The organism is Mesorhizobium sp. WSM4815 (assembly GCF_055811575.1).
Genome location: NZ_JBVVQS010000090.1, coordinates 1 through 56,603, shown reverse-complemented (window position 1 = coordinate 56,603; position 56,603 = coordinate 1). Strand labels below are relative to the sequence as shown.

Below are 56,603 nucleotides of genomic sequence, written 5' to 3'. Positions count from 1 at the left end.
GCGCAAGATCGTCGACTGGCGCCAGCTGACCAAATTGAAATCGACCTATACCGACGCGCTGCCCGGTTTCGTCCATCCCGATACGAAGCGCGTCCACACCTCATACGCGCTTGCCGCAACGACGACAGGCCGGCTGTCGTCCTCCGATCCCAATTTGCAGAACATTCCGGTACGCACCGTCGAGGGGCGAAAGATCCGGACGGCGTTCATCGCCGACAAGGGCAACAAGCTGGTTTCCGCCGACTACAGCCAGATCGAGCTGCGCGTGCTCGCCCATGTCGCCGAGATCCCGCAGCTCAAGCAGGCGTTTGCCGACGGCGCCGACATCCACGCCATCACCGCCTCGGAGATGTTCAACGTCCCGGTCGAGGGCATGCCCTCGGAGGTACGCCGCCGCGCCAAGGCGATCAATTTTGGCATCATCTACGGCATTTCCGCCTTTGGCCTGGCCAACCAGCTGTCGATCCCGCGCGAAGAGGCCGGCGCCTACATCAAGAAATACTTCGAACGCTTCCCCGGCATCCGCGATTATATCGACGCGACCAAGGCCTATGCCCGCGAATACGGCTATGTCGAAACGATCTTCGGCCGCCGCATACACTACCCGGAGATACGGTCGTCAAACCCGTCGGTCCGTGCCTTCAACGAGCGCGCCTCGATCAACGCCCGGCTGCAGGGCACCGCGGCCGACATCATCCGCCGCGCCATGATCCGCATGGACGAAGCGCTGGAAAAGGCGAAGCTGTCCGCCCGCATGCTGCTGCAAGTGCATGACGAACTGGTCTTCGAGACGGCCGAAGCGGAGGTCGAGGCGACGATCCCCGTCGTGCGCCATGTTATGGAGAACGCCGCGATGCCGGCGGTGTCGATGTCAGTGCCGCTACACGTCGACGCCCGCGCCGCCGACAATTGGGAAGAGGCGCACTAAGATTGGACATCTATCTCACCTATCGCGGCCAGATCCCTTCAAAGGCAAGCAGCCTTGATGCGATTTGGAATATGCGAAGGAGTTTCCACCGCCAGTTAGAAGGCCTATGGGGCAAAGAACCGTTTGCGGTACTCAAAAAATGGGAAGATTCAAATTTCGTAGCAAACGCACCAAATTTTTTGCAGAAGGTCGGTGACCAGCTATTTGTCCCATTTTACGGGGACGCTGTCGGCGTCGGCGTAAAGTTGGAAATTAAACTACTGACGGGGATGCCCAAGCAACAGCCGGTCATAAGCAGCGGTGATTTAGACAATCGAGTAAAGCGAATAATCGATGCCATGCGTGCACCCACGCAAAAAGGCGAACTTGCCGCGAACCTTGAACCAAACTCGCGATGGTACTGCGTTATGGATGATGACAGCTCTGTAAAGAGATAACTGCCTCACTAGCACCGTTCTTGGACTCGAATGACCCGAGCGAATCTTTTGTGTTCGTGAGAGTCAAAACATCTCCCACCGCAGTCACACTTTCAAACTTAGCTATGCTGTTCTAACGGAGTTGCGTGGCGCTCAGGCTGCCTCGGCCAGGCATTTGGCACAGGTCCCGCGAAATTCGATCACCGCCTTCTTGGCGGCAAAACCGGTCGAGCGCACCCATTCGTCGAGCCGGTGTCCGACATCATGGTTGGAAAATTCGGTCACCTGCCCGCATGTGTCGCAGATGGCAAAGGCGGTCATCGAATGGCTGTGGTCGTGCGGCTCGGCGCAGGCGACAAAGGAATTTAGGCTTTCGAGCCGATGCACGAAGCCGGATTTCACCAGCGTGTCGAGCGCGCGATAGACCTGCAGCGGTGCACGAAAACCCCGATCGCGCAGCTGGTCGAGCAACGTATAGGCGCTGAGCGGCCCGCTGGCGGCCTCGAGTTTCTCGAGCACGCACAACTGGTTTTTCGTCAGCACATCCCTTGCCGCCATGATCCTGTTTCCAACCCGTTTTGCGCCGGTTGCTCGTCATTTTCCGCATGCAAGCGGCTTCAATTCTCTCCAGATAGCGACGAACCGGCCTTTTTGCTACTGTCTCTGTGTCGGCATGGCCCAGAAGCCGGCCAACTCCGAGGCATTGTTTGGCTATGCCAATCGATGCAAACCTGAAGTGATTGTCACTTGCGTGGCGGACCCTTGCGCTCGGCGGAGGCGGCCCACAGATTGATGTCGGCCTCGCGCGCGTAGGTGTCGATTTCGGCGAGTTCGGCATCGCTGAAATCGAGCGCCTTCAGCGCGCCGACGCAATCCTCGACCTGTTCCGGCCGGCTGGCGCCGATCAGCGCCGAGGTCACCCGGCCCTTGCGCAGCACCCAGGCCAGCGCCATCTGCGCCAGCGTCTGGTCGCGTCGGCCGGCGATGGCGTTCAGCGCCTTGATGTTGACGATGGTCTTGTCGTTGATGAAGGCTGGCCGCAGCGACTTGCCCTGGCTGGCGCGGCTGCCCTCAGGGATGCCGCCGAGATATTTGTCGGTCAGCATGCCTTGCGCCAGCGGTGTGAACACGATTGAGCCGACGCCGAGCCCCTCCAGCGTGTCGAGCAGACCATCGTCCTCGACCCAGCGGTTGAGCATCGAATAGCTCGGCTGATGGATGATGCAAGGCGTGCCGAGCTGCTTCAATATGTCGGCGGCCTCGCGTGTGCGCTGCGAATTGTAGGAGGAGATGCCGGCATAAAGCGCCTTGCCCGAGCGCACCGCGTGATCGAGCGCGCCCATCGTTTCTTCCAGCGGAGTATCAGGGTCGAAGCGGTGCGAATAAAAGATGTCGACATAGTCGAGCCCCATACGCTTCAGGCTCTGATCGAGGCTGGCCAGCACATATTTGCGCCCGCCCCACTCGCCATAGGGTCCGGCCCACATCTCATACCCGGCCTTGGTCGAGATGATCAGCTCGTCACGAAAAGAGGAGAAATCCGTCCGCAGGATTTCGCCGAAAGCCGTCTCCGCCGAACCGGGCGGCGGGCCGTAATTGTTGGCTAGGTCGAAATGCGTGATGCCGAGATCGAAGGCCTTGCGCGCGATCGCCTGCTTGGTCCGGTGCGGCGTGTCGTCACCGAAATTGTGCCAGAGCCCGAGCGAGATCGCCGGCAATTTCAGGCCGGATCGCCCGCAGCGATTGTAGACCATGTTCTCGTAGCGGTTTTCAGCGGGCACATAGGGCATGGGAGATCCTCAAATCGAAAGCGAGCGCGGCAGCTGCCAACGCAAAAAAGGGTGAGTCGACTCTGCCTCTCACCCTTAGCCTCTGCCGGTTTCTATGGGGAGAGGGTTCGTCGGTAAACAGAAACGTGTCGCATTCGCTGAAGCGCATACGCTACTTCTTCTTCGCCGAGGGTTTCTTCTTCGCCAACAGCCCTTCCGCATCTTTTACGCCCAGTGCCGCAGGCCGTTCGCATGTGGTCTGCATGGCAACGAACTTTCCGCTCGCGCCCGACCGCAACATGCCGGTCATCACATCGACGGCATGCAGCGCCAGTTCCATCGAACAGCGATGCGGCCGGCCCTCCGCGATAGCCAGGGCCATATCGGCGAGACCGGCGGTGCGGTAATTGGCCATCATGCCGTGCGAATGCATCTGGTTGGCCACGCCGAACGGATGCTGCCACTTTGGCAGCTTCTTGACCAGCTTGGCGCCATTGGTGAAGCGAACGTCGCCGCCGAAGAAATTCGGATCCGGCAAAGACACCGTGCCCAATTCGCCGTAGAGTTCCATCGGCGCATGGCCATGGCTCCACACGTCCCAGCTGGTATTGAGCGTCACCACGGCGCCATTTTCGAACTCCATCACCCCGTGGATCGTCGTCGGCGTGGCGACCAGGATTTTTTCACCCGCGCGCGGCTTGGACGAGATCGTCCGTTCCGTCGACGGAATCGTCGCCAAGGCCGCCACCTGCTTCACCGGCCCGATCAGCTGGATCAGGTTGGTGATGTAATAGGGTCCGATATCGAGCACCGGACCAGCGCCAGGCTGGAAGAAAAAATCCGGATTGGGGTGCCAGTGCTCCATCCCATGGCTCATCACGTGGCATGTGCCGCTGGTGATCTTGCCGAGCTTGCCACTGTCGATCAGGTTGCGGACAAGCTGGTGCGCGCCACCGAGGAAAGTGTCGGGCGCCGAGCCGATGCGCAGTCCGTCTCTCTCCGCCAGTTTCTTCAGGTCGAGCCCTTCCTTGACCGACAGCACGAACGGCTTTTCCGAATAGACGTGCTTGCCGGCATCGAGGATCTGTTTCGAAACCTCATAGTGCACCGCCGGAATGGTGAGGTTGACGATGATGTCGATGTCGCCGGCCTTGAGCAGCCCTTCGACTGTCTCGGCGCGCAGCTTGAACTCCTTCGCCCGAGTCTTGGCCGCATCCATGTCGATATCCGCGCAGGCGCGCATCTCGATGCCGCGAAACAGCGGCGCCAGTGAAAAATACGCCTTCGAGATGTTGCCGCAGCCGATGACGCCGACCCCAAGTTTTCTTGCCATGCTGGTTTGCTCCTAAAAGGTCTTGGCGGCTGCGATCGAGCGGCGGGCGAAGCGATCGATATCGTTGGGGTTGTCGTGTTCCATGACGTAGTATTTGGCGGCGCTGTTGGCGCGCAGCGCCTGGATCAGAGCGGCCCAGTCGATCGTGCCGTTGCCGACGTCCGACCAGCCGTCCTCGTCGAGGCCCTCGCCGGGCTTGGCGATGTCCTTGACATGGACGGAGGCGATGCGTTTGCCATGCTTCTCGATCCAGGGCAGCGGATCTTCGCCGCCGCGCACCACCCAGGCGACGTCCATCTCCCAGCCGATGTCGGGCGCTACCGCCAGGATATGGTCCTGCGGCACCGAACCGTCGGCAAGCTTCTTGAACTCGAAATCATGGTTGTGCCAGGCAAAGCCGTAGCCGGCCTTTTCAGCCGTCTCGCCGACCTTGGCCAGGCGCGCGCCGAAGCTGCGCCAGCCGGCGGCATCGGTTGGCCTGCTCTCGGCGACCAGATAGGGGCAGATGAGCAGCGTGATGCCGAGCGCGTCGGCGATCTTGCGCACGCCGTCGAAATCGTTCTCGAGCGCATCGATCGAGAAATGGCCGGTCGGCATGGCGAGCCCGTTCTTGTCGAGTTCGGCGCGAAACGCCTTGGGGTCGTCATAGACGCCGCCGAACCCTTCGACTTGCGCGTAGCCGAGCTCGCCCAGCATCTTGAGCACCCCTGCCCAAGGTTGGAAATTGCGCGCGCTGTAAAGTTGGAATGACCAATTCATCGTCTCTGTCCGTTCTCTGGGGATGGATGTGCTTGGAGGGTGAATTCTCGGGGTGTTACAGGCGAGTGCCGGTGGCAGCGTCGAACAGCGAAGCGCGCATCGGGTCAAAACCGATGCTCACGGTGTCGGCGTTGTTTGGCGTGCGCTCAGATGTCACCCGCACGGTGAAATTCTGATTTGCGAGCTTTAGCCAGACCAGCGTGTCGGACCCCATGGGTTCGACGACCACGACGTTTGCCGTGGCTGTGAACGGCCATCCAGTGCCGCTGTTGAACGCGACATGCTCGGGCCGGATGCCGAACACCGCCGCTCCCGGCACCGGCTCCTTTTCGAAAGCGTAGGTGGCAAGCGGGATCCGCACTTCCTCGGCGACGAAGTGCCAGTTGCCATCGTCCTTCTCCAGCCGGCCGTCGAGGAAATTCATTGCCGGAGAGCCGAGGAATCCGGCGACGAAACGGTTGACCGGGCGATTGTAGATGGTCTGCGGTGCGTCGAGCTGCTGGATGACGCCGCCCTTCATCACCGCGATGCGGTCGGCCAGAGTCATCGCCTCGATCTGGTCGTGGGTGACATAGATCATGGTGTTCTGCAGCTTGCTGTGCAGCAGTTTGATTTCGACACGCAGTTCGGCGCGCAGCTTGGCATCGAGATTGGAGAGCGGCTCATCGAACAGGAAGACGTCGACGTCGCGCACCAGCGCCCGCCCGATCGCCACACGCTGGCGCTGGCCGCCCGAAAGCGCCGACGGCTTGCGCTGCAGCAGCGGCTCGATCTGCAGGATTTCGGCGGCCCGTGCAATGCGCTTGGCGATCTCGTCCCTGGGAATGCCGGCGACGCGCAGCCCGAACGACAGGTTCTTCTCCACCGTCATCTGCGGGTAGAGCGCATAGGACTGGAACACCATGCCGATGCCACGGTCCTTGGGCTCCTCCCACGTGACGTTCTTGCCCTTGATGAAGATGCGGCCGTCCGAAACGTCGAGCAGGCCGGCGATGCAGTTGAGCAAGGTCGACTTGCCGCAGCCGGACGGCCCAAGCAGCACGATGAACTCGCCCTCGGCGACATCGATGTTGAGGGTTTCCAGCACCGAGATTGCGCCGAAATTCAGCGACAGGTCCTGGATTGAGACGCTGGGATTTTCGAGTCTTGTCATCATCATCCTTTCACCGCGCCGGCGGCGATGCCACGCACGAAAAGCTTGCCGGAAACGAAGTAGACGACGAGCGGTACCAGGCCGGTCAGGATGGTGGCGGCCATGTTGACGTTGTATTCCTTCACGCCCTGCACCGAGTTGACGATGTTGTTGAGCTGCACCGTCATCGGATAGGTGTCGGGGCGGGTGTAGACGACGCCAAACAGGAAGTCGTTCCAGATGCCGGTCACCTGCAGGATGATGGCGACGACGAAGATCGGCAGAGACATCGGCAGCATGATGCGAAAATAGATGCCCCAGAAGCCGGCGCCGTCGACGCGCGCCGCCCGGAACAGTTCCTCCGGCATGGAAGTGAAATAGTTGCGGAACAACAGCGTCAGGATCGGCATGCCGAAAATGGAATGGACGATCACCAGGCCGCTTAGGCTGCCGTAGAGGCCGATCTCGCGCAGGATGATGACGATCGGATAGATCATCACCTGATAGGGGATGAAGGCGCCGACGATCAGGATGACGAAGAAAGTATCGGCTCCCTTGAAGCGCCAGTTGGCAAGCGCGTAGCCGTTCACCGAAGCGATGGCGATCGACAGGATGACCGACGGAACGGTGATGCGCACCGAATTCCAGAAGCCGCGCGAGAGCCCGTCGCAGTTGAGGCCGGTGCAGGCGCTGGACCAGGCCTTCACCCAAGGCTCGAAGGTGATCTCGAGCGGCGGCGAGAAGATGTTGCCGAGGCGTATCTCCGGCATGCCCTTGAGCGATGTCACCACCATCACGTAGAGCGGCAGCAGATAATACAGCGCCACCACGATCAGCGTGCCGTAGAGGAAGATGTTGCGGCGCGAGAACACATGCCGCGGCTTCGGCCCTCGCGGCCCGGATGCCCCAAGCCCGATAGAGCCCGTACCGGCAGGCAGGGGAACGGCAAGATCAGCCACGCTTCTTGCCTCCGAATTCGAGATAGGCCCAGGGAACGATGACGACCACCACCGACAGCAGCATCATGGTCGAGGCAGCAAAACCCTGGCCGAGGTTCTGGGCGAAGAACATGTAGTCATAGACATATTTGGCCGGCACTTCGGAGGCGATGCCGGGACCGCCGCTGGTCTGGGCGACGACCAGGTCATAGACCTTGACGATGCCGGCAGCGATGATGACCAGCGCGGTGATGAAGACGGGTCGCATCATCGGGATGATGATGAACAGATAGGTTTTTAGGGTGGGTATCCCATCCACCCGCGCGGCCTTCCAGATATCCTCGTCGATGCCGCGCAGGCCCGCCAGCATCAGGCACATGATCAGCCCGGTGCCTTGCCAGAGCGCGGCGATCAGGATGCCGTAGATGACGATGTCGGAATTGTAGAGCGGATCGAAGCTGAAGCTTTCCCAGCCGAGGCCGCGCACCACCCCCTGGATTCCGAACTCCGGGTTGAGCAGCCACTGCCAGACCAGGCCGGTGACGATGAAGGAGAGCGCGAACGGGTAGAGGAAGATGGTGCGGAACGTGTCCTCGAAGCGGATCTTCTGGTCGAGCAGCGCCGCCAGTATGAAGCCGATGACCAGAGAGAACACCAGCGACAGCACGCCGTAGACCAGCAGGTTTTCGATCGAGACCAGCCAGCGCGGCGTCGACCACAGCCGATAATACTGGTCGAGCCCGACGAACTTCAGCCGCGGCAGCAGTTTTGAATTGGTGAAGGAATAGAGCACCGTCCACGCGCTGCCGCCAACGAAGATCACCAGTGCAGTGAGGACCATCGGAATAGAGGCGACCTTGGCATTAAGGTTGCGGAAGAGTTGGTTGGGGCGTTCGCTCTTGCTCATCTGCACAGCCGGGCTGGATCGGGTAGGGGCGGGAGGGTCAGGGCCGAAGAGTCTCTTGACCCGGAGCTCCCGGCCCCGCGGCGGGCCGGGAGCGAGCGGTTCGTCGATCGTCAGTCCGCTGAGGCGACGATGTCGGCGAAGCGCTTTTGCGCCTCTTCCACGGTCATGTCCGGCTTGGCGAAGAACTCGGAGAAAAGGTCCTCCTTCTGCTTTTGGGTGTCTTGCGACAGCAGCTGGTCCGTCCAGGGCATGACGCTGCCCTTGGCAAGGATGTCGAGCCCTTTCTTCATGCAGTCGTTCGCCGCCTTGAGGTCGATATCGCCGCGCACCGGCAGCGAGCCCTTCTTGAGGTTGAAGGCGACCTGCGTCTTGGGATCGAGCAGCGTTTCGGCCAGCGCTTCCTGCGCCTTGGACTTTTCCGCGTCCTGCAGCAGCGGGAAGTAGAAGGCGTCGCCGCCGGTGGCGATGACCTCGTTCAGGCCAAGGCCGGGAAGACACGTATAGTCCTTGCCGGCGGTCTGCCCGGCAACCTGGAACTCGCCCTGCGCCCAATCGCCCATGATCTGGCCGCCGGCCTTGCCGGAGATGACGAGATTGGTGGCCTGGTTCCAGTCCTGCACATTGGTGTTCTTCGCCATCTTGCGGGCATCGTCCGCGGCCTTGAATACCTTCGCGACTTCGGGCCCGGCGGCGAATTCGGCATCCTTGTCGCGATAGACCTTCAAGAAAGCGTCCGTGCCGCCGACCGCCGTAAGCAGCACGTCGAAGGCGCCCGAGGATTGCCAGGGCTGCCCGCCGACCGCCAGCGGTATGATGCCTGCCTTCTCCAGCGCGGGGGCGGCCGCGACATATTCATTCCAATTCTTCGGCACCGGCACACCGGCCTTTTCGAAGGCCGCGTTCGACAGCCACAGCCACTGCCAGGAGTGAATGTTGACCGGCACGCAATAGATCTTGCCGTCGAGGGTGCAGCCGTCGAGCAGGCTCTTCGGCTGGACGATTTCCGCCCACTTGTCCCTGGTGGCGAGCTCGGTCAAATCGCGCATCAGACCGGCCTGCACCAATTCTTCCGCTTGCCTTCCGTGGTTGAACTGGGTGGCGCCCATAGGGTCGCCGCCAGTGATGCGGCTGATCATGATCGGCCGCGCCGTGCCGCCGGAGCCGGCGATGGCGCCGTCGACCCAATGATTGCCTGTCGTGTCGAACGCCTTGGCGAATTCGGCGACCGCCGCCGCCTCGCCGCCTGAAGTCCACCAATGGGTGACTTCCAGATCCGTCGCTGCCGCCGGGGCGGCGAGCGCGGTTGTCACTGCCAACGCAGCGGTCATGATTTGGTATCGCATTTCGGCTCCTCCCAGAATCTGAAACGTTACAGATTTTCGATACGGCAATTGTTAGAGGCGCGCAACCCCCGAACAGGAGCAACTCGGCATTTTTTCGAGCCGCGAACAAACCCGCCGCGCAATGTCCGCCTACTGCACCGCAGCAAGCCAGGCTGCAATCCGAAAATGATGCTGCAATGCGTAAAATTCGGCAAAACCTTGCTCAGCGGGCAAGCCTTGCCGACGCACACCGACTTTGCGTCCAACGAAGCGCCGCTCATCCAGGCTAGCTTTTACTGGCCGCTGCGCGATGGCAAGTGACAATCTGTAACGTTTCAGTATATAGGGTGTTCATCGCCGATTGCCGACCTGCACGGCAACTGCTATGCGCCTGACGGGCGGGATGAATGGACAGAGATCAGACGGAAAAGGACGACGAGGGCTCGGGCAGGCCGACATTGAAGACGCTTGCCTTCATGACCGGGCTGGGCGTCACCACCGTGTCGCGGGCGTTGAAGGACGCGCCCGAGATCGGCGCCGAGACCAGGCGACGCGTCCAGCTCGTCGCCAAGCAGATCGGCTACCGGCCGAACCGCGCCGGTGTGCGCCTGCGGACCGGCAAGACCAACGTCATCAGCCTCGTGCTCAACACCGAGCGCGAGATCATGAGCTTTGTCTCGGACATCATCTACGGCGTCTCGGAAGTCATCGCCGACACACCCTATCACCTGATCGTCACGCCCTATTCACGCTCTCAGGATCCCCTGGACCCGATACGTTATCTCGTGGAGACCGGTTCCGCCGACGGCGTCATCATTTCGCGCACCCAGCCGAATGACCCCAGGGCCCGTTACATGCTCGAGCGTGGCATTCCCTTTGCCACGCATGGCCGCACCGATATGGGGCTGATCCACCCCTATCATGATTTCGACAATTACGCGTTCGCGACCGAGGCTGTGCGCCACCTGGCCGGCATCGGCCGCCGCAGGCTGGCTCTGCTGGCGCCTCCAGTCGAGCTGACCTACCACAGTCATACGCTGAACGGCTTCACCGATGCGCTGAGCGAGGTCGGCGCCAGCGAGATCCCGTTCAACACCGTTTCGGTCGACCATTCGATCGAGCAGATCAGGATGAGGACCGCGCAGCTGATGCGCCGCGACGTCAGGCCGGACGGTTTCGTCAGCAGCGCCGCTGCCGCGACGCTCGCCATCGTCGCCGGCATCGAGGACGTCGGCCTCAAGCTCGGCCGGGACGTCGACGTGGTGTCCAAGCAGTCGTCCGACCTGCTGCACCTGTTCCGCAGGGAATTGCTAGTGGTCAACGAGAACTTCCGGCTGGCCGGCGCCGAGCTCGCCCGCTCGGTCCTGGGCTGGATCGGCGGCGCAACACCTGGCTCCTTGCAGAGCCTGAGCAAGCCGACCGAGGTTCTGGCCTATCGCCGTCCCGACTAGAGCGGATACGTTCAAATTGAACTGGCATCCCGCTCCATCTATTTGTCTTAGCCGCATTTCTGCGGCGCCAAGTGTTTCCACTTGGCTGCAAAATGCGCGCTGCTGACTGGCAGGTTTGGGGCAGAAAACGGACCGGCAGCTGCGGAACCTGGACCTTCAGAATCGGACAGGGGTGACGGCGACGGCCGTAAAAGGGGCATCGAAGACAGGTGGATGCACGGAGATGATGGCGCCACTCCAATCAGCTTTCCAATGCGAGCCTTACGGCTGAAATCTGAAGCGGTTCATCTCTGCCTCCAATCACATGAAATCCGAGGTTCTCCGCGACGACATGCGGAGGTAGAACACGGATACCGGCGAGAAGATCTGCGGAGACCAGAATAGGATGACCGAGAGCCTTGGATAGTGACTCCAGACGTCCAGTGGTGTTCACGACATCGCCGAAATACGCGATCTTGTGTCGCTCAAGGCCAATCTCAGCGGTAACGACCGACCCGCAATGCAGCACGGCGCGAAACTCCGGCACCTGCCCGAAACGCGCTTGCCACGCCGCCGCCTGATCCCTTATGGCCGCCGCGAAGTCGAAGACGCAACGAAGACACGCGGCGTCCCGCATGCCGCGATCCATGGGCCAGGTGACCAGCGCCATATCCCCGATGTAGTCGTCAATAGAGCCCTGGGAGCGACGAACCGGCGACGCAAGTGCGTTGAATATCTGTCCGAGGTAGGCCTGGGTCTCCAGATCGCCGTACCGATCCGCGAATTGCGTGGAGCCACTGACATCGAGGAACAGAAAGATCCGCTCCTCCTCAATGGGACGGTGATAACGACCGAGAAGCAGGCTGGTGAACAGGCTTGGCCCGATAAGGTCACGCAGTCGGAACACGAATGCGACGAGGGTGGAGACGCCGAGTGAATACAAAAGACCGGACTCCGACATCACCATGGCTTCGCGAGCGGTGCTCATATAGCCGAGGAGATGGTGAAGCGCTGTGCCGGCGGCGGCGTTGCCGATCAAGATCATCAACACGTAGGTTGCGATCGTAGCCACGACGAAGACAGGCGTTGCCGCTTGCCGGATCACATTGCGCCATCGGCGCAAGATAACGCCGCGCTCATACAACAGAATAGGAGTTCCGATGAACACGCCCCTGACTGCGGAGTGCAGGGCCTCGACGTCGAACATCACCGCGTAGGCCAAGCCCGCTACTGCCCCCACAATGGGTGCGAGGAGCCACTGCAAAGGGCGACGAAAGCGGTCCTGGCCACGCCCAGCGTTCATTTCGTATCCTGCTCGATGAGATCGGGACTGCCCCGGCCTGTTGCTCGGCGCGGTTGTGATTTCATCAGTTTCGCCCTGGGCCCCTCGATCATGTATCGCGGTACAGCGATTTGCTCAAGCTAGGCTCGCCACCTCCAGTATGGCGTCTGCAAATGCCCGCGGGGCTTCCTGCGGAAGGTTGTGCCCGATGCCGCCGGTAATGAGGCGGTGCTCGTACTTGCCCGAAAACTTCTTGGCATAGGCACTGGGGTCGGGATGCGGAGCGCCGTTGGCGTCACCCTCAAGGGTGATCGTCGGCACGCTGATCACCGGCGCCTTTGCAAGCCGCTGCTCCAGAACGTTATATTGCGGTTCGCCTTCTGCGAGGCTGAGCCGCCAGCGGTAATTGTGGATGACGACCGCCACATGATCCGGATTGTCGAAGGCCCTGGCGCTGCGCTCGAACGTGGCATCGTCGAAATTCCACTGCGGCGAGGCAATCTGCCAGATCAGCTTGGCAAAATCCCACCGGTACTTTTCGTAGCCGGCCTGGCCGCGTTCGGTGGCGAAGTAATACTGGTACCACCATAGCAGCTCCGCCTTCGGCGGCAGAGGCATCTTGTTGGCCTCCTGGCTGCCGATTAGGTAGCCGCTGACCGAAACAAGGGCCTTGCAGCGTTCCGGCCACAGCGCCGCGACGATGTTGGCCGTGCGTGCGCCCCAGTCGCAACCGCCGACAATCGCCTTATCGATCTGCAGTGCATCCATCAGCGCGATGACGTCAACGGCGACCACAGCCTGCTGGCCATTGCGTGGCGTTTTGTCGGAGAGGAACCGCGTGGTGCCATAGCCGCGCAGATATGGAACGACGACCCGAAAGCCTTTCGACGCCAAGATCGCCGCAACGTCGACATAGGTGTGGATGTCGTACGGCCATCCATGCAGGAGGATGACGACCGACCCTTTGCCAGGACCGACCTCGGCATATCCAATGTCGAGGTCGCCAGCTTGAACCTGCTTCAACGGACCGAACGACGTGTTTGCTGGTGGTTCGATTGTGCTGGCGTCCGGTTTCGTAATGCTGGACTGCGCATTTGCCGAGCCCGTCATGGCAAACTGAGCGGCCGCGACGGTGGTGACGGCCACGCCCAACAAGTGGCGTCGATGGAGGTCGATCTGTTCGGTCATAGCGGTTTGTATCCGTTGATAAGGCATGGTGCCTGGTGGAAGATTATCTTCGGTCGACTGTCACATCGGACACGTCGACCGTGATAGGTGCGAATGCTTGGTTTGCGACCCCCTCGGCGTCATGCAGGAGCACACGCCGCCGTGTCGGGAATACGAACCCGTCTTTACTCAGGCTGACTCATTGAGTTTGGTTACGCAGCCACGGCGATGCCGTACCGCGCCGGCGAGGCGTTGAGCGAAAGGTTCGGGATGAGTTTCTGCCGCGCCGCTTCATAGGCGTGCCAGTCGGCGACGTCGGGAAGCGAGGGAATAGTCACCAACTCGCCCTGGTCGAGGCCGGCAAGGGCCGCGTCGACGAGGTCATCGGACTGCATGATCGCCTTGCTCGGCAGATCGTCGAGTGAACCTCCTGACACGTCCCAGAAATTGGTGGCGATGGCGCCGGGCAGAACCGCCTGGATGCGCAGCCTCTTGTCCGCAAGCTCCTTGTGGAGCGACAGGCTGAAAGCGAGCACAAAGGCTTTCGTCGCGCCATAGACACCGTTGAGGATTTCCGGCGCGATGGCGACCGCTGACGAGATGTTGATGATTGTGCCGCCGCCGCGCGCCACAAAGCCGGGAGCCGCGGCATAAGTCAGGCGGGTCAGCGCCGTGATGTTGAGCCCGATCATCGCTTGCATCTTGTCGATGTCGGATTCCAGGAGCGGCGCGACGGCGCCGATGCCAGCGTTATTGACCAACATCGTGATGGCGGGATCGGCGCCGAGCAAGGTCTCGATCCGGCCCAGATCCGCCTTGTCGTTGAGGTCAGCGGCAACGGCGCTGACGTTGCAATTCGTTGAGCCGGCGATGCGCTTGGCCACTTCGTCCAGCCTCTCCTGGCTGCGCGCCACGAGAATGAGGCCATAGCCGCGGCGCGCCAGCCGGTCGGCGTAGATCGCTCCGATCCCGGCCGAGGCGCCGGTCACCATCGCGATGCCCATTTTGGAGTGCGTCATGATCGTTCTCCCATTCGATTGCGCCGGCAACAGCGCGTGAAACATCAGCGGCAAACCAGGCTTGGATCGCCGGTTGAGCTGGGCGGCGGGACGGCGACCCGTCCCGCTCACCCGATTTGGGTTGCTGCCTAGAGCGGCAGCGGCTTGCCCGCCTGCTCCGCCACCATGTACTTGGCGTACCAATCCGGCCAATTCTCATCGCGTTGGCCGCCATTGCGCTTCTCGTGCTCGCCATGAGCCTCAGATGCCCGCCGCATCGCAGAGGCCAGATCGGCCTCAGAAGCGTAACTCGTCATGTTGGTGTCGATCCGGCCGGGAAACCGGGTGGTGACTTCCTGCAGCAGCCATTCATTGCCGTCGGGATCGCTGAATGTCGCGTATGTGAAATAGCTGCGGCGCTCCGGATCCGGACCGCTGATCACAGGCTTTCCAGGCCCGGCGCGGTGGAAGATCTCGCCCACCTCGACACCGTGAGCGATGAGCTCGGCACGCGCTGCGACGATGTCCGAGACGACCAGATACAGTCCTCGAGCCGATCCCGGGGTGGCCGACGTGATCCCCTTTCCGAAGTGAATCGAGCTCGGCGAACCTGGGGGCGTGAACTGAACGGCGTGAAAGTCGTCCCCGACGGCAAAGTCGGCGTCAAGCCGCCAGCCCAGCTCGCCGTAGAAGCGCTTGGAACGCTCGACATCCGAGATTGGGATAACGACGACCTCGAGCTTCATGTCTGTCGCCTGCGTGGAGGACGCGACATCTCTTGCAATAACAGCCTGGTTCATGATGGTCTCCTATTTTCCCGTTGGTTGTGTTGACGTGCGCATGCTTCGCTGGGCGTCACTTGCTAGGCGCTATTCATCCAGCGCGACGAGCGGCTTTCCTTTTTCGACGATGTAGGTAGCGAGCTCGAGCGCCTTGCCGCTGCCCACGTTCTTGGCCGTGTGGCTTGTTCCCTGGGGGATAAAGAGCGTATCGCCGGCGTTGAGTGTCAGCGGCGGCTTACCCTGGAGCGTGTACTCCAGCTGGCCCTCGACGACATAGGCGATCTCTTCGCCAGGATGCGCGTGCCAAGGCGCCGTCACGCCCGGTGCGAATTCGACAAGCACCTGAATGACTTCACGTCCGGGGGTGCCGAGGTCCACCCGCAGCAAGTCGGTGCGCCCAACACCGGGCAATTGTGCCTCTTCGGTTTGCGCTAGCAACGGCGTGAGAACAGCACCGGCGAAAAGCGTCGCCGCCGCGATCATTCGAAACGTTTTCATGGCTATTTTCCTTTGGCGTTCGCGGTTTGAGTATTAGTGTGCCGGCCGCAGAGACCTGAACGCGGCGCGCAGTTCGGCCGAGAAGAGTTCCGGCTCCTCCCAGGCGGCGAAGTGTCCGCCCTTGTTCACTTCTTTGAAGTAGATCAGGTTGGGATAGGCGCGGCGGGCCCAGGTCTCGGGCGCTCGATAGACCTCTTCGGGGAACACCGAGATGGCGACCGGGAGCCCGATATCGGAGGTTTTCTGCGCCGCTGCGAGAAGGACACTCTGGCCCATCGTCTCCCAGTAGAGCCGGGCCGCCGAAGTCGCGCTGTTCGTCAGCCAGTACAGCGTGACGTCGTCCAGCATCTCGTCCTTGCTGAGCAGGCGCTCGGGTTCGCCGTTGTTGTAATCGTACATCCAGCCGGCGAGCCCGGCCGGCGAATCCGTCAATGCGTAGCCGATCGCCTGAGGCCGCGTGCCCATCATTGCCGCGTAGGCCCGATATTTCTTGTAAAAGGTTTCGAGCGAACCAAACGCGACACCTTCCTTCTCGGTGAGGCTGGCTGGCGCCGGCCCGCCTGCGGCAAGGACTGCGGCCACGTCCGCCGGTATCGTTGCCGGCAAATTGATGTGGATGCCAAGCAATCCCTTTGGCGCCTGGCGTGCCATCGCGCTGGAAACGGGCGCGCCCCAGTCGCCGCCCTGGGCAACAAAGTGGTCGTAGCCCAGGCGCTGCATCAGTTCGGTCCAGGCACTTGCGATGCGGTCTGGATTCCAGCCCACGCCGCGCGGCTTGCCGGAGAATCCGTAGCCGGGCATCGAGGGCAGCACCAGGTCGAAGGCATCCTCAGGCTTGCCGCCATGCTGCGCGGGGTCCGTGAGCGGGCCGACCGTCTGGAGCAGTTCGAAGACGGAGCCGGGCCAACCATGCGTCATGATCAGCGGCAGGGCGTTGGGTTGCTTCGACCGAATGTGCAGGAAGTGGATATCGAGCCCGTCGATCTCGGTCATGAACTGCGGCAGGGCATTCAGCTTTGCCTCAGCCTTGCGCCAGTCGTACTCGGTTCCCCAGTAGCGGACGATCTCCTGCAATCGTGCGAGCTGAATGCCCTGCGACCGATCGGCGACTGTCTCCTGGTCAGGCCACCGTGTCGCCATGATGCGCCGGCGAAGCTCGTCAATCTCTTCCTGCGGGATGTTGACCGTGAACGGGCGGATCGAACTGCTGGTGGCTGCAGCGTTAAGCGTTCCCGGAAGCAGGCCCACGGCCCCGGCGGCGGCGGTCGCAACAAGAATTTCGCGCCGAGTAAGTGACCGTGCCGACATGACACGCTCCCTGTTTGCTGATGCTTTTGGACGGCACACAGATCGACTGTCAGGCGAGGCAAATCTATTGCACGATGGTATCGGCGATACCTTTGTATTGGCCCGGCGATGCCTCATCGTCCCGTCGGACCGACACCAAGGCACAATGGACGCCGCTATCACGCCGGCGCATTGTCACGGCACGCGATAATCGCGAAAGGACCGCAATGGAGATCGAACAGAGCCGCGTTTTGGATGCACTTCCGGCTATGGTGTGGACCGCGAAACCGGACGGGCATGCCGACTTCGTCAATCGACGCTGGTCAGACTATACGGGGCTCGATCTTGATCAGGTCCGCTTCTCCGGGTGGCAGGCTGCGATCGACCCGCAAGACTTGCCGAACCTGACGGAGAGTTGGCGATCGATACTGGCTTCCGGGGAACCCGGCGAAATGGAAGCGCGCATGCGGCGCGCCGACGGACAATACCGATGGTTCGTGATCCATTGCAGTCCGCTGCGTGACGATGTTGGTCGTATCGTCGAGTGGTATGCGATCAACACCGACATCGATCAAAGGAAACGCGCCGAAGAAACGCTTCGGCAGGACGAGGCGAGGCTGACCGCCGCAGAGCGAGATATTCGGCAGACGATCGATACGATCCCCGTATTCGTTGCAACATACAGTCCGGACGGAACGCGCACTTTCGTGAACCGGACGTGGCAAGACTACATGGGCCTCACACTCGAGGACGCGACAGGTCCATCCGGGAAGACATTTCCGCATTTCTATCCGGATGATGTAGAGCGGAACGATGCGGCGTGGAGAGTTGCACTGGAAAGCGGCGAGCCGCTTACCATTGACGTGCGGGTTAGACGCGCCGATGGACAATATCGCTGGCACACATCTCGCCGCGTGCCCCATCGCGACGAAAACGGACGCGTCATCCGTTGGTATTCGGTCGGCATAGACATTGACGACCAGAGGCGCGCCGAAGAGGCGCTGCTTGCGAGCAGGCACGATCTTGGCCTCATCATCAACACCATACCTGTGATGGCATGGTCGGCTCGTCCTGACGGGTCACCTGAATTCTTCAACCAGCATTATCTCCACTACGTGGGCCTCTCCATTGGCCAGTCAAAGGATTGGGAGCCGGCCGGTCCATTGTCCGAGTATTGGGACTTGACTGCGGCCGTCCATCCCGACGACGTAGACCGACTTGCCGCCACATGGGAGGCCATATTGGCGTCAGGGAAGTCGGGGGAAGCCGAAGCACGCCTCCGCCGCTTCGACGGCAAGTATCGGTGGTTCCTGTTTCGGGCCAATCCCCTGCGCGACGAAGCCGGAAACATCGTCAAATGGTACGGCACGCATACCGACATCCACGGGCGAAAGCGTGCCGAAGACGCGCTCAAGCGCAGCGAAGCATTCCTGTCGGAGGGTCAGTACCTTGCCCGCATGGGGAATTTGTCCTGGCAAGTCGCAACGGGCAAGATCACCTGGTCCGAGCCACTTTACCGCATCTTCGAGTTCGAGCCGGGTACGCTCGTAACGCTCGAACGAATAGCCAGCCGAGTTCATCCCGAAGACCTGCCTCTGTTGGGGGACATGGTTGAACGGGCGCAGCGCGGTGATAGCGACTTTGAGTACCAGCACCGGATTCTCTTGCCCGACCTGTCGGTCAAGCACCTGCACTTGATCGCCCACCGCGCACGCAACGATTCCGGCCACATCGAGTATGTCGGCGCGGTTCTTGACATCACACAACGGCGGCGCTCCGAAGAGGCGCTGGAGAAGGTCCGATCCGAACTTGCACAAGCTACGCGGACTATGAGCTTGGGCGTGTTGACCGCGTCGATTGCACACGAAGTGAACCAACCGCTCTCGGGCATTGTCACCAACGCCGGCACCTGCCTTCGCATGCTGGCGGCCGACCCGCCTAATGTTGACGGCGCGCGGGAAACTGCGCGGCGTACAATCAGGGATGGCAACCGCGCGGCTGATGTGATCGCCCGGCTTCGCGCTCTGTTCGCCAAAAGGGCCACGATAGTTGAACCGGTCGATCTCAATAACGCTGCGGCAGATGTGGTCGCATTGTTTTCCGGAGACCTTCAGCGAAACAAGGTGCTCCTTCAGACCCAGCTTGCAGACGGACTGCCGCTCGTCGGCGGCGATCGGGTCCAACTGCAACAGGTCATCATGAACCTGTTGCGCAACGCATCCGACGCGATGGTCGCCGTCGACGATCGACCAAGACTTGTCGTGCTTGGCACTCGGCTCGGGGAGGACGGAAAGGTGCACCTTTTCGTGCGGGATAGCGGAATCGGGTTCGATGCTCAGGGTGCTGAGCGGCTTTTCGAAGCCTTCTACACGACCAAAGCCGAGGGCATGGGAATAGGCCTGTCCGTCAGTCGTTCCATCGTCGAAAGCCATGGCGGGCGGCTTTGGGCGGAGGCGAATGTCGGTCCTGGATCGACCTTCTCGTTTTCAATCCACGAATATCTCCGCGCAGAATCTCCACCTGCCCATCCGTCTGGCGCCATATCGGCACCGACCAGCAGCAGCGCCTCAATCCAACGAGGTTTTTCATGAACGTTCGCCGCCCACTCGTGTCGATCGTCGATGACGATGAGTCCGTGCGCGAGTCTCTGCCCGACCTGTTGAGGGAGTTCGGCTTCCGTGCCGAAGCGTTCTCTTCGGCGGAGCAGTTTCTGGGGTCAGGCATCATCAACGAGACCGAGTGCCTGGTGCTTGACATTAGCATGCCCGGCATGACGGGGCCTGATCTCGAACGAGAGTTGGCGCGCCGGGGCCAGCCTATCCCAATCATCTACATTACGGCGCAGAGATATGAGACCGCGCGGCCGGACCTTCTAAAAAAGGGTGCGGTAGAATGCCTGTTCAAGCCGTTTAGCGACACAGCCCTGCAGAAAGCGCTCGACCTGGCCTTCGCTAATGATTGAACGCGACTTGCTATGCCGATCCGCAAGCGATACTTCCCGCACACACGGATTTGGCAACTGCACCGAGCAAGGGCAAAGGCCGGCATCATGTCACACGAAACGCCTGTCGTATTCGTCGTTGACGACGACATTTCTGTGCGTGAATCGCTCGAATTGCTCATCCGTTCAGCGGGCTTCCATCCGGAGCCCTGCTCATCGGCGCAGGAATTTCTCTCTCGGCCCCGAGCCCTGGTTCCGAATTGTCTGATTCTTGACGTCAACCTTCCCGATCTCAGCGGGCTCGACTTGCAACAACTCGTCTCCGTCGAGCGAACCGACATGCCGATTATCTTCGTCACTGGCTACGGCGACGTGCCGATGACAGTCAAAGCGATGAAGGCCGGAGCCGTAGAATTCCTCACCAAGCCGTTTGGGGACGACGTGCTCATGACAGCCGTCGAGTACGCACTTGAACGCAGCCGGACTGCACGTGCGAACGAGTTGGACAAGCAAGTGCTCCGTGAGCGCTATTCATCACTCAGTCCACGCGAAGCGGAGGTGATGGCGCTGGTCGTGACGGGACTGTTGAACAAGCAGGTTGGCTTCAAGCTCGGCATCAGCGAGATCACAGTAAAAGCCCATCGCGGCCAGGTGATGCGAAAGATGAAGGCCGGTTCCCTTCCCGAACTGGTCACCATGGCTGCAAGGCTGAATCTCGGGCAGTCACCGCATCCCAGTTCGTTGCAAAGCCGAGGTGTCACGTCCTGGCGCGACGGCTAAATAGCCAAATCAAAAATTCGGTGCACACTGTTGGCAATCACGCGCGGCCGCTCTGCCCCGGGTTCTCTGGAAACCGACCCGAATGCATCGTCCCGTCAATATATGTTGACATGAGACGATTTCGTCAACTAATGTTGACGCATGATCGATGTCCACCAACTGCCCACACCTGACGAGCCGGAGCAAGCATTGGCTGCGGTCGTAGCGCTTCGGCGAGCGGCTGACCTGTTGGAGCGTAGAGCGGTCAAGGCGGCCCTGAAGCAAGGTTGGTCCTGGGCGAAGATTGCCCAGGCACTCGGCATCTCCAAACAGGCAGCCCATAAGCGGCTGTCCGACATCAACGCCCAGGACAATCCGCCCTAGGAGACGATCATGCTCAGCGGCATCAAAACCCGTCTATCGAACGTCCGCACCATCAAGACACTGTGCGAAAGTGCCGAAAACTACGCTTTAAAGGACCAGCAGCGACAGGCCGGCGCCGAACATTTCCTGCTGGCGGCCATCGATCTTCCCGACAATACCGCCCGTCTCGCATTCCGCGAAATTGGGGCGGATGCCGCTGGCTTCCGCGGCGCGGTCGGCGCTCAATATTGGGAAGCCCTGCGCTCCGTTGGGGTGAACGCCGGCGAACACAAATCCGGGGGTTTAACCCCGGAACCGCTTCAGGGAGCGGCAGGCCTCTATGACGCAGCCCCGTCGGGAGCTGAGGTGATGAAGGAATTGGCGGCCAACCGAAACGATCACCGTCCACTGCTGGGTGCGCATGTCGTAGCTATAGTCGCAGCGATGGAGCAGGGAGTGGCGGCACGTGCGTTGCGCTGCATGGGAGTCGATCCCGCTGCGCTGAAGGCGGCGGCGAACAAGTTCTCGCGCGCCAGCTATCGGCACACAGGACTGACCGGCGCCTGACGTCCAGATCCAGGACTGTTCAGCATCAATGCATGAAATACGATCGAGCCACAGCTTGGGAGGCTCCTTCGACTAGCCGCCCGCTCCTCTCCCCAACGGCCATGGAACGCGCCGGCCCGTCGATGCGCTCCAAGCTGTGCGCGCCGAAGAAATCGCGTTGCGCCTGGATCAGGTTCGAGGTGCCGCGGCCCTGGCGATAACTGAACCCGCCGCCAGCCGTCCAGATCCACCGCGCTACGAAATCAGCATCGATCAGTGCGACGTTGAACGCTGATATCGGGCGTTCGGTTGAGCTCATCACCGTGAATCATGGCTTCGTTCTCCGATGTCACAGTGATCGGGCCCTGGCACTCCGAGTGGGCGAGGACCGATCTTCCGGTTGCGCGGGCAGCGCCTATCGGCCGCGCTCGGCGCGCCACGTTTTGAACCTTTCGGCGTGTTCGTCTCGTGTGCAGGGATAGAGCCCGATTATCGGAACGCCCCCCTTAACCTGTTCAACCACGAAATCCTCGTAGATCGTCATCTCAGCCGCCTCATCGGCCACCTCGCGGGCGATTTCCCGCGGAATGACGATGACGCTGTCATCGTCTCCAACCATGATATCTCCGGGGAACACGGCCACGTCGCCGCAACCAATCGGTACGTTCAGGTCCAAGGCCTCGTGCAGGGTGAGATTGGTCGGGCTGGACGGCCGCGTATGGTAGGCCGGGATATCGAGCGCGCCGATCACCGCAGCGTCGCGGAACCCACCGTCGGTGACCACGCCCGCGACGCCGCGCACCATCAGGCGCGTCACCAAAATGTCGCCCGCGGATGCCGCGCGAGGATTCTTGCGGCTATCCATGACGAGAACATGGCCCGCCGGGCAGGTTTCGACGGCGACACGCTGCGGATGATCCGGCTTGCGGAATTCAGTGAGCTGGTTACGGTCCTCGCGCGCGGGGATGTAGCGCAGCGTAAAGGCCGGCCCGACCATATTGCGGCCTTTTCGCTGCAGCGGACCCACGCCCTGGATTACCTGGTTGCGCAGGCCGCGCTTGAACAGCGCTGTGGCCAGGGTGGCGACGGACACGCCTAGAAGTTTTTCGCGCAAATTCTCGTCCATGTTCGCTTCCTCATTTCAGGTGCTGTCACTGCAAGCTCTTCGGTGGCTCTCCCGTCGTCGGCGCGGCAGGCAATTCGCAACTCATTCGCGATTTCCCGCCGCAAGGCGGTTCGAGACTAAAAAGGCGTCGAGCCTCGCCTGCTGCGCCGGGGTGAGCGGCCAGGCCGAGGGCGGGCGCGTTGGCCCGCAGTCGATGCCCTGCGCGATCAGCGCCGCTTTCACGCCGGTCACGTTGGCCCCGCCCATCTCCTCCGCGCGGATATCCTCGAAGACTCGCATTCCATCGATGAGCGCGTTCGCCTTCTCGAATTCGCCGGCCTTGAGTGCGGCATGGATCGCGACCGATCGTTCGGGCCATACGTTTATCAGCCCGGACGTGAACCCTCGCGCGCCAACGGCATAGAAGACCGGCGCCCAGACCTCGGCAAGCCCTCCGACCCATACGATCGACGGGTCGCAAGCGATCCGCGCCTCTGCCAGGCGAAGCGGATTGGGCGTCGCCCATTTCACGCCCTTGACCCCTGGGAGGCCGCAAAGCTCGGCGATGGCGCGCGTGCCGATCGTGTCGTTGCGCAGATAGAGCATCATGGGCAAGCCGCCCGATGCATCGGCCACCGCGTTCAGGTAGTCGACCAGTCCTCGCGGCGCGACGAATGCGTCTGGCGGCTGGTGCACCATCAGCGCAGCGGCTCCGGCTTCGGCGGATACTTTCGCCAGCTTCTGCGCGTCGCGGATGCTCCTGCCGACGCCCGCGAGCACCGGCGCGCGGCCGGCTACCATCGAGACGACTTCGCGCGCCATCGTCACCGCCTCGTCGGTGGTCAGCGCATAGAACTCGCCGGTGTTGCCGTTGACCACCGGCATGTGCACGCCGGCGGCCAGTGCCCTGTCGAGGATCGAGGAAAGCCGTTCGGGCGCGATCTCGCCATGTTCGTCGTAAGGCGTAACCAGAATGCCCGATATGCCGGTCAGCGCCTGGTCGAGGGAAAGTGTCATGACTGGCCTTTCAGAAAATGTCCGGTTCGCCGGCTGAAGCGCCGAAATCGCGTTCGAGGAAATCGAAGTCACAGCCCTTGTCGGCCTGTGTCACATGGCGCGAGAACATCCAGCCCCAGCCCCGTTCGAAATGCGGCGCCGGAGGACACCGTTCGGCCCGGCGTCGCGCCAGTTCGTCGTCCGCCACCAGCATGTCCAGGCGCCGGTTCGGCAAATCCAGCCGCACGATGTCGCCTGTCCGCAGCAGCGCAAGCGGCCCGCCGATGTAGGCCTCCGGCGCGACGTGAAGCACGCACGCTCCGTAAGAGGTTCCCGACATCCGCGCATCGGAGATGCGCAGCATGTCGCGGTGACCCTTTCTGATCAGCGCCCTGGGGATCGGAAGCATGCCCCATTCGGGAAAACCCGGTCCGCCGAGCGGGCCGGCGTTCCTCAGCACCAGCACGTGGTCCGGCGTGACGTCGAGATTTTCGTCGTCGATCGCCGCCTTCATCGCCGGATAGCTGTCGAAGACAAGAGCCGGGCCTTCGTGAATATGGAATCGAGGGTCGCAGGCGGCCGGCTTGATGACGGCGCCATCTGGGCAGAGGTTGCCGCGCAGCACGGCGAGCGACCCTTCTGAATAGACCGGGTTGGACAGCGGGCGGATCACGTCGTCGTTCCACACCTGCGCGCCCTCGAGCGTTTCGCCGAGCGATTTGCCGGTGACCGTCAGCGTGGAAAGGTCGAGCCGCTCGCTTAATTGCGCCATCAGCGCACGGAGGCCGCCGGCGTAGTGAAAATCCTCCATCAGGTAGTCCTTGCCGGCGGGGCGGACGTTGGCGATGAGCGGGGTGGCACGGCCGAGCGCGTCAAGATCGTCGAGAGTCAGCGGCACGCCGGCGCGGCGCGCCATCGCGATGAGGTGAACCACGGCGTTCGTCGAACAGCCGGTGGCCATCGCGACGATAGCCGCGTTCCTGACGGCTGCCGCGGTGACGATCTTATCGGGGGTGAGGTCGTCCCAAACCATGTCGACGATGCGCCGTCCGCATGCTGCCGACATGCGCTGGTGGTCCGAATCGACGGCGGGTATCGAGGAAGCGCCCGGCAGCGACAGCCCCAGCGCTTCCGTGATCGCGGTCATCGTCGAGGCCGTGCCCATCGTCATGCAAACGCCGGCCGACCGCGCGATGCCGCCCTGGATACCCGTCCACTCGTCATCCGAAATCTTGCCCGCACGCCTCTCGTCCCAGAATTTCCAGGCATCCGAACCGGAGCCCAGCGCCTTGCCGGCGTAGTTGCCGCGCAGCATCGGGCCGGCGGGAAGGAAGATCATCGGCACACCGGCGCTGAGCGCGCCCATCACCAGCCCCGGCGTGGTCTTGTCGCACCCGCCCATCAGCACCACGCCGTCGAGCGGATGCGAGCGGATCATCTCCTCCGTCTCCATCGCCAGCATGTTGCGATAGAGCATCGAGGTCGGCTTGGTGAAGCTCTCGTCGACCGACAGTGCAGGCAATTCGACGGCGAACCCGCCCGCCTGAGCGACGCCGCGCTTCACGTCCTGCGCCCGCTCGCGAAAATGCGCGTGGCAGGAGTTGAGCTCCGACCAGGTGTTGAGAACCCCGATCACCGGCCTGTCGCGAAAATCCTCCTCGGAATAACCGAGCTGCATCAGCCGCGACCGGTGGCCGAAGCTGCGCAGATCGTCCGGCGCAAACCAGCGCGCCGACCGCAGCGACGCCGGTGTTCTGCGGTTGTCGTCGGGCATGACATCCTCCACGCGTATCGCTCGATGTATGCGGTAACATTCATGTTTGTCAATTTGATGCGTCCGCGTAGGACAGAATTTCTACCCGCCAATGTCGGTACGGTTGACAGAAACGCTCGTTTTCGTGCATGAGGATGTATGCGCTAACATAGATGCGCATGGGAGCGGGTTGTGCGGCAGTGGGAGATTGCCGCGCGACCCTGAGATCGCGCCGCGGGTTCCGCGGCCCAGGGAGGACATCATGAAACTGACCCGCAGATCCCTTCTCGCAACAGGAGCCGGGGCCGCCGTCGCGCTGGCGAGCCCGTTCGTCGCGCGTGCGCAGAGCCTGCCGCGCAACATCCGAATGGTCATCGGTTCGACTTCGACGGGCGGCGACACCTACCAAAACTCGTCGATCGCCGCCGAAGCGCTGGCGCAGAAGCTGGGCGTGAACATTCGCGTCGACCCGGTGGGCACCAGTGAGGCGCTGAACGCCACCGGCCGCGATTCCCGCGGCACGACGATCATGCTGCACCACGACCAGATTTACCTCTCCTATCTCTACGGAGTGCCGGGCGTCCCCGATGCCTTCGCCGATTTCGCGATCGGACCGACTGTGGCGATCAACCCCGGCGACTGCTTCCTCGTTCCCAAGAAGTCCCCGTATCAGTCGATGGAGGACGTTTTCGCGGCAGCCGCAAAAGGCGAGAAGGTTCGCGTCGCCATCCAGCCGGGCGGCGTCTCGGAGATCGGTTTCACCGGCATGCGCAATGCTGCCCGCGTGCGCAATCCGGGATCGGAAGCCAACATCGTGGCGGTCAACACCGGCTCGCAGGCCGACAAGAACCAGGCGATGTGGGACGACCTGGCCGACGTGATCAACGGTTCGATCCAGGCCAACGAGCAGTTCACGCAACTGCCGGAAGACGACCGCACCGCGATGCGCTTCGTCTGGATCACCGCGCGTCCCGAGACATTGGCGCAGGCCCCCGAGGCGGGGATGGGTGGCACGAGCCGGGAAGAAATGCTCAAATTCACCAGCCCCCAGACCAGCGTCACGCTCGACGGCAGCAAGGATTTCACGTTCGACAAGGAGTTTTTCCTGCTGTTCAACAAGGAGATGGACGCCGCCATGGCGTCCGAGATCGACGCCGCGCTGAAGGAAATCTACGCCGCCGGCGAGATCCAGAAGCGGCAGACCAAGGCCTTTTTCCTCCCCAACTACCTGCCTCAGGCCGAGGCGAAGGCGCATCTGACGTCCAAGCGGGATACAGTGGCCTCGATCATCGAGAAGCTGAAGGGCTAGAGCATCGTGCCGAAAAGTGGATGCCGGTTTTCAGCAAAACCGATGCGAAAACAAAAAGCTGGAGCGAGCCGCCAATTGGGCGGCTTGCTCTAGGGGTATAGTCTTTCGTCCGGCCTGCACGCAGGCCGGACGCTGCTCGCGCATGGAGGAGCACACGGCAGATGGGCGATTTTACGCGCGTCACGATCGATTTCCAGACCTCGCACCTGGTGTTTCCGACACTGATCGGCGGCATTCTGCTTGCGCTGGGGATGGCCATTCTCATCACGCGCCGGCAGGCGATCGCCGGCGCCGGCCGGTACTGGTCGCAGACCTTGGCGGCGATGGACAAGCCGCGCTTCTTCGGGACGATCGCTTTGACGCTGGTTTATTTCCTGCTGATGGTCCCTGTCGGTGACATCTGGCCCAACACGGGCATGGGCTTCCTAATCTGCTCCATCCCGTTCGTGGCGCTCAGCGGGCTGCTCTACCTGCAGGAGCGTACAAGGTCCGCCGTCATCGTGCTTGGCGTGGTGGCGCTCGCCGCACCCGTGCTGGTGTGGTGGGTGTTCGCGCACGTCTTCTTCCTGACGCTGCCCTGACAGGGAGAACCCAATGGAAATGTTCGGTTTCGTCACGCCTCTGTTTGTGCTGCTGATCGCCGGCGGAACGGCTATCGGTATCGTCTTCGGCGTCATTCCCGGCCTGACGGCGACGATGGCGGTGGCCGTCTGCCTGCCGATGACCTACTCGCTTGGGCTCGAGAACGGCCTCGCCCTGCTAATCGGTCTCTATGTCGGCGGCATCTCAGGCGGGGTGGTGCCGGCGATCCTCATCGGCATACCCGGCACGCCGTCGTCGGTCGCGACCACGTTCGACGGCTTCCAGATGGCCCGTCAGGGCAAAGGCGAGCAGGCGATGCGCATCGCCATCATCGGTTCACTGATCGGCGGCCTGATCTCGCTGGCGGCGCTCTATCTGTTCACGCCGTGGCTGGCCGATTTCGCGATCCGCTTCTCCTACGTCGAAAAGTTCCTGATCATCCTGTTCGCGCTGACGGTGATGGGCGCGCTGTCGAGCGACATGCTGCTGGGCATCTTCTCGGGCTTCCTGGGCATCTTTGTCAGCCTCGTCGGGGTCTATGACGTGACCGATGGCGGCAACGGCCATTTCCGGTTGATCCCGCCCGGCATGGAGGACACCCTCTACGGCGGCTTCGCGCTGCTGCCGGTGCTGATCGCGCTGTTCGGGCTGACGACGGTGCTGGAGGAGGCCGAGATCGGCATGCCGAAGGGGCCTTCGGTCAAGGAACTGGAGTCGGGCGGCAGGTCGAAGTTCTCGTGGTCGATATTTCGGGGCCAGACGATCAATCTCATCCGCTCGTCGGGCATCGGCACCTTTGTCGGCATCCTGCCGGGGATCGGCGGGTCGGCGGCGTCGATCCTCGCCTATACGGCGGCGAAGACGAGTTCGTCGCATCCCGAGACGTTCGGCAAGGGCGAACCGGCGGGCGTCATCGCTTCGGAGACGAGCAACAACGCGTTGACCGGCGGAGCGCTGGTGCCGCTGCTGTCGCTCGGGATACCGGGAGATTCGACCACTGCCCTTCTGATCGGCGCCTTCGCGCTTCAGGGCATCCAGGTCGGGCCCCTGTTCATAGGCCAGCATCCGGAAACGTGGAACTCGATGATCATCGCGATGCTGCTCGCCAACCTGGTCACGTTCGCGATGATGTACTACGCGATCCGCTGGTTCTCGCTGGCGGTGGCGATTCCGAAGGCGATCCTCTATCCGGTGATCCTGATGATGTGCGTCATCGGCGCCTATACAATCAACTACGGCATCATGTTCGACGTCTGGACGCTGCTCTTCTTCGGCGTCGCGGGCTGGATCGGCGTCAAGCTGGGGCTCGAAACCGCTCCGTTCATCATCGGTTTCATCCTCGGGCCTTCGGCCGAAATCTACTTCGTCAAGAGCCTGGAGTCGTTTGGCGACCTGACGATCTTCTTCACCAAGAGCTGGATCGCAGCCTTCCTGTGGGTCCTGATCGTGGCGTCGATTGCGGTTTCGGTCGTCATCGGCCGCCGCCAGCGCGCGGAGAAGCTCGCCGCCGGTTGAAACTTGCCTTTCGGGCCGGCCGAAGAAATAAGTCGTACATGGTTGTGGAGGAGACTTCGACTCGCGCCAGGCGCAGACGCTCGTCAGGGGCGGTGACCATGCAGACGGTCGGCCGTATGGCCGGCGTCTCGCAGGTCACGGTCTCGCGCGCGCTTTCCGAACCCTCAAAGGTCTCTGCTGAGACGCTTCGGCGCATCCACGAGGCGATCCGCGTCACCGGCTTCGTTCCGAATGCGCTCGCCGGCGCGCTCGCCTCCCAGAGGAGCATGCTGGTTTCGGCGCTGGTTCCGTCGATCTCGAACATCGTCTACGCCTCGATGATCACCTCGTTCAACGAACGCATGCGCGCGCGCGGCTACCAGATTCTGCTGTCGGAGACGGGTTTCGACCCCGGCGACGAGGAGGCGTTCATCGCCACCCACCTTTCGCGCCGGCCCGACGCGATGCTGCTCACGGGCATTCACCACTCCGCGCAGGCGCGGCGCATGCTGCTGGCGGCGGGCATTCCGGTCGTCGAGGTCTGGGACATCAGCACCACGCCGATCGACATCTGCGTCGGCTTCTCGCATGTCGAGGCGGGCCGCGCGGCGGCCGACTTCGCGATCGACGCAGGCTACCCGCGCGCGGCCTGCGTGTCGGCCGGCGACGAGCGGGCGCGCCGGCGCCAGCAGGCGTTCTCGGACCGCTTCGAGCGGAGTAGCGGCCATGCCGTCCTGAAAGCGGCTTTCGACGCGCCGGCGACTCTGGCCAACGGCCGGGCCGGGCTTTCGCGCCTGCTGCGGGAAGGCTTTTCGGACGGCGTCGTGTTCTGCAGTTCCGATCTGCTCGCGCACGGCGTCCTAATCGAGGCGCTTGCGCGAGGACTTTCCGTACCGGGCGACGTGGCGGTGATCGGGTTCGGAGACCAGGACTATGCCGCCGCGGTGGAACCTGCGCTGACCACCGTACGCGTCGACCGCGAAGCGCTCGGCGCTGCCGCCGCCGAGGCCATCCTGTCGCGCTTCCGCGGCGAGGAGCAGGCGGAGAACGTCATCGACATCGGGTTCAGGATCATTCGGCGAGCATCAGCCTGAGCACGTTTCGACGGCAACCCCGTGGACCCTGTGAAGCGATGTCAGGTTTCACAAACCAGTTGTAACGACGACTTCTCGCGCGACCACGACCTCTAGCTGGTCACGCACAATATCTGCTTCCCGGGCCGGCAAGGTGATTCTTACGACCGACATTAGGCGCTAACCTGCCGCTCCGCTCCCCCAAGGGCCATGGAACGCGCCCGGCCCGTCGATGCGCTCGCAGCCGTGCGCGCCGAAGAAATCTCGTTGCGCCTGGATCAGGTTCGAGGTGCCGCGGCCCTGGCGATAGCTGTCGAAATAGGCAAGCGCCGACGACAGCGCCGGCACCGGCGAGCCGGCTTCCGACGCCCTTGCCACGATGCGCCGCAGCGATGGATGCGCCTCCTGCATCATCGCGATGAAGGCCGGTGCCATCAAAAGATTGGTGGCCGCCCCGCCGCTGCCGAAGGCTTCCGCCATGGTGTCCAGCAATTGCGAGCGGATGATGCAGCCTGCCCGCCAGATCTTGGCGATGGTCGGCATCGGCAGGTTCCAGTTGAATTCCTTCGATGCGCCGCTCATCACCGCAAAGCCTTGCGCATAGGCAGATATCTTGCCGGCGAACAGCGCCAGTTCGAGATCGCCAAGAAGCGCGTCCCTGTCTCCGGAAATGCTGGTCGCGCCGCCATTGCCATAGGCGTTTTCGGCGGCCAGGCGCTCGTCCTTGATCGACGACAGCACGCGCGCCGCCACCGCGGCCTCGATCGCGGTGGCCGGAATGCCGAGCTGCTGCGCCTCGATGACCGACCATTTGCCGGTGCCCTTCTGGCCGGCGCGGTCGAGGATGATATCGACCACCGGCTTGCCTGTCTTCGGATCGTCGGCGTCCAGCACCTTGGCGGTGATCTCGATCAGGTAGGAGTTGAGCCGGCCCTTGTTCCAGCCGGCAAACACCTGTGCGATCTCCTTCGGCCCCATGCTTAAGCCGTCGCGCAAGATGCCGTAGATCTCGGCGATCATCTGCATGTCGGCATATTCGATGCCGTTATGGATGGTCTTGACGAAATGCCCGGCGCCATCGGTGCCAAGCCATGCGGCACAGGGCTCATCCCTGAACTTGGCCGAAATGGCGGTCAGCACCTTTTCGACGCGTTTCCAGGACTGTTCCGTGCCGCCGACCATGATCGACGGTCCATGGCGCGCGCCCTCCTCGCCGCCGGACACGCCCATGCCGATGAAGGTGAGACCCGAATCGGAAAGCTCGGAGAAGCGCCGCATCGTGTCACGGAAATTGGCGTTGCCGGCATCGATGACGATGTCGTTCGCCGACAGCACGCCGCGCAGTGCCGCGATCTGCTCGTCGACCGGCTTGCCGGCCAGCACCATGATGATGATCGGCCGCGGCGGCCGAATGGCGGCGGCGCAACACCTGGCTCCTTGCAGAGCCTGAGCGTGCCTGGCGAGGTTGTGGCCTATCGCGGCTCCGGTTAGCCGCATTTCTGCGACGCCAAGTGATTCCACCGGTGCAAAATGCGCGTTGCTGACTGACAGCCTTGGGGCCGTTTGCCGTCCGACAGCTTACGGGCAGGTAGATCAGCAAAGCTGCCCTTCGCTCCGGAAAGCGGAGAAGGACGTCTGGGCGTCGCAACGCCCTGGTTTCCGTTGTTCCCCTCTAGTCCAATTCGAAAATATCGCTACGAAGTAGGCATCGTGGCGATAGAAGCAGCCGATTTCGTTGACGTGACACTGCCGCTGGGCCAACGTCCTGCGCTCCATTGCGACACCGATCAGGCGGTCGCGTGAGGGTATGAATGGAGAGTATCAGGTGAAAGACCAGCGAGCCGTCCATGCTGTCACTTTTTCCAGATATCGGGCGTTTGAGCACAAACAGCAGCTTGAGTTAAAGCCGCTCACTCTCCTGTTCGGACTGAATAGTGTGGGCAAGAGCGCAGCGCTACGACTGTTGCCGATCCTAGCCGCCTCGGCACTGCACAAGCAGCGCAAAGCGGCAGTACTCGACTATGCGTCACCGGCGCTGAGGGAAGCCGTCTTTCAGGATCTTATCCATAACGGTCAGGTCGCGGCGGGACTGCAGTTCGGATTCGACTGGGGTGACGTTCAATACGATGTGACGCTGCGCGATCTGGGCGCAGACGGCGAGGTAATCGGCGAATTCGAAGCTAAGGTCGATGGCCAAGCATTTTCCGGTGGCTTGGCCGATGAAGGCCGTGGAGCATTCGAGGTCATCAGCAACGGGCAAGCTTCGCAATGGAAGCTGGCAGGATTGCGTCCGGTCGAAGCGGACACCGAAGAAGGTAAGCGCGTGGCTGGAATCCTGTGCGAAAGCCTCGCGGCTTTTGCCTCCTCGGTTCACTGGTTGGGAGCCGTGCGCGCTGCGGTCCCGCGCATGTTCGAGCTGCGGACAAGTGCCGATGGTAGAATCAATCCCGACGGTTCAGGTGTCGCCGAGGCGATACGGATCAGTGCCTCTGCCGGAGACGGTGCCGCGGACGCGGACGCGGTGTCGAAGTGGCTAGAAAAAGCCTGTCAATCAACGTTGAGCTTCGCTCAGAGCGATGAGGCTATCGCGTTCAACCGGCGCTTCTTTCCATTCAATGTGATCACTGCCGCAGGTCGTCACATCGCGGTTCGCGATGTGGGTGAAGGCATCGCTCAAGCGTTACCGGTCGTGATGCTCTGCCATCAAGCGCTACTCGGCCAACTTGGCGACAACGCGATCCTCGCGTTCGAGCAGCCGGAGCTGCACTTGCACCCGGCAGCCTCGGTACATTTAGCGGACGAGATCATTGATTGTATCGCCAAAGGCTCGAACGCGCGCCACGTGATCGAAACCCATGCCGAAAGCATGTTACTGTCGGTGCAGATAGGCATAGTCGAAAAGCGCGTTCGACCGCAGGACGTTATCGTCTACTGGGTGTCGGCCGATGAGAACGGAACCTCGCTCAGGCCGATCACCTTTGACGAAGAAGGCTTCGCGGTAGGGGGATGGCCGCAAGGGGTTTTTCGCGAGACGCTCGATCAAGCCCGGCGGCTCGCGCAGCTCAGAATTGATCCGTCCTAATCCTGATGCAGTTCTTGATCAGCGATACCATTCTCGGTTCCCCTGCGCAGTGGCCTGACCTCGAAGCCCTGCTCGATCGGGCACGCTACAATCGCTGCTATATCGACGCGCTTAATCCGGAATCATCGCTCACAAACGCATGGTTCAAGCAGACCGATGGACGCCGCCAGCAGGACTGGCTCAATGCGGTTAGCTGGGCTGCCAAGGATGCCGCAGTTTTTCGGCTGCGCAAGATGGTCGCGGACGTGGCGCCCGACCCGAAAGCCAAGCCGCTGGCGAAAGTTAGCTTGCGTGAGGCGATTGATCTGGCCGACAGAACGTCGGCACTGTGGCTCGAGAACGGCAGGAACGATCGGCGGTTTCTTCTATCGATGATGCCGCCTGAACAGCGCGCGACGTTTCTCGATTGGGAGAAGCGCAGGATCATCTCGTTCGAAAGCCGAGGCGGATTGGGTGAACTGCGCGTGTCACTCCAAGAACTTGCCGAGCGCAGTTTGCTTGATCCGAGAACAAACCGTGCCTTGTTCGACAGTGATGGCGAGGTTCCTGGACATCGCAGCCGCGACGCTGAGGCGATGATCGCCTTCTGCGAAAGCGTGCATCTTGCCTATCACTGCCTCGTCAGGCGAGCGATCGAAAATTACCTGCCTCGCAAGGCCTTGTGGAGTTGGACGACGCACGATCTGCGGAAGCGATCGGAGCGCAGCAAGAAAATTGAAGCATTCGGCCGTATGAGCGTTGATCAACGTCACCATTTTCGCATGAAAGCCGGCTGGGATAAGGTCCCCAGCGCGCAGGTCGCGTCGCTGTATCAAGGCATTTCGGAAATCGATCACGCGACGCTGCGCGAGTGGATCGATGATAACATCTCCTCAGTCTATGATACCTTCATGGATGAGATATACGGATGGGCCACTAAAGAAGAGATCGATCCGGGCGTGCAGGCCACCATCAAAGACATAGCAGACTGGATTCGGGTTCCCTATGCGTGATACCTTCTCGGCTGATCCGACCGTCGTCTTTCTGACCTCCGTCTTGGATGATATCGCGCAGGGCCGGATTCGCATTCCGCGATTCCAACGACCGCTTGTCTGGCGCTGGGCGCAGCGCAAGGAGTTCTTCGAAAGCATTTTCGCGGGATTGCCTATAGGCGCCCTAATGATCTGGGCTACGCCTAATAGGGAGATTGGTTGCTACGACCAGCTTGGGCCGCACCCGCTCCCGACGACGCCGATTTTGGGCGAAGGCCGCTACCTGATGGATGGCGTTCAGCGCATTTCCACGCTCTATGGCGCGCTCCGCGCGACGCAGAGCTGGAGCGGTTTTGACGAAGAGCGCGACGTCGAGCTGCGCGATTTCGTGGTGTATGCCGATCTCGATGCGGAAGCTGATGTCGATTGCTTCGTCAGGTCAGTCGACATCCCGCAAGGGGGGCTGAAGAGTGATCCGTCACGCTACTTGCCCCTCAATATGATCCTGCAGAGCCGGGAGCTGCTTCGCTTCCAGCGCGATCTCGTGGACGAGCGGCGCATCGACCGGGCCGACGAGGTCGCGTCAGCATTTCGCCAGTACAAAGTGCCGATTATCACCCTGAACAGTGCCAGCCTGGAGGTCGTCACCAAAAGCTTCGAGCGCATCAACAGCCGTGGCGCCGACATGAGCGAACTGCACATGCTAAATGCGCTCACCTATTCCCCCACCTTCGACCTGCTCAAGCGAGACCAGGAGCTGCGCAAGGAACTTCTTGCGCCCTATGGCTGGCAGGGCCTCGATTCCGATATCGTCTTGCGCTGCCTCAAGCTCAATTTGGGGGCGGACATCTACAAGACTAACCCAGATGAGGTCAGCAAGAGGCTGCGACAGGACCCACTCGTTCTCGATCGCACCTTTGAATGTCTTGGGCAAACGGCGAAGTTCTTCCGTGCCACATTCGGCATAACCAATCCGACGCTTGTGCCGTACCGTATTCAGATCATCGCGATCGCGACCGCACTGCTGCAGCGCAACGTCGAAGACTATACCGAGCGGCTACAGGACTGGGTATGGATTTCGGCCTATTCGGAATTGTTCGGTGGAACCGGGCGCCAGTCGGAGAACGCAATTGCCGACTTGCGGGCGTTTGTGAACACCGGCTTCTTCGAGTGGTCCCTGCGCGAGCCCCCGGCTGTGCGCAGCATCGCAGAGGTCAAGAGCGATTTCCGAGCGGCGCGAGTCAAAGCATTAATGTTCGCGTTGGCCGCGCGGGCTAACGAACTGTCGCCAAGTGCAGGCGATGATCTGATCGCCACATTCGGTGGCGAGGCGTTCCCGTTCCTGTCGTTGATCGGCGTTGAACGCGGCAGTCAGGGTGCGCGTTTTCTCGTTGAGCCAGGCTATACCTCGGAGTTCAAGCTTCAGCTTCTGGAACGTCGCTTGGACCACGCCACGCGCCAGCGCCACCTCATTTCTGACGAAGCCTGGGCGTTAGTCAATCCGGACAGTATGAGCGAGTTTACGCGGTGCCGGGCGAACGATCTGTTCGCATATGAACGTAACGCGATCGTCGAGCCGGCGGCGCAAAGACTTGGCATAGGGCCGCTGCGCATTCTGCGAGCAAATGACCCCGAGGGCGAGCGGCGCGACGGGGATGCCGGCGACATCTGAGAGGTTCAACAATCGCGCTGGGTGGTGTCCGGCGAGGGAGCCGAACAGTTGATCGGGCGGCGGCGCTAGAACGCGCCCTCTCGTCACGACCTTCGGTCGCTCGACTTCGGCACCGATACATTCCGCCGCTTGACATCGTCCCTTTGCGGGAACAGTCGAGAACCTTCGCTTGGTCCGGTTTTGGGCGCTTAACGGTCCGCCTGCTGGGCATCGAATGGCGTCTCCATTCCGATCTCTCGTAGCAACATCCGACCCAAATGCGACACTTCCAAACGATGCTTGAAATCACCTTCACGGGCATCAAACTCGGGAATTTCCCCCTTTTTCACGTTGCCATAGCTCTTCTTGAGCAATCCAAGTCGGACTAAGTGCCTCTTCCCAAGCTCATAAAGTTGGTTTTGATCGATCACCGATGGCGAGGATTGTAGATGCGGCGGCTTCGGACGATTAACCCTGTCAAACGCTTCGCGATCCGCTCCCGCGTATGATCTGCCGTAGGCGTTAAGTAGGGTGACCTCGTCATCGTCTAACTCGCCCAAAATCAGCAGGAGCCGTTTCCTCCGGAGGACGTCAGCATCGTCCTCGCTCAGCCCTCGACTCACCGCCTCGATGATTTGATCGATCCGTTCCTGCGAGGTTGCCCTTGCCGACTGGAAGCCGCCTTCTTCGATTAAGTCGATCTTCTCAGCATTGGACGCAAGACCATCTCTAATCTCCGTCGCTAAATCTTCGACCCGCGAAGCCAACGCCTGCAGATATGCAGCTATGCGATCGGCTCGCTGCCCGGGGATAACCATGCCGACGACTTCCGCCAGGACGCCGCCAGCGAACGGGATGGCGCCTGCAACCCCTTTGCCGATGGCGACCAGCTTGTCACGCAAGTCATCGTCCAAGCCATCGCGGTTCGGATCGCTGTTGGCCATCTTTCGCCCTTCTCATTTCGAAGGATGCTCGCCGAGCGTCCCTCCATGTGGCTCTTTGAACAGAGCCTCAGACTTCAGGTCAATGATGTTGCTGGCGCACGAGAGGTGAGCGCACGGCCGCTTTTAGAAACGGCGGGGGCACAACTTAAACGACCGAATTCCGCGCTAACCTGCCGCTCCGCTCCCCCACGGGCCATGGAACGCGCCCGGCCCGTCGATGCGCTCGAAGCCGTGCGCGCCGAAGAAATCGCGTTGCGCCTGAATCAGGTTCGAGGTGCCGCGGCCCTGGCGGTAGCTGTCGAAATAAGCAAGCGCCGACGACAGCGCCGGCACCGGCGAGCCAGCCTCCGACGCCCTTGCCACGATACGCCGGAGCGATGGATGCGCCTCCTGCATCATCGCGATGAAGGCCGGTGCCATCAAAAGATTGGTGGCCGCCCCGCCGCTGCCGAAGGCTTCCGCCATGGTGTCCAGCAATTGCGAGCGGATGATGCAGCCTGCCCGCCAGATCTTGGCGATGGTCGGCATCGGCAGGTTCCAGTTGAACTCCTTCGACGCGCCGCTCATCACCGCGAAGCCTTGCGCATAGGCAGCGATCTTGCCGGCGAACAGCGCCAGTTCGAGATCGCCAAGAAGCGCGTCCTTGTCTGCGGAAATCCTGGTCACGCCGCCTTTGCCATAGGCCCTTTCGGCGGCCAGGCGCTCGTCCTTGATCGACGACAGGACACGCGCCGCCACCGCGGCCTCGATCGCGGTGGCCGGAATGCCGAGCTGCTGCGCCTCGATGACCGACCATTTGCCGGTGCCCTTCTGGCCGGCGCGGTCGAGGATGATATCGACCACCGGCTTGCCTGTCTTCGGATCGTCGGCGTCCAGCACCTTGGCGGTGATCTCGATCAGGTAGGAGTTGAGCCGGCCCTTGTTCCAGCCGGCAAACACCTGTGCGATCTCCTTCGGCCCCATGCTTAAGCCGTCGCGCAAGATGCCGTAGATCTCGGCGATCATCTGCATGTCGGCATATTCGATGCCGTTATGGATGGTCTTGACGAAATGCCCGGCGCCATCGGTGCCAAGCCATGCGGCACAGGGCTCATCCCTGAACTTGGCCGAAATGGCGGTCAGCACCTTTTCGACGCGTTTCCAGGACTGTTCCGTGCCGCCGACCATGATCGACGGTCCATGGCGCGCGCCCTCCTCGCCGCCGGACACGCCCATGCCGATGAAGGTGAGACCCGAATCGGAAAGCTCGGAGAAGCGCCGCATCGTGTCGCGGAAATTGGCGTTGCCGGCATCGATGACGATGTCGTTGGCCGATAGCACGCCGCGCAGTGCCGCGATCTGCTCATCGACCGGCTTGCCGGCCAGCACCATGATGATGATCGGTCGCGGCGGCCGGATGGCGGCGGCGAGTTCCTCCAGGCTGTAGCAGGGCACCACCATATTCTTCAGCGCCCCGGCATTCTCGACAAAGGCGTCGGTGCGTGCCGCGGTGCGGTTGAAAACGGCTATGCGGTGCCCCTTCTCGGCGATGTTGAGCGCCAGGTTGGAGCCCATCGTGCCAAGGCCGATCAGGCCGATTTCGGCTTTTTCCATCGTTTCTTCCCTGCTTTCGGATCTTTTGTTGAGGCCGCGCATTGTGGCGACGACCATTCTTGTCGGGATGCCATTCTTGCCGGATGATTGACGGGCCTTCAGGGCCGCGTCAACCGCACTCGCCGAATTGTGTTGCAGCTTGTCCTCAAGGCCTGATGTCGATCGGCGCCTCTATCTTCACCATCTCGAAAGCCGAGACGAGAATATCGAGCCGTGCCGTCCATCGGCCGGGAACCGGGACGACGAGACCGTCGACGCGCCAGGTGCCGTCGCCTGGCTTTGTCGCCGCGCGCTTGATCGGCTCGATCCCGGCATCGGGTTTTGACAGCACCAGCGTCACTTGTTCAGCGTCGAGCGGGCCGAAATCTCCGGTCATGATGACGATCGAGGCGGCAACCGGTCCAACATGGCCGGGTGTGATGCTGAGGTCGGCCATCGCCTTCGGCGTGTGGATATGCACCGACGCCGGCTGCGCCGCTGCGATCGCCAGGGCGCGTGGCGGCGGCGTGAAGCGCCAGCCGGCGGCGACGCCAAAAATCGCCAGAACGGTCAGCATCTCAATGCCGATCGAGCGGACCAGCCTCTTCTGTACTTCCGTCTCTCCCGCTTCCGCCGGACCGGTCAGCTTCCAGCGGTTGATGGCGGCCAGAATGAACAGAAACAACAGCAGCGCCAGCTTGACCAGCAGCAGCCGGCCATAGGCGGTCTCGAGCAAAGCTGCGGGCGCCTGCACCTGGATGACGGCCAGCACGAAGCCAGTGGCCGCAAGCACGGCCACGACGGGCAGTATCCCCAGGGAAAACCGGTGCAGGAAAGGCGCTGCTTCGGCCGGCCTCCGCCGCATGGCAAGACCGAGCGGCGCCAGCGCCCCGGCCCAGAATGCAATGCCGGCGCCGTGCAGAAACACCATCGGCCTTGTCAGCCATTGCGGTTCGGCGGCACTTGCATGTCCGCTGGCGGCAAGGGCGGCGCCGACACCGGCCAGGCCGGCAAAGGCAAACAGCTTTGCGCCGCCGCGCGGCCCGACCAGCGACAGCAGGCCAAGCCCGAGCGCCACCAGCGCAACCAGCACCGTCCAGCCGAAGCTGGTGGCGAGCCCGGCCTGCCAGACGCCTGGCTGCGCCAGCCGGGCGAGCGGTGCACCGAGCGCGTCCAGCCCCTGCAAGCCGAGCGATAACGGCGCCGCGACGAGGCCGCACAGGATCGCGGCGATGACGAAGCGCCGGCCGGAACGCCCGCCTTGCGCCAGCCAGGCGATGGCAAAGGCGCCGCCGACGCCGAGAAACAGGCCGACATAGAGAAAGACCTTGCCGATCCAGATTGCCGACCTCAGACCCCGGTCGACAGCTTCGGCGACGGCCGGCGCCGCACTCGGCGCGCCGATCGAAAACAGCACCGAGCCGCCGACCGGATGGCCATCGGCGGAGATCACCCGCCAGCTCAGCACATGCGTGCCGGATCCGAGCCGTTGCGGATTGTCGATGTCGAGCGTCTGGCCATTGAGCCGAAAGGACGTCAGCGGAACCGGCGTTCCATCGGGCCGCACCAAGGTCAGCATCAGCGGTGACACCGGCTCGCTGAAGGTCAGCGAGAACTGCGCGGGGCTCTGCGCCAGCACGGCGCCGTCCGTCGGCTCGGTTGTGACCAGCGCCGCGTGGGCGAAGGCCTGACCTGGCGCGGCAATGGCGGCAAGCAGCACGATCGCAGCCAGCAGGCAGATCGCAAATCGGCCGGTTGTGCAGACCGTTCGCAGCAGGGATGCAGCACTCATGTCACGGCACAAAACAGCGGCGCACTCTTTCGAACAAGGCGCGCCGCCAAAAAATCATAGCTTCGGCGCAAGCTTGAGGCCGGGCGCCGGATATTCCAGCGCGTCCTCATCCTGGCCGGCCGCTGGTATCTCGATCCAGCGTTCGGCGGCGCCGTCGCATTCCTGCACCACCGGGAAGTAGAGCGTTTGGCCGGCCGGCAGATCCGCCGCCAGTGTGCCGCGGAAGACGAATTCGTCGTAGAATTCGTCCGGCAGGCTGCCGCCGCTCCAATTCACTTCCTTGACGCCGCTGGACACCTCTTGACCATGGAGCTGATAGGATTTCTCGTATCTGCCGTTCTTGACCTGCAGCGTCCAGCCGGCCTTCGGCATCGGCTTAACTGAAATCACTCCCTCCGGGATCTGCACGCGCACGGCGGTCGTCGCCTTGCCTTCACACCCATGCGGCACGCGCAGGACGGCCTTGTAGGTCGAACCGACCGCCGCCTCCTGCGCTTCCAGCGTAATGTGGGCAAAGGCAGCACTTGTCCCCAGGACGAAAAACACGCCGGCCGACAGAAGATAATTGTTCATGATGGTTCCTCGAGTTTGAATTGAGCGGATCTGGCCGGATCAATTGGCATGGTCGTGCATGCCGCCCGTTTCGCCCATGCCTTCCACCGTGAACTCGACGGCGACCGTGCCAGCCTTTTCGAAGGTCAGCGCAGCGGAAAACGTCTCGCCTTGTTTGGGCTGACGCTTGAGGCCGACTAACATCAAGTGATAACCGCCGGGAGCCAGCGCGACCTTGCCGCCGGCCGGGATTTCGAGGCCGCTGACCGGCCGCATGGTCATGACGCCGTCCTTGACGCCCATTTCATGCAGTTCGGCCTTGGCCGAAATATCCGAGGAGATCGACAACAGCCGGTCCGGCGAACTGCCGGTGTTGGTTATGGTGAAGTAGCCGCCGGCGACTTTGGCGCCGGGCGGTGTGGCGCGCGACCAGGGATGCACGACCTCGAGGTCGCCAACCCTGAACTCATGCGCGAAAACGGCCTGGGCGCTGACGAACAGCAGGGCGAGGAGGAACACGGTGACGCCGAGTCGCTCCTCGAAGCTGCGCAGGAAGCGGCTGTTGCGGCCGAGCCGCGTGCGGAAAGTGTGAGACATGATAGCTCCAGGAACTGAGAAATCGCGCCGTCGGCCGGTCGCGAACAGTTTCGATGTTGAACGAATTCGCCCGCGAAATATTCCGCAAGGCGAACTGGGACGGATCAGGCCGTCACCGGAGGCGCGCGCGGATTCGACGGAGAGCGGTCGCGGGCAAAGTCGAGATGCCTGAACGCCGGCAGCACAAAGGCGACGATTTCGACGGGAAAATTGCCGGGCAACGTGGCGGCAGCGGGCGGCGGCGCGTAGACAGCCGAGGCCATGCCGCAGCCAGGCATACAGCAAGCCGGCATGTGCTGCTGGTGTGGATCGCCGCCGGGACGCTGGGCAGCGCCCTCCTGGGTGCAAATGACGTTGCCGAAAGCGTCGCGTTGCGAAGCATCCGGCCCGATGCCAAAGGCGAATGCGCCAAGCACTGACTGGAGCACGAGCAAATAGGCCGCGGCGAATGCCGACGGCATGCTCCATCGTCTCCGCCGGATGTTCAAACGCCTGCCTCCTCACGCAGCAACGGCCAGATATCTAGCACGCGGCCGGCGGTCGGAAAATCGCCAAATCCCCACTGCGGCAACGCGGCGCTTTAATGCAACAACCTAAAGCTCGCTACGCTTGCTGGCCTTCTGGAATCGACGTCAGCAGCGTGTGCCGCGCGGACTTCAGATGCTTGCGGCAGGCGGTGTCTACCTTGCCGAGATCGCGCGATTTGAGCGCCGCGATATAGGCTAGGTGTTCCGCGACCGCCACTTCGTTGCGCTCGCGCTCCTGCGCCTTGTTCCACTGATAGTGGTAGTGGAAGATCATGGCGATGACGTCGTAGAAATCGACGATGAAGCGATTGTGCGACGCGCGGTGGATCAGCCGGTGAAAGCGCTCGTCGAGCTCCGAGAATTCGTTGAAGCGCATGGCGATCTCGCGCGCCAGCAGGCGATGCTCATCCTCCAGCAGGTCGAGGTCGGCCCACACCGGGCTGTCTTCCGGCAGGGCGGCGAAGGCGGCGGCCGAGCGCAGTTCGAACATCTCGCGGATTTCGGTCAGTTCCAGCGCAAAAGCGCGGGTAAAACCTTTCAGCACCCAATGGCTGTTGCGGCGCTTCTCGATCAGCCCGAAGCGGGAAAAGCGGATCAGGAACTCGCGCACGCTGGTGGTGCCAACGCCGATCTCGCGCGCCAGCTCGAGTTCGTTGATCTGCATGCCGGGCTCAGCACCGCCGACAAGCAGCCGCCGCATGAAGGAGCGCTCGATGATCTGCGAGAGCGTGTCGGTTTCTTCCTCGGGAAAAAAGTCGTCCGGCCGCGGCACGCGCAAAACCGTCTTGCTGCGCTTGTTCCAGGCGATCAGCCCGGTCTCTTCCATGCGCGCAAGGATGGTGCGGATCGTCGTGCGGCTGACGCCAAGCAGGGTGCCCAGCTCGGGCTCCGACGGCAGGCTTTTCGTTTCGTCGAGCAGCCGCAAACCGCGATTGTAGGCGTCCTTATAGACGTTGTTGCTCTTCGACATCCCCTGCCCCGTTGCGCGCCGGCGCTTGCGGCGGCCGGCTTGAAGCGCGATATGCAGATGCTTCTGGCGCAGGCTCCCGGAAGCGGAATCGCTTTTCGGAAGTCAGGCCTGGTTCCAGTGTCCGGTCCTCTGCGCATCCGCAAGAACGCGCGGCTTCGTCACGAAAAAACAATTGACGCAAAACTGTTTTTTCACGATAAAAGACATTAACTGTTAACAAGCGCGTGTCAATCGCTTGCCGATCCCAGGAACACCCAGGAAACTGCCCGTGAACACCGCAAACAGCATTCTTCTGTCCCCCGTCGACAATGTCGCGGTCGCCAACGGCCGCATCGAGATCGGCGCAGTGCTGCCGGGCGGCGCCGTTGCCACGGCGCTGATCGAACCCGGCCACAAGGTGGCGATCAAGCCGATTGCCGCCGGCGAGGCCGTGGTCAAATACGCCCAGGCGATCGGCCGCGCCACTGAAGCCATTGCGCCCGGCGAGCATGTCCATTCGCACAATCTGGTCTTCGAATCCGGGCGTTTGCCGGTGGTGCCGCCGAGCGAGGCCGTGCACGCCACAGAGGCCGATCGCGCCCGCACCTTCATGGGCTACCGCCGCGCCGACGGCCGTGCCGGCACGCGCAACTTCATCGGCGTTCTCGCCAGCGTCAATTGCTCGGCCACCGTTTGCCACGCCATCGCCGACGAGGCGAACCGGACGCTGCTGCCCAGATATCCGGGGATCGACGGCTTCGTTCCCATCGTTCACGGCCAGGGCTGCGGCATGAGCGCCACCGGCGACGGCATGATGGTGCTGCACCGCACGCTGGCCGGCTATGCTCGTCACCCGAATTTTGGCGGTGTGCTGATGGTCGGTCTCGGCTGCGAGGTCAACCAGCTCACCCTCTATGGCCAGAAGGGCGTCGCCGCAGGAAAGCGCCATTTCAACATCCAGGAAGCCGGCGGCTCGCGCAAATCTGTCGAGAAGGCGTTGGTCGTGCTGGCCGAGATATCAGAGGAGGTCGGCAAGCTTGAGCGTGAGCCGATCCCGGTCAGCGAGATCGTCGTCGGCCTGCAATGCGGCGGCTCCGACGGCATGTCCGGTATCACCGCCAATCCGGCGCTGGGCGCCGCCGTCGACATCCTGGCCGGCGTCGGCGGCATCGGCATCCTTTCCGAGACGACGGAAATCTACGGCGCCGAGCATCTTCTGGCCTATCGCGCGGCGACCCCGGAGATCGCCGCCAAGCTCGATGGCTATGTAAAATGGTGGGAAGACCATGTTGCCAAGCATGGCGCCTCCATCGACAACAATCCGTCGCCAGGCAACAAGCGCGGCGGCCTGACCACCATTTTGGAGAAGTCGCTTGGCGCCGTCGCCAAGGGCGGCCAGACGCCGCTCAACGGCGTCTTTGGCTACGCAGAGAAGGTCGCCGGCCACGGGCTGGTGTTCATGGACACGCCCGGCTACGACCCGGTTTCCGCCACCGGCCAGGTGGCAGGCGGCGCAAACGTCATCGTCTTCACCACCGGCCGCGGTTCCTGCTTCGGCTGCCGGCCGACACCGTCGATCAAGGTCGCCAGCAACTCGACCATGTACCATACGATGAAAGAGGACATGGACGTGAATTGCGGCGTCATCGCCTCGGGCGAAAAGACCATTGCCGGCATGGGCCGCGAGATTTTCGAGCTGATCGTCGAGACGGCTTCCGGCCGCAAGACCAAGAGCGAGGAGTTCGGCTACGGCGACAACGAGTTCGTGCCGTGGCACCTCGGCGCGACCCTCTAGACCAGCCATTAACTGACTTAAGACATGGACGGGCCGGCAAATGGCCGGTGGGAGGCTTTGCATGAAGAAACGCCGTGTCGGCAGCACCGCGCTGGAAATAACCGAGGTCAGCTTCGGCGGCGCGGCGGTCGGCGGGCTCTACCGAGCCTGCCCGCGCGAGACGGCGATGCAGACGCTTCAGGTCGCCTGGGATGCCGGCTTGCGCTATTTCGATACCGCGCCGTTCTACGGCTTTGGCCTTTCGGAACGCCGCTTCGGCGACTTCCTACGCGACAAGCCGCGGGACTCCTACGTGCTGTCGACCAAGGTCGGGCGCCTGTTGCGGCCGGTGCCGGAAGACCGGATTCCGGACCATTCCTATGCCGATCCGCTGCCCTTTGCGCCCGACTACGACTATTCCTACGACGGCATCATGCGCTCGGTCGAGTTCAGCTATGCGCGGCTTGGCCTCAATCGAATCGACGTCCTGTTCGTCCACGACATCGGCGTCTATACGCATGGCGTCGAGAAAACGAAGCTGCATTTCCGCCAGTTTATGGATGGCGGGCTGAAGGCGCTGGAAGAGCTGAAGTCGCACAAGGTCATTTCCGCCTACGGCCTTGGCGTCAACGAGGTGCAGATCTGTCTCGATGTGCTGCGCCAGGCGCCGCTCGACTGCATCCTGCTCGCCAGCCGCTATTCGCTGCTCGACCGCACCGCCGAAGCCGAATTGCTGCCGCTTTGCCGGCAACGGCAGACCTCGCTGATCATCGGTGGCGTCTTCAACTCGGGCATCCTGGCGACCGGCCCGGTGCCGGGTGCGCATTTCGACTACCTGCCGGCCACCCAGGACATTCTCCACCGCGTCGGCGCCATGGAAAAAATCGCCGCCGAGGGCGGCTACCCGCTTGCCGCGGCGGCGTTCCAGTTCCCGCTGCACGAGCCTGTGGTGGCTTCCGTGCTGACGGGCACCGCCAAACCGGCCAATCTGGAACGAAATCTGCAACTGCTCGACATCCAGGTGCCCGAAACAGAATTCGCCGAATATGATCCCTACACGGTCGTTCAGAAGCTCGGCTGATGCGCTGCGGCCTTCGCCGGTTGAACGGCGGACGGTGCGATCAGGAGGCGCCCCACCTTACGCCTCGAAAAAGAACGAATATTCCATCTTGACTGGCAGATGGAATTAATATTCCATACCTTTTCGGGAAGGGGTTTGGCAATGAGGATCGGCACTCCCTTCCGGTCGAGGCATAGGCAGGACGATACGAAACACCGCTTGCGTCGACCGGACCGATGCACTATCAAAATGCGGTAAATGTTTTTTATTGATAAAGTTCCGTTTGGCCAGCGCCTATCCAAACCGAGCTTCCGCTACGTTCACCAGGCGACCTAGGGAGGAAGTCTAAATGAAATTCGTGACCAGCATTCTCAACCGCCGCGCATTCGTGGCGCTCGCCGCCGCCTCGATGCTTGCCGGCGTGATGCATTCGGCGCCGGCTTCGGCGGCGGACGTAACCATTCCGATCATCGTCAAGGACACCACCTCTTTCTACTGGCAGATCGTCCTGGCCGGCGCCCGCAAGGCCGGCAAGGACCTCGGCGTCAACGTGCCGGAACTCGGCGCCCAGGCGGAGACCGACGTCAACGGCCAGATCTCGATCCTTGAAAACGCCGTCGCCGGCAACCCGGCTGCCGTGGTCATCGCACCAACCGAGGCCAAGGCGCTCGGCAAGCCGATCGACGAGGCAGCCACCAACGTCAAGATCATCGGCATCGACTCCGGCGCCGACTCCAAGGCCTTCACCTCGTTCCTGACCACAGACAATATTCAGGGCGGCCGCGTCGCCGCTGACGGCCTGGCGGCCGCGATCGGCGAAGCCAATGGCGGCAAAATCGAGGGCGATGTCGCCCTGATCACCGCGCTTCCGGGTGCAGGCTCGCTCGAGCAGCGCGCCCAGGGCTTCAAGGAACAGCTTGCCGCCAAATATCCCGGCCTCAAGCTCATTGCCGACAAATACGCCGACGGCCAGGCCACCACCGGCCTCAACATCGCAACCGACCTGATCACCGCCAACCCGAACCTCAAGGGCATCTTCGCCTCCAACCTGATCATGGCGCAGGGCGTCGGTCAGGCGATCGCCGAGAACAGCCTTGCCGGCAAGGTCGGGCTGATCGGTTTCGATAGCGACGAGAAGCTGGTCAAGTTCCTCAATGACGGCGTCATTTCCGGCCTCGTCGTCCAGGATCCGTACCGGATGGGCTATGACGGCATCAAGACGGCGCTCGCCGCCTCGAAGGGCGAGAAGGTCGAGGCCAATGTCGACACCGGCGCCAACCTCGTCACCAAGGCCAACATGAAAGATCCGAAGATCGACGCGCTGCTCAATCCGAAGCTCGACTGAGCACCGGCATTGGCACACCGTTTCCGGGGCTTTTTTTGCCCCGGAAACGACCTACACGCGTGCCACTCTTGAGGCCGATCTGGGAGGCCAATCTGGGGAGGCCAATCTGGGAGGAACGTCATGACGTCGACGGCGCAGGAACTGCATCCCGCCCCAACGCTGGAACCGGGCAGGACGATCCTCGAACTCAAGGGCTTGGAAAAACGATATCCCGGCACGCACGCGCTGAAGCCGGTTGACCTCGCCTTCAAGGCCAGCGAAATCCACGCCATTGTCGGCGAGAACGGTGCCGGCAAATCCACCCTGATCAAGCTTTTGACCGGCGTCATGCCGCGCACCTCCGGCGACGTCATCTGGGAGGGCAAGCCGGCAGCGCTGGCGACGCCGCATGAGGCGATGGCGCTCGGCATCAATGCCGTGCACCAGGAGGTCGTTCTGTGCCGCCATCTCACTGTCGCGGCCAACATGTTCCTCGGCGAGGAGGATTCCCGCTTCGGCATCCTGCAGCAGCGGGCCATGGTCCGGGAAGCGCAGAAGATCATCGACGATCTCGGCTTCGATCTGCCGGCGCACGTCGTGCTGGGTGACCTGACCATAGGCCAGCAGCAGCTGATCGCCGCCGCCCGCGCCACCGTGCGCGGCACCAAGTTCCTGATCTTCGACGAACCGACTGCCTATCTCACCCGCAAGGAAGCCGACCAGCTGTTCACGCTGATCCGCCGGCTGAAGGGCGAAGGCGTCACCATCATCTACATCAGCCACCGCATGGAAGAGGTGTTCGAGCTCGCCGACCGCGTCTCGGTGCTGCGCGACGGCACGCTTGTCGGCACCAGGAACATCGCCGAGACCAACGACGCCGAGCTGGTCAAGATGATGATCAACCGCTCGATCGAGCAAGTCTATCACAAGGAGCATTTTACCCCGCGCGCGACGCTGCTCGAAGCCAGGAATCTCTCCGGCAAGGGCTTCGAAAATGTCTCGATGACGGTCCGCGCCGGCGAAATCGTCGGGCTCTACGGGCTGATCGGCGCCGGGCGCAGCGAGTTCGTCACCACGCTCTACGGCCGTCACCGCAAGTCGGCCGGCCAGATCCTCTGGGAGGGCAAGGAGGTTCAGGTCAACTCCGAGCATGACGCCATCAGGCTCGGCATGGCGCTGGCGCCGGAAAGCCGCCGCGACCAGGGCCTCTGCCTCAACCTGCCGGTCGGCCTCAATCTCAATCTGCCGATCTACAAGCGCATCTCCAGCAATCTGCTGATCTCCAGCGCACAGGAGAAGACCGAGGCGGATCGCCAGATCGCCAATCTCAGGATCAAGACGCCGACGCGTCACGCCCTCGCCTCCAGCCTGTCCGGCGGCAACCAGCAGAAGATCGTCATCGGCAAATGGCTGGCGCACGGCGCCAAGCTGTTCATCTTCGACGAGCCGACAGTGGGCGTCGATGTCGGCACCAAGGCCGAGATCTACCGCCTGTTCAGTGCGCTTTTGTCCAAGGGCGCCGGCATCATCCTGATCTCGTCCTATCTGCCCGAGGTCTATGAACTGGCCGACACGCTGCATGTGTTCCGGCGCGGCAAACTGGTGGCCACTCATGGTTTCCATACTGCCGACCATGAGGAGATCCTCACCCAGGCACTGGCCGAGAAACAAGAAAAACCGGGAGGACAGATATGAGCACCGAGGCGATCGCGGCCGAAAGGCCGAAACGCAACTACAACGCGCTGTTCGGGCTGACGCTGCTGGCGCTGCTGGTGCTGTTGTGGGTCATCCTGTCGGTGGCGACGCCGAGCTTCGCCTCCGCCAACAACATCTCGAACCTGCTACGGCAAGGTTCGATGATCGCCATCCTGGCGGTCGGCCAGACCTTCGTCATCATCACCGGAGGTATCGACCTTTCCGTCGGCGCCGTGGTTGGCTTCGCCACCGTCATCGTTGCGATGCTGATCAATGCCGGCGTGCCGATTTACCTCGCCATCCTGATCACCTTGCTGGTTGGCGTCGCCATCGGCCTGTTCCACGGCTTTGGCATCGTCAAGATGGGCCTGCCGCCCTTCATCATCACGCTGGCGACGCTGACCTCGCTGCGCGGCATCGGCCTTTTGATGACCAATGGCAACTCGATCTCGATCAACAACGATGCCTTCCAGACATTTTCGCGCAGTTCCTTCGCCGGCGTCCCCAATCTGTTCTGGATGGTGATCCTGGTCGGCATCCCGGCGTATGTATTCCTGCATCACAGCCGCTGGGGCCGGTATCTGTTCTCGGTCGGCTCCAACGCCGAGGCCTCGCGTCTGTCCGGCGTCAACGTCCAGCGCACCATCTACATGGCCTATACGCTGTCTGGCCTCTGCGCGGCTTTTGTCGGCGTGCTGCTTGCCTCGCGCATCGGCATCGGCAATCCGACGCAGGCCGAGGGCTGGGAGTTGCAGGCGATCGCCTCGTCGGTGATCGGCGGCACCTCATTGTTCGGCGCCGTCGGCTCGGTGCACGGACCGCTGCTCGGCGCCTTCATCCTCGCCACCATCAACAACGGCGCCAATCTCTTGAACGTCAATGCCTTCTGGCAGCGCATCATTACCGGCGTGCTGATCATCGTCATCGTCTATTTCGACGGCCTGCGCCGCCGCGGCAAGTAGACCATCTTAACAACCGCCGGCCCGGCGATCGGGCCGGCGGTGCCATGAACCGACTGGATCAAAGCATGAAAGCCGTCATCTGCCGTTCGCCCGGCGATCTTGTTGTGGAAGACCGCCTGGCGCCGGGCACACCACCGCCGGGCTGGGCGCTGGTCGCGGTCAGTCATGTCGGTATCTGCGGCACCGACTATCACATCTTCGAGGGCAAGCATCCGTTCCTCGCCTATCCCCGCATCATGGGTCACGAGGTCTCCGGCACCGTGATCGAGGCCGGCGAAGGCGTCGACCTGCCGGTGGGCGAGCCGGTGATCATCAACCCGTATATCGCTTGCGGCAAATGCAGCGCCTGCCGCCTAGGCAAGCCGAATTGCTGCGTCAGGATCGAGGTGCTCGGCGTCCACCGCGACGGCGCCATGTGCGAACGGATCCTGGTGCCGGCGCAAAATCTTTATCCGGCCAACGGCCTGTCGCTGGCCGATGCCGCCGCCGTCGAATTCCTGGCGATCGGGGCGCATGCCGTGCGGCGCTCGCTGGCTGATCCCGGCGCGCGCACGCTGGTCATCGGTGCCGGGCCGATCGGCCTCGGCACAGCGCTGTTTGCCCGCATCGCCGGTCTCGACGTGACGCTGCTCGACATGAGTGCCGAGAGGCTGGGTTTTGCTGCAAGCGAACTCGGCTTCGCCACCCTCGACGCATCACGGCAGTCTGCGACCGATCTGGTGCGCGAGGCGACCAACGGCGAAGGTTTTGACGCGGTCTTTGATGCCACCGGCAACAGCCAGTCCGTCCAGTCAGCCTTCGCCCATGTCGCACATGGCGGGACGCTGGTCCTGGTCAGCGTCGTCAAGGACGACATCGTCTTTTCCGATCCTGAATTCCACAAGCGCGAGATGACGCTGATCGGCAGCCGCAACGCTCTGCGCGTCGACTTCGACCATGTCGCCGCCTCGATCCGCGATGGTGCTGTGCCGCTGGCAAAGCTCGTCACCCATCGCACGACGCTTGGCGACACGCCGCGCGACCTCGCCCGCTGGGCGCATGAGAAATCCGGCCTGATCAAGGCCGTCATCCAGGTCGGATGAACCGGACTTAAAGCGCCGATATCTTGAGCTCGACCCGCTCAGCCGGAAACCGGGTTTCGGCAAACTGGATCGGCTGGCCGTCCGGCGTGACGTTGACGGCGACCGTGACCAGCACGATGGCGCCGGGCTGCAGATTAAGATCGGCAAGGTCTGCGGCGTCCGCGTGGCGGGCCGACAGCACCGTCGATTGCCTGAGATAGTCACCGATGCCGAAACGCTGGAATGAGGCGGTCACCGATCCGGTTTCGGCCATGACGGCATCGATGCGGGCGAAGCGAGCTGCGTCGAACCAGCCGGTGGCACGCGAGACCGGTTGCCCATCGGCTTCGCCGCGTGTCTCGAGGCGTATTACAGTCGAACCTCTGGCAAGCCCCAGCCCTTCGGCGACGCGCCGGCTGGCCGGCTCGACCGCCGATTCGAGCAGCACGCTGCGGCGCTCCGACGCCTGCCCTTGCAAGCCCTCCGAAAAACGGGTGCGGGCGCCGATCGGATAGGACAGGCGCTTGCGCGACAGCACGAAGGTGCCGCGCCCCTGTTCGGCCCTGAGCACGCCATCCTGCACCAGTGCGGCGATGGCGCTGCGCACCGTGTGGCGGTTGACGCCATAGCGCTCGGCCAGTGCAACTTCCGGTGGCAACGCAGCATTCTCGGCAAAGTCGCCGACGGTGATCGAATGCAGGATCTGGTCGGCGATCTGCCGCCACAGCGAGACGCCGCTGCGCCGCTCCAAGCTGCTGGCCATCTGCTGACCGATCATCTCTTTGCCCCGATCTTTTCGCCCCCGTCATCCATCCGTCATGGACACGCATTAGAAAATAGATATAATTTGTATAATTGTCTATATCAATAGACGAATTTTCGATGCCAGGGAATGTTAACCATGCGAGGACAGGAAGCGCGCGATCAGCAGCTTGAGCGCAAGGCCGTCATGGCGACGTTGGCGCAATCGACCGGCGACGATATCGTCCGCCTCTGGAACGAAGCCGGCCTTCCTTCGGAAGCAGAACTCCTGCGCGGCCCCGAAACCGGCCTGGTCACCGTGCGTGGCCGCATCGGCGGCGGCGGCGCGCCATTCAACGTCGGCGAGGCGACGGTCACCCGCGCGACGGTGCGGCTTGCCTCGGGAGAAGTCGGCCACTGCTACGCGCTGGGCCGTGACAAGCAGAAAGCAAAACTGGCGGCGATCGCCGACGCGCTCTGGCAGGATCCCACAAGCCGCAACGAGCTCGAGAGCAAACTCATTGCGCCGCTGCAGGCCGCACTGGCCAGCCGACGTGAGCGGCGGCGCGCCGAGACGGCGGCAACGAAGGTCGATTTCTTCACCATGGTACGCGGAGAAGACTGATGGACATCGCAACCCAGGCGATCGAGGGCGGCTTTGCCGATCCGGTGTTCGACGCCCAGACGGTGTTCCGCGCCGTGATGGACGCAATGGCGCGGCCGGGCACCCTGCAGCCTCTGCCGGTCTGTGCCCGCCCCCCCGCGCCGCTGTCGGCCACCGCGGGCGCCATCGCGCTGGCGCTGTGCGACAACGACACGCCGCTCTGGCTCGACCTCGTTTTGCAGGCCCCAGCAGCGTTGAAATCCTGGCTCGGCTTCCACACCGGCGCGCCACTGGCCCACACGCCGGCCGATGCGCATTTCGCGCTGATTGCCACGCCGGCCGAGATGATGGCGCTCGACGGCTTTTCACAAGGCACCCAGGACTATCCCGACCGCTCGACGACGCTGATCCTGCAGGTCAGCGATCTCGCCTCAGGCGCCCCGCTGCTGCTCGAAGGTCCTGGCATCGAAACTACCGCGACAATCGCGCCGGCGCAGATGCCGCGCCACTTCGTCGAACAATGGAAGCAGAACAATCAGCGCTTTCCCCGTGGTGTCGACATTATCCTCGCCGCCCCGGAAGGCGTTGCCTGCCTGCCGCGCACGACGCGCATCAAGACGATGGAGGCGTGATATGTATGTCGCAGTAAAAGGCGGTGAAGCGGCTATTGCCAACGCCCACGCCCTGCTCGCCGACCGCCGCCGCGGCGACCGTTCCGTGCCGGCGCTTCGCCTCGACCAGATCGTCGAGCAGCTGGCGCTCGGCGTCGACCGGGTGATGAGCGAAGGCTCGCTCTACGACCGTGAATTGGCGGCGCTGGCCATCGTTCAGGCGCGCGGCGACATGATAGAGGCGATCTTCCTGGTTCGCGCCTATCGCACCACGCTGCCGCGCTTCGGCTACACCAGGGCGATCGACACCGGCGCCATGCTGGTCGAGCGGCGCGTGTCGGCGACCTACAAGGATCTGCCCGGCGGCCAGCTGCTCGGCCCGACCTTCGATTACACGCATAGGTTGCTCGATCCCGAGCTTGCCGCCGGCGGCGATGTCGCCGAGCCGCTGCAGCGCGCCAGCGACGCGGAAGCCATGCCGCGCGTCTCTGCCATCCTTGCCCGCGAAGGCCTGATCGAGCCTGACGGCGACATGCCGCAGGACCATGTCCCCGGCGACATCACTCGCGAGCCGCTGGAATTCCCGATGGCGCGCGACATCCGCCTGCAGGCGCTGTCACGCGGCGACGAGGGTTTTTTGCTGGCGCTCGGCTATTCCACCCAGCGCGGCTATGCCCGCAACCATCCGTTCGTCGGTGAGGTTCGCATCGGCGAGGTCGAGCTGGAACTCGACGTGCCGGAGCTGCCTTTCGCCGTACCGCTCGGTACTGCGCGTGTCACCGAGTGCCAGATGGTCAACCAGTTCAAGGGCTCGGCCAAGGCGCCGCCGCAATTCACCCGCGGCTACGGCCTCGTCTTCGGCCAGAGCGAGCGCAAGGCGATGGCCATGGCGCTCTGCGACCGCGCGCTTCGCGCAACCGAACTCGGCGAAGATGTCGTCGCCGCTGCCCAGGACGAGGAATTCGTCATCTCGCATTCCGACAATGTCCAGGCGACCGGCTTCGTCGAGCATCTGAAGCTGCCGCACTATGTCGACTTCCAGGCCGAGCTCGACCTGGTGCGCCGCATGCGCGCCGAGCACGACGCGCGCGAGAATGCCGGCAAGGTCGAAGAAAAAAGGGAGGCCGCGGAATGACCGCACAACCGACCGATATCGCAACCTACAACTTCGCCTATCTCGACGAGCAGACCAAGCGGATGATCCGCCGCGCGATCCTCAAGGGCATCGCCATTCCCGGCTATCAGGTGCCGTTCGCCTCACGCGAAATGCCGATGCCCTATGGCTGGGGCACCGGCGGCGTCCAGGTTACCGCTTCGATCATCGGCCCGGACGATGTGCTGAAGGTCATCGATCAGGGCGCCGACGATACCACCAATGCGGTTTCGATCCGCGCCTTCTTCAAGAAGGTCGCAAATGTCGCCGTCACCACCGACACGGCGAAGGCGACCATCATCCAGACCCGCCACCGCATCCCCGAGCACCCGCTGACCGCAGGCCAGGTGCTGGTCTATCAGGTGCCGATTCCCGAGCCGCTGCGCTTCCTCGAGCCGCGCGAGACGGAAACGCGCAAAATGCATGCGCTGGAGGAATACGGCCTCATGCATGTAAAACTCTACGAAGACATCGCCAGGCACGGCCGCATCGCCACCACCTATGCCTACCCGGTCAAGGTCGAGGGTCGCTATGTGATGGACCCGTCGCCGACGCCGAAGTTCGATAACCCGAAAATGCACCGTTCGCCGGCCCTGCAACTGTTTGGTGCCGGCCGCGAAAAGCGCATCTATGCGCTGCCGCCTTTCACCGACGTCGTCAGCCTCGACTTCGAGGACCATCCGTTCGAGGTGCAGACCTTCGACCAGCCCTGCGCACTGTGCGCGGCCGAAAACGTCTATCTCGATGAGGTCATCCTCGACGACCATGGCGGCCACATGTTCGTCTGCTCCGATACCGACCATTGCGAGAAGCGGCGCGAGCAAGGCCATCGCGGCCACCTTGCGCCCGAGACCCCTCCTGCCCTGGAAAAAACGGAGCCGGCGCAATGAGCGACGAGCCGCTGCTGCGCGTCTCCGCGCTGTCCAAGTTCTACGGTTCGCGCATAGGTTGCGAGAACGTCAGCTTCGACCTGTGGCCGGGCGAGGTGCTGGCAGTGGTCGGCGAATCCGGATCCGGCAAGACGACGCTGCTCAACTGCCTGTCGACCAGATTGTTGCCGAGCTCCGGCACCGCCAGCTACCGCATGCGCGACGGCCAGTTCCGCGAGCTTTACCGCATGAGCGAGGCCGAGCGCCGCTTCCTGATGCGCACCGACTGGGGTTTTGTTCACCAGAACCCGGCCGACGGGCTGCGCATGACGGTGTCGGCCGGGGCCAATGTCGGCGAGCGGCTGATGGCGGTCGGCGACCGCCACTACGGAAAAATCCGCGCCACCGCCGTCGACTGGCTGTCGCGCGTCGAGATCGACGAGGACCGCATCGACGACGAACCGCGCGCCTTTTCCGGCGGCATGCGCCAGCGCCTGCAGATCGCCCGCCACCTCGTCACCGGGCCGCGACTGGTGTTCATGGACGAGCCGACCGGCGGCCTCGACGTCTCGGTGCAGGCGCGCCTGCTCGACCTGTTGCGCGGCCTGGTCACCGATCTCGGCCTGGCGGCGATCGTCGTCACCCACGACCTTGCGGTGGCGCGTCTGCTGTCGCAACGCATGATGGTGATGAAGGACGGCCGCGTCGTCGAAAGCGGCCTCACCGACCGCGTGCTTGACGATCCCCGCGCGCCCTACACCCAGCTTCTCGTTTCTTCCATTCTGCAGGTGTGATCATGGCAACCCCGCTCGTCGTCTCCGATGTCGCCAAGAGCTTCACCATGCATCTGCGTGACAGCATCAGACTGCCGGTCGTCGCCGGCGTGTCGTTCTCGATCAGGAGCGGCGAATGTGCCGTGCTCGGCGGCCCCTCCGGCGCCGGCAAGAGCTCGATCCTGAAGATGCTCTACGGCAACTATGCCGTCGATGCAGGCCAGATCATCGTCCAGCACGAGGACGGGCTCATCGATCTGGCGACGGCCAGCCCACGCACCGTGCTTGCCGTGCGCCGGCTCACGATCGGCTATGTCAGCCAGTTCCTGCGCACAGTGCCGCGCGTCTCGGCGCTGGATGTCGTCGCCGAACCGCTGGTCGAGCGCGGCGAGGACCGCGAGGTCGCGCGCGGCAAGGCACGCGCCTTGCTGGCGCAACTCAACCTGCCGGAAAGGCTCTGGGCACTGCCGCCGGCGACCTTTTCCGGCGGCGAGCAACAGCGCGTCAACATCGCGCGCGGCTTCATCACCGAGCACCCGATCCTGCTGCTCGACGAACCGACCGCCTCGCTCGACGCCAGCAACCGTGACGTGGTGATTGCGCTGATCGCGGCCAAGAAGGCGGCCGGCGTCGCCCTGCTTGGCATCTTCCACGACCACGACGTGCGCGAGGCAGTGGCCGACCGCGTCATCGACGTGACCGCTTTTGCCGCCGGGAAAATCGCCGCATGACCAGAAAACTGTCGGAAACGCCGCTGGTCCACGAAACGGCGGAAGTCGACAACTCGACGCTCGGCCGCTGGACCGAGATCGCCGAACGCTGCCGGCTTTCGGAAAGTACGCTCGGCGACTATTCCTACATGATGCAGGACTGCAGCGCCTGGTGCGCGACGATCGGCAAATTCGCCAACATCGCCGCCAGCGTGCGCATCAACGCCACCAACCATCCGACCTGGCGGCCGACGCTGCACCATTTCACCTATCGCGCCTCTGACTATTGGGACGATGCCGAGCACGAGAGCGAATTCTTTGCCCAGCGCCGCGCCAAACGGGTCACCATCGGCCACGACACCTGGCTTGGCCACGGCTCGACCATCCTGCCCGGCGTCAGCGTCGGCGACGGCGCGGCTGTCGGTGCCGGCGCCGTGGTGTCGAAGGACGTGGCGCCCTACACCATTGTCGGCGGCGTGCCGGCCAAACCGATCCGCGAACGCTTCGACCGCCGCACTGCGGAACGCTATCAGGCACTTGCCTGGTGGGATTGGGACCACGCCCGCCTGCGCGCCGCGCTCGACGATTTTCGCCAGTTATCGGCGGAGGCGTTTTTGGAGAAGCATGGCGGTTAGTGAATGGTGAATGGTCAATAGTGAATGGCGGCAGGGAAGCCGTTCTTGTCACCATTCACCATTCACCATTCACCATTCACCATTCACCATTCACCATTCACCATTCACCATTCACCATTCACCAT

The 56,603-nt window shown here is 62.6% G+C and carries 54 protein-coding genes and 2 pseudogenes (1 of these 56 running past the window's edge); 29 read left to right on the top strand and 27 right to left on the bottom strand.

Annotation, left to right across the window (positions count from 1 at the left end; all coding sequences use genetic code 11):
* Positions 1-928, top strand: partial view of a DNA polymerase I gene (gene polA / locus AC0L2B_RS12730; RefSeq protein WP_473745584.1) — the final stretch only. Its footprint begins 2,039 nt before the window's first position; only the last 928 of its 2,967 coding nucleotides appear in the window; its start codon lies beyond the left edge, outside the window; its stop codon occupies positions 926-928.
* A 2-nt stretch (positions 929-930) separates the two neighbouring features.
* Entirely contained in the window at positions 931-1,365 is a 435-nt protein-coding gene (locus tag AC0L2B_RS12725) for a hypothetical protein (RefSeq protein WP_473745583.1), read from the top strand.
* Between the two features lie 132 nt (positions 1,366-1,497).
* Here the strand turns inward: AC0L2B_RS12725 and AC0L2B_RS12720 are convergent, their stop codons facing one another.
* The 8 genes from AC0L2B_RS12720 to AC0L2B_RS12685 form a co-directional block, all read right to left on the bottom strand.
* Positions 1,498-1,902: a Fur family transcriptional regulator gene (locus AC0L2B_RS12720; RefSeq protein WP_473745582.1), complete on the bottom strand. Its 405-nt coding sequence runs from the start codon at positions 1,900-1,902 to the stop codon at positions 1,498-1,500.
* 185 nt (positions 1,903-2,087) lie between these two features.
* The gene (gene mgrA / locus AC0L2B_RS12715; protein WP_473745581.1) at positions 2,088-3,134 is read right to left on the bottom strand and encodes an L-glyceraldehyde 3-phosphate reductase; all 1,047 of its coding nucleotides are present in this window, start codon (positions 3,132-3,134) and stop codon (positions 2,088-2,090) included.
* A gap of 151 nt (positions 3,135-3,285) precedes the next feature.
* Complete coding sequence (locus AC0L2B_RS12710; RefSeq protein ID WP_091595531.1) at positions 3,286-4,446, bottom strand: Gfo/Idh/MocA family protein; 1,161 nt, start codon at positions 4,444-4,446, stop codon at positions 3,286-3,288.
* A 12-nt stretch (positions 4,447-4,458) separates the two neighbouring features.
* Positions 4,459-5,205: a sugar phosphate isomerase/epimerase family protein gene (locus AC0L2B_RS12705; protein WP_091595529.1), complete on the bottom strand. Its 747-nt coding sequence runs from the start codon at positions 5,203-5,205 to the stop codon at positions 4,459-4,461.
* 55 nt (positions 5,206-5,260) lie between these two features.
* Positions 5,261-6,358 (bottom strand): ABC transporter ATP-binding protein, encoded by a 1,098-nt coding sequence (locus AC0L2B_RS12700; RefSeq protein WP_287194669.1) that lies wholly within the window; start codon positions 6,356-6,358, stop codon positions 5,261-5,263.
* 2 nt (positions 6,359-6,360) lie between these two features.
* A complete protein-coding gene (locus AC0L2B_RS12695) occupies positions 6,361-7,296 on the bottom strand; it encodes a carbohydrate ABC transporter permease (protein WP_473745580.1) in 936 nt (311 codons plus the stop codon).
* Positions 7,289-8,182, bottom strand: coding sequence for a carbohydrate ABC transporter permease (locus tag AC0L2B_RS12690; RefSeq protein WP_473745579.1), 894 nt, complete (start codon positions 8,180-8,182; stop codon positions 7,289-7,291). Before AC0L2B_RS12690 ends, AC0L2B_RS12695 begins: the two co-directional genes overlap by 8 nt.
* Before the next feature lie 110 nt (positions 8,183-8,292).
* Entirely contained in the window at positions 8,293-9,525 is a 1,233-nt protein-coding gene (locus AC0L2B_RS12685) for an ABC transporter substrate-binding protein (protein WP_473745578.1), read from the bottom strand.
* A gap of 165 nt (positions 9,526-9,690) precedes the next feature.
* Here AC0L2B_RS12685 and AC0L2B_RS12680 point away from each other — a divergent pair, with 165 nt between their 5' ends.
* Together AC0L2B_RS12680 and AC0L2B_RS12675 are read left to right on the top strand one after the other, a co-directional pair.
* The gene (locus AC0L2B_RS12680) at positions 9,691-9,825 is read left to right on the top strand and encodes a hypothetical protein (protein WP_287075491.1); all 135 of its coding nucleotides are present in this window, start codon (positions 9,691-9,693) and stop codon (positions 9,823-9,825) included.
* Positions 9,826-9,911: 86 nt separating this feature from the next.
* The gene (locus tag AC0L2B_RS12675; RefSeq protein ID WP_473745577.1) at positions 9,912-10,955 is read left to right on the top strand and encodes a LacI family DNA-binding transcriptional regulator; all 1,044 of its coding nucleotides are present in this window, start codon (positions 9,912-9,914) and stop codon (positions 10,953-10,955) included.
* Between the two features lie 241 nt (positions 10,956-11,196).
* On the opposite strand, the gene AC0L2B_RS12670 is transcribed toward AC0L2B_RS12675, so the two are convergent.
* The 6 genes from AC0L2B_RS12670 to AC0L2B_RS12645 form a co-directional block, all read right to left on the bottom strand.
* Complete coding sequence (locus AC0L2B_RS12670; RefSeq protein ID WP_473745576.1) at positions 11,197-12,156, bottom strand: adenylate/guanylate cyclase domain-containing protein; 960 nt, start codon at positions 12,154-12,156, stop codon at positions 11,197-11,199.
* A 195-nt stretch (positions 12,157-12,351) separates the two neighbouring features.
* Positions 12,352-13,404 carry an alpha/beta fold hydrolase gene (locus AC0L2B_RS12665; protein ID WP_473745575.1) on the bottom strand — a complete coding sequence of 351 codons (1,053 nt, stop codon included), beginning with the start codon at positions 13,402-13,404 and terminating at the stop codon, positions 12,352-12,354.
* Positions 13,405-13,595: 191 nt separating this feature from the next.
* Positions 13,596-14,402, bottom strand: coding sequence for an SDR family NAD(P)-dependent oxidoreductase (locus AC0L2B_RS12660; protein WP_473745574.1), 807 nt, complete (start codon positions 14,400-14,402; stop codon positions 13,596-13,598).
* Positions 14,403-14,530: 128 nt separating this feature from the next.
* Complete coding sequence (locus AC0L2B_RS12655; RefSeq protein WP_473586617.1) at positions 14,531-15,127, bottom strand: VOC family protein; 597 nt, start codon at positions 15,125-15,127, stop codon at positions 14,531-14,533.
* Between the two features lie 123 nt (positions 15,128-15,250).
* A complete protein-coding gene (locus AC0L2B_RS12650) occupies positions 15,251-15,661 on the bottom strand; it encodes a cupin domain-containing protein (RefSeq protein WP_473745573.1) in 411 nt (136 codons plus the stop codon).
* A gap of 33 nt (positions 15,662-15,694) precedes the next feature.
* Positions 15,695-16,969, bottom strand: a complete 1,275-nt coding sequence (locus AC0L2B_RS12645; RefSeq protein WP_473586618.1) for an epoxide hydrolase family protein — start codon at positions 16,967-16,969, stop codon at positions 15,695-15,697.
* 206 nt (positions 16,970-17,175) lie between these two features.
* Here AC0L2B_RS12645 and AC0L2B_RS12640 point away from each other — a divergent pair, with 206 nt between their 5' ends.
* The 5 genes from AC0L2B_RS12640 (at position 17,176) to AC0L2B_RS12620 (ending at position 21,578) form a co-directional block, all read left to right on the top strand.
* A complete protein-coding gene (locus AC0L2B_RS12640) occupies positions 17,176-19,539 on the top strand; it encodes a PAS domain-containing sensor histidine kinase (RefSeq protein WP_473745571.1) in 2,364 nt (787 codons plus the stop codon).
* Positions 19,536-19,910 (top strand): response regulator transcription factor, encoded by a 375-nt coding sequence (locus tag AC0L2B_RS12635; RefSeq protein WP_287223219.1) that lies wholly within the window; start codon positions 19,536-19,538, stop codon positions 19,908-19,910. The genes AC0L2B_RS12640 and AC0L2B_RS12635 overlap by 4 nt, the downstream gene beginning before the upstream one ends.
* A gap of 87 nt (positions 19,911-19,997) precedes the next feature.
* Positions 19,998-20,669, top strand: a complete 672-nt coding sequence (locus tag AC0L2B_RS12630) for a response regulator transcription factor (protein WP_473643507.1) — start codon at positions 19,998-20,000, stop codon at positions 20,667-20,669.
* A gap of 189 nt (positions 20,670-20,858) precedes the next feature.
* A complete protein-coding gene (locus tag AC0L2B_RS12625; protein ID WP_473745570.1) occupies positions 20,859-21,032 on the top strand; it encodes a helix-turn-helix domain-containing protein in 174 nt (57 codons plus the stop codon).
* A 9-nt stretch (positions 21,033-21,041) separates the two neighbouring features.
* Entirely contained in the window at positions 21,042-21,578 is a 537-nt protein-coding gene (locus tag AC0L2B_RS12620) for a Clp protease N-terminal domain-containing protein (RefSeq protein ID WP_473745568.1), read from the top strand.
* Between the two features lie 83 nt (positions 21,579-21,661).
* On the opposite strand, the pseudogene AC0L2B_RS12615 reads toward AC0L2B_RS12620, so the two are convergent.
* From AC0L2B_RS12615 to araD, 4 genes and pseudogenes are all read right to left on the bottom strand, one after another.
* A pseudogene (locus AC0L2B_RS12615) lies at positions 21,662-21,780 on the bottom strand (hypothetical protein); the annotation flags it as partial.
* Between the two features lie 192 nt (positions 21,781-21,972).
* Positions 21,973-22,683 carry a ribonuclease activity regulator RraA gene (locus AC0L2B_RS12610; RefSeq protein WP_473745567.1) on the bottom strand — a complete coding sequence of 237 codons (711 nt, stop codon included), beginning with the start codon at positions 22,681-22,683 and terminating at the stop codon, positions 21,973-21,975.
* Positions 22,684-22,764: 81 nt separating this feature from the next.
* The gene (locus AC0L2B_RS12605) at positions 22,765-23,679 is read right to left on the bottom strand and encodes a dihydrodipicolinate synthase family protein (protein ID WP_473745566.1); all 915 of its coding nucleotides are present in this window, start codon (positions 23,677-23,679) and stop codon (positions 22,765-22,767) included.
* Positions 23,680-23,689: 10 nt separating this feature from the next.
* Positions 23,690-25,432 carry an L-arabinonate dehydratase gene (gene araD, locus AC0L2B_RS12600; RefSeq protein WP_473745565.1) on the bottom strand — a complete coding sequence of 581 codons (1,743 nt, stop codon included), beginning with the start codon at positions 25,430-25,432 and terminating at the stop codon, positions 23,690-23,692.
* Positions 25,433-25,673: 241 nt separating this feature from the next.
* On the opposite strand from araD, the gene AC0L2B_RS12595 reads away from it, so the two are divergent.
* From AC0L2B_RS12595 to AC0L2B_RS12580, 4 genes are all read left to right on the top strand, one after another.
* Positions 25,674-26,720 carry an ABC transporter substrate-binding protein gene (locus AC0L2B_RS12595; protein ID WP_473745564.1) on the top strand — a complete coding sequence of 349 codons (1,047 nt, stop codon included), beginning with the start codon at positions 25,674-25,676 and terminating at the stop codon, positions 26,718-26,720.
* Between the two features lie 161 nt (positions 26,721-26,881).
* A complete protein-coding gene (locus AC0L2B_RS12590) occupies positions 26,882-27,301 on the top strand; it encodes a tripartite tricarboxylate transporter TctB family protein (protein ID WP_473745563.1) in 420 nt (139 codons plus the stop codon).
* Between the two features lie 13 nt (positions 27,302-27,314).
* Positions 27,315-28,817, top strand: a complete 1,503-nt coding sequence (locus tag AC0L2B_RS12585; RefSeq protein WP_473745561.1) for a tripartite tricarboxylate transporter permease — start codon at positions 27,315-27,317, stop codon at positions 28,815-28,817.
* Positions 28,818-28,915: 98 nt separating this feature from the next.
* Entirely contained in the window at positions 28,916-29,890 is a 975-nt protein-coding gene (locus AC0L2B_RS12580; protein WP_473493315.1) for a LacI family DNA-binding transcriptional regulator, read from the top strand.
* Between the two features lie 159 nt (positions 29,891-30,049).
* Here the strand turns inward: AC0L2B_RS12580 and gndA (AC0L2B_RS12575) are convergent.
* Positions 30,050-31,291, bottom strand: a pseudogene (gndA, locus tag AC0L2B_RS12575) (NADP-dependent phosphogluconate dehydrogenase); the annotation flags it as partial.
* A 403-nt stretch (positions 31,292-31,694) separates the two neighbouring features.
* On the opposite strand from gndA (AC0L2B_RS12575), the gene AC0L2B_RS12570 reads away from it, so the two are divergent.
* The 3 genes from AC0L2B_RS12570 to AC0L2B_RS12560 are packed head-to-tail and all read left to right on the top strand — an operon-like array spanning position 31,695 to position 35,594.
* A complete protein-coding gene (locus AC0L2B_RS12570) occupies positions 31,695-32,951 on the top strand; it encodes an AAA family ATPase (protein ID WP_473745560.1) in 1,257 nt (418 codons plus the stop codon).
* Between the two features lie 14 nt (positions 32,952-32,965).
* Positions 32,966-33,943, top strand: coding sequence for a hypothetical protein (locus AC0L2B_RS12565; RefSeq protein ID WP_473745559.1), 978 nt, complete (start codon positions 32,966-32,968; stop codon positions 33,941-33,943).
* Positions 33,936-35,594, top strand: a complete 1,659-nt coding sequence (locus AC0L2B_RS12560) for a DUF262 domain-containing protein (RefSeq protein WP_473745558.1) — start codon at positions 33,936-33,938, stop codon at positions 35,592-35,594. Before AC0L2B_RS12565 ends, AC0L2B_RS12560 begins: the two co-directional genes overlap by 8 nt.
* Before the next feature lie 188 nt (positions 35,595-35,782).
* On the opposite strand, the gene AC0L2B_RS12555 is transcribed toward AC0L2B_RS12560, so the two are convergent.
* The 7 genes from AC0L2B_RS12555 to AC0L2B_RS12525 all read right to left on the bottom strand — a co-directional run bounded on the left by AC0L2B_RS12555 (position 35,783) and on the right by AC0L2B_RS12525 (position 42,527).
* Complete coding sequence (locus AC0L2B_RS12555; RefSeq protein WP_473745557.1) at positions 35,783-36,517, bottom strand: hypothetical protein; 735 nt, start codon at positions 36,515-36,517, stop codon at positions 35,783-35,785.
* 165 nt (positions 36,518-36,682) lie between these two features.
* Positions 36,683-38,110, bottom strand: coding sequence for an NADP-dependent phosphogluconate dehydrogenase (gndA, locus tag AC0L2B_RS12550; protein WP_473745556.1), 1,428 nt, complete (start codon positions 38,108-38,110; stop codon positions 36,683-36,685).
* Positions 38,111-38,255: 145 nt separating this feature from the next.
* On the bottom strand, positions 38,256-39,881 hold the full coding sequence (locus AC0L2B_RS12545; protein ID WP_473745555.1) for a copper resistance CopC/CopD family protein: 1,626 nt from the start codon (positions 39,879-39,881) through the stop codon (positions 38,256-38,258).
* Positions 39,882-39,935: 54 nt separating this feature from the next.
* Positions 39,936-40,454, bottom strand: coding sequence for a YcnI family copper-binding membrane protein (locus AC0L2B_RS12540; RefSeq protein WP_236393010.1), 519 nt, complete (start codon positions 40,452-40,454; stop codon positions 39,936-39,938).
* A gap of 39 nt (positions 40,455-40,493) precedes the next feature.
* Positions 40,494-41,030, bottom strand: a complete 537-nt coding sequence (locus tag AC0L2B_RS12535) for a copper chaperone PCu(A)C (RefSeq protein ID WP_473745554.1) — start codon at positions 41,028-41,030, stop codon at positions 40,494-40,496.
* A 104-nt stretch (positions 41,031-41,134) separates the two neighbouring features.
* A complete protein-coding gene (locus tag AC0L2B_RS12530) occupies positions 41,135-41,491 on the bottom strand; it encodes a DUF2946 family protein (RefSeq protein ID WP_473745553.1) in 357 nt (118 codons plus the stop codon).
* Between the two features lie 142 nt (positions 41,492-41,633).
* Complete coding sequence (locus AC0L2B_RS12525; protein WP_473745552.1) at positions 41,634-42,527, bottom strand: GntR family transcriptional regulator; 894 nt, start codon at positions 42,525-42,527, stop codon at positions 41,634-41,636.
* A gap of 268 nt (positions 42,528-42,795) precedes the next feature.
* Between AC0L2B_RS12525 and AC0L2B_RS12520 the strand changes: the two genes are divergently transcribed.
* From AC0L2B_RS12520 to AC0L2B_RS12495, 6 genes are all read left to right on the top strand, one after another.
* Positions 42,796-44,301 (top strand): UxaA family hydrolase, encoded by a 1,506-nt coding sequence (locus AC0L2B_RS12520; RefSeq protein WP_473745551.1) that lies wholly within the window; start codon positions 42,796-42,798, stop codon positions 44,299-44,301.
* A gap of 61 nt (positions 44,302-44,362) precedes the next feature.
* Entirely contained in the window at positions 44,363-45,361 is a 999-nt protein-coding gene (locus tag AC0L2B_RS12515; RefSeq protein WP_473745550.1) for an aldo/keto reductase, read from the top strand.
* Positions 45,362-45,689: 328 nt separating this feature from the next.
* On the top strand, positions 45,690-46,685 hold the full coding sequence (locus AC0L2B_RS12510; protein WP_027153111.1) for an ABC transporter substrate-binding protein: 996 nt from the start codon (positions 45,690-45,692) through the stop codon (positions 46,683-46,685).
* A 120-nt stretch (positions 46,686-46,805) separates the two neighbouring features.
* Positions 46,806-48,359, top strand: coding sequence for a sugar ABC transporter ATP-binding protein (locus tag AC0L2B_RS12505; protein ID WP_473745549.1), 1,554 nt, complete (start codon positions 46,806-46,808; stop codon positions 48,357-48,359).
* Positions 48,356-49,321 (top strand): ABC transporter permease, encoded by a 966-nt coding sequence (locus AC0L2B_RS12500; protein ID WP_473745548.1) that lies wholly within the window; start codon positions 48,356-48,358, stop codon positions 49,319-49,321. Before AC0L2B_RS12505 ends, AC0L2B_RS12500 begins: the two co-directional genes overlap by 4 nt.
* Positions 49,322-49,386: 65 nt before the next feature.
* Entirely contained in the window at positions 49,387-50,403 is a 1,017-nt protein-coding gene (locus tag AC0L2B_RS12495) for a zinc-binding alcohol dehydrogenase family protein (RefSeq protein ID WP_473745547.1), read from the top strand.
* Between the two features lie 7 nt (positions 50,404-50,410).
* Here AC0L2B_RS12495 and phnF read toward each other — a convergent pair whose 3' ends face one another.
* Positions 50,411-51,160, bottom strand: coding sequence for a phosphonate metabolism transcriptional regulator PhnF (phnF, locus tag AC0L2B_RS12490; RefSeq protein WP_473745546.1), 750 nt, complete (start codon positions 51,158-51,160; stop codon positions 50,411-50,413).
* Positions 51,161-51,283: 123 nt separating this feature from the next.
* Here phnF and phnG point away from each other — a divergent pair, with 123 nt between their 5' ends.
* From phnG to AC0L2B_RS12455, 7 genes are read left to right on the top strand one after another with little or no spacing between them, the layout of a single operon-like run.
* A complete protein-coding gene (gene phnG / locus AC0L2B_RS12485) occupies positions 51,284-51,748 on the top strand; it encodes a phosphonate C-P lyase system protein PhnG (RefSeq protein ID WP_473745545.1) in 465 nt (154 codons plus the stop codon).
* Positions 51,748-52,359: a phosphonate C-P lyase system protein PhnH gene (gene phnH, locus AC0L2B_RS12480; protein WP_473745544.1), complete on the top strand. Its 612-nt coding sequence runs from the start codon at positions 51,748-51,750 to the stop codon at positions 52,357-52,359. The genes phnG and phnH overlap by 1 nt, the downstream gene beginning before the upstream one ends.
* A 1-nt stretch (position 52,360) precedes the next feature.
* Complete coding sequence (locus AC0L2B_RS12475) at positions 52,361-53,473, top strand: carbon-phosphorus lyase complex subunit (protein WP_473745543.1); 1,113 nt, start codon at positions 52,361-52,363, stop codon at positions 53,471-53,473.
* Positions 53,470-54,381: an alpha-D-ribose 1-methylphosphonate 5-phosphate C-P-lyase PhnJ gene (locus AC0L2B_RS12470; RefSeq protein WP_473646817.1), complete on the top strand. Its 912-nt coding sequence runs from the start codon at positions 53,470-53,472 to the stop codon at positions 54,379-54,381. Before AC0L2B_RS12475 ends, AC0L2B_RS12470 begins: the two co-directional genes overlap by 4 nt.
* Positions 54,378-55,154: a phosphonate C-P lyase system protein PhnK gene (gene phnK, locus AC0L2B_RS12465; protein WP_473745542.1), complete on the top strand. Its 777-nt coding sequence runs from the start codon at positions 54,378-54,380 to the stop codon at positions 55,152-55,154. Before AC0L2B_RS12470 ends, phnK begins: the two co-directional genes overlap by 4 nt.
* 2 nt (positions 55,155-55,156) lie before the next feature.
* Positions 55,157-55,864 (top strand): phosphonate C-P lyase system protein PhnL, encoded by a 708-nt coding sequence (gene phnL / locus AC0L2B_RS12460; RefSeq protein ID WP_473745541.1) that lies wholly within the window; start codon positions 55,157-55,159, stop codon positions 55,862-55,864.
* Positions 55,861-56,478, top strand: coding sequence for a DapH/DapD/GlmU-related protein (locus tag AC0L2B_RS12455; protein ID WP_128169633.1), 618 nt, complete (start codon positions 55,861-55,863; stop codon positions 56,476-56,478). Before phnL ends, AC0L2B_RS12455 begins: the two co-directional genes overlap by 4 nt.
* Positions 56,479-56,603: the final 125 nt, after the last annotated feature.

Bases quoted from the DNA above. Each gene is read 5' to 3' on its own strand.
- AC0L2B_RS12720 (WP_473745582.1), bottom strand. From the start codon at position 1,902: ATGGCGGCAAGGGATGTGCTGACGAAAAACCAGTTGTGCGTGCTCGAG.
- mgrA (WP_473745581.1), bottom strand. From the start codon at position 3,134: ATGCCCTATGTGCCCGCTGAAAACCGCTACGAGAACATGGTCTACAAT.
- AC0L2B_RS12710 (WP_091595531.1), bottom strand. From the start codon at position 4,446: ATGGCAAGAAAACTTGGGGTCGGCGTCATCGGCTGCGGCAACATCTCG.
- AC0L2B_RS12705 (WP_091595529.1), bottom strand. From the start codon at position 5,205: ATGAATTGGTCATTCCAACTTTACAGCGCGCGCAATTTCCAACCTTGG.
- AC0L2B_RS12700 (WP_287194669.1), bottom strand. From the start codon at position 6,358: ATGACAAGACTCGAAAATCCCAGCGTCTCAATCCAGGACCTGTCGCTG.
- AC0L2B_RS12690 (WP_473745579.1), bottom strand. From the start codon at position 8,182: ATGAGCAAGAGCGAACGCCCCAACCAACTCTTCCGCAACCTTAATGCC.
- AC0L2B_RS12685 (WP_473745578.1), bottom strand. From the start codon at position 9,525: ATGCGATACCAAATCATGACCGCTGCGTTGGCAGTGACAACCGCGCTC.
- AC0L2B_RS12680 (WP_287075491.1), top strand. From the start codon at position 9,691: ATGATGCTGCAATGCGTAAAATTCGGCAAAACCTTGCTCAGCGGGCAA.
- AC0L2B_RS12675 (WP_473745577.1), top strand. From the start codon at position 9,912: ATGGACAGAGATCAGACGGAAAAGGACGACGAGGGCTCGGGCAGGCCG.
- AC0L2B_RS12665 (WP_473745575.1), bottom strand. From the start codon at position 13,404: ATGACCGAACAGATCGACCTCCATCGACGCCACTTGTTGGGCGTGGCC.
- AC0L2B_RS12660 (WP_473745574.1), bottom strand. From the start codon at position 14,402: ATGACGCACTCCAAAATGGGCATCGCGATGGTGACCGGCGCCTCGGCC.
- AC0L2B_RS12655 (WP_473586617.1), bottom strand. From the start codon at position 15,127: ATGAAGCTCGAGGTCGTCGTTATCCCAATCTCGGATGTCGAGCGTTCC.
- AC0L2B_RS12650 (WP_473745573.1), bottom strand. From the start codon at position 15,661: ATGAAAACGTTTCGAATGATCGCGGCGGCGACGCTTTTCGCCGGTGCT.
- AC0L2B_RS12645 (WP_473586618.1), bottom strand. From the start codon at position 16,969: ATGTCGGCACGGTCACTTACTCGGCGCGAAATTCTTGTTGCGACCGCC.
- AC0L2B_RS12640 (WP_473745571.1), top strand. From the start codon at position 17,176: ATGGAGATCGAACAGAGCCGCGTTTTGGATGCACTTCCGGCTATGGTG.
- AC0L2B_RS12635 (WP_287223219.1), top strand. From the start codon at position 19,536: ATGAACGTTCGCCGCCCACTCGTGTCGATCGTCGATGACGATGAGTCC.
- AC0L2B_RS12630 (WP_473643507.1), top strand. From the start codon at position 19,998: ATGTCACACGAAACGCCTGTCGTATTCGTCGTTGACGACGACATTTCT.
- AC0L2B_RS12620 (WP_473745568.1), top strand. From the start codon at position 21,042: ATGCTCAGCGGCATCAAAACCCGTCTATCGAACGTCCGCACCATCAAG.
- AC0L2B_RS12610 (WP_473745567.1), bottom strand. From the start codon at position 22,683: ATGGACGAGAATTTGCGCGAAAAACTTCTAGGCGTGTCCGTCGCCACC.
- AC0L2B_RS12605 (WP_473745566.1), bottom strand. From the start codon at position 23,679: ATGACACTTTCCCTCGACCAGGCGCTGACCGGCATATCGGGCATTCTG.
- araD (WP_473745565.1), bottom strand. From the start codon at position 25,432: ATGCCCGACGACAACCGCAGAACACCGGCGTCGCTGCGGTCGGCGCGC.
- AC0L2B_RS12595 (WP_473745564.1), top strand. From the start codon at position 25,674: ATGAAACTGACCCGCAGATCCCTTCTCGCAACAGGAGCCGGGGCCGCC.
- AC0L2B_RS12590 (WP_473745563.1), top strand. From the start codon at position 26,882: ATGGGCGATTTTACGCGCGTCACGATCGATTTCCAGACCTCGCACCTG.
- AC0L2B_RS12585 (WP_473745561.1), top strand. From the start codon at position 27,315: ATGGAAATGTTCGGTTTCGTCACGCCTCTGTTTGTGCTGCTGATCGCC.
- AC0L2B_RS12580 (WP_473493315.1), top strand. From the start codon at position 28,916: ATGCAGACGGTCGGCCGTATGGCCGGCGTCTCGCAGGTCACGGTCTCG.
- AC0L2B_RS12560 (WP_473745558.1), top strand. From the start codon at position 33,936: ATGCGTGATACCTTCTCGGCTGATCCGACCGTCGTCTTTCTGACCTCC.
- AC0L2B_RS12555 (WP_473745557.1), bottom strand. From the start codon at position 36,517: ATGGCCAACAGCGATCCGAACCGCGATGGCTTGGACGATGACTTGCGT.
- gndA (WP_473745556.1), bottom strand. From the start codon at position 38,110: ATGGAAAAAGCCGAAATCGGCCTGATCGGCCTTGGCACGATGGGCTCC.
- AC0L2B_RS12545 (WP_473745555.1), bottom strand. From the start codon at position 39,881: ATGAGTGCTGCATCCCTGCTGCGAACGGTCTGCACAACCGGCCGATTT.
- AC0L2B_RS12540 (WP_236393010.1), bottom strand. From the start codon at position 40,454: ATGAACAATTATCTTCTGTCGGCCGGCGTGTTTTTCGTCCTGGGGACA.
- AC0L2B_RS12535 (WP_473745554.1), bottom strand. From the start codon at position 41,030: ATGTCTCACACTTTCCGCACGCGGCTCGGCCGCAACAGCCGCTTCCTG.
- AC0L2B_RS12530 (WP_473745553.1), bottom strand. From the start codon at position 41,491: ATGCCGTCGGCATTCGCCGCGGCCTATTTGCTCGTGCTCCAGTCAGTG.
- AC0L2B_RS12525 (WP_473745552.1), bottom strand. From the start codon at position 42,527: ATGTCGAAGAGCAACAACGTCTATAAGGACGCCTACAATCGCGGTTTG.
- AC0L2B_RS12515 (WP_473745550.1), top strand. From the start codon at position 44,363: ATGAAGAAACGCCGTGTCGGCAGCACCGCGCTGGAAATAACCGAGGTC.
- AC0L2B_RS12510 (WP_027153111.1), top strand. From the start codon at position 45,690: ATGAAATTCGTGACCAGCATTCTCAACCGCCGCGCATTCGTGGCGCTC.
- AC0L2B_RS12505 (WP_473745549.1), top strand. From the start codon at position 46,806: ATGACGTCGACGGCGCAGGAACTGCATCCCGCCCCAACGCTGGAACCG.
- AC0L2B_RS12500 (WP_473745548.1), top strand. From the start codon at position 48,356: ATGAGCACCGAGGCGATCGCGGCCGAAAGGCCGAAACGCAACTACAAC.
- AC0L2B_RS12495 (WP_473745547.1), top strand. From the start codon at position 49,387: ATGAAAGCCGTCATCTGCCGTTCGCCCGGCGATCTTGTTGTGGAAGAC.
- phnF (WP_473745546.1), bottom strand. From the start codon at position 51,160: ATGATCGGTCAGCAGATGGCCAGCAGCTTGGAGCGGCGCAGCGGCGTC.
- phnG (WP_473745545.1), top strand. From the start codon at position 51,284: ATGCGAGGACAGGAAGCGCGCGATCAGCAGCTTGAGCGCAAGGCCGTC.
- phnH (WP_473745544.1), top strand. From the start codon at position 51,748: ATGGACATCGCAACCCAGGCGATCGAGGGCGGCTTTGCCGATCCGGTG.
- AC0L2B_RS12475 (WP_473745543.1), top strand. From the start codon at position 52,361: ATGTATGTCGCAGTAAAAGGCGGTGAAGCGGCTATTGCCAACGCCCAC.
- AC0L2B_RS12470 (WP_473646817.1), top strand. From the start codon at position 53,470: ATGACCGCACAACCGACCGATATCGCAACCTACAACTTCGCCTATCTC.
- phnK (WP_473745542.1), top strand. From the start codon at position 54,378: ATGAGCGACGAGCCGCTGCTGCGCGTCTCCGCGCTGTCCAAGTTCTAC.
- phnL (WP_473745541.1), top strand. From the start codon at position 55,157: ATGGCAACCCCGCTCGTCGTCTCCGATGTCGCCAAGAGCTTCACCATG.
- AC0L2B_RS12455 (WP_128169633.1), top strand. From the start codon at position 55,861: ATGACCAGAAAACTGTCGGAAACGCCGCTGGTCCACGAAACGGCGGAA.